61 protein-coding genes, 1 tRNA gene and 1 riboswitch (2 of these 63 cut by a window edge) are annotated in these 57,671 nt (G+C 46.8%); of the genes, 45 read left to right on the top strand and 17 right to left on the bottom strand.

Translation table 11 applies throughout. From position 1 onward, the window contains the following. The 4 genes in view from CXK86_RS16465 to CXK86_RS16450 are tightly spaced (at most 36 nt apart) and all read right to left on the bottom strand, a layout consistent with a single transcriptional unit that may run on beyond the window. A protein-coding gene (locus CXK86_RS16465) for an urease accessory protein UreF (protein ID WP_076319109.1) crosses the window boundary here: on the bottom strand, positions 1-222 show its start. Its footprint begins 471 nt before the window's first position; the window shows 222 of its 693 coding nt (coding positions 1-222); the start codon lies at positions 220-222; its stop codon lies beyond the left edge, outside the window. Between the two features lie 36 nt (positions 223-258). Continuing rightward, positions 259-1,977 carry an urease subunit alpha gene (ureC, locus tag CXK86_RS16460; RefSeq protein WP_017690019.1) on the bottom strand — a complete coding sequence of 573 codons (1,719 nt, stop codon included), beginning with the start codon at positions 1,975-1,977 and terminating at the stop codon, positions 259-261. Next, on the bottom strand, positions 1,974-2,363 hold the full coding sequence (locus tag CXK86_RS16455; protein WP_047842024.1) for an urease subunit beta: 390 nt from the start codon (positions 2,361-2,363) through the stop codon (positions 1,974-1,976). The genes ureC and CXK86_RS16455 overlap by 4 nt, the downstream gene beginning before the upstream one ends. A 17-nt stretch (positions 2,364-2,380) precedes the next feature. Further along, positions 2,381-2,683 carry an urease subunit gamma gene (locus CXK86_RS16450; RefSeq protein WP_036669066.1) on the bottom strand — a complete coding sequence of 101 codons (303 nt, stop codon included), beginning with the start codon at positions 2,681-2,683 and terminating at the stop codon, positions 2,381-2,383. A gap of 261 nt (positions 2,684-2,944) precedes the next feature. Between CXK86_RS16450 and urtA the strand changes: the two genes are divergently transcribed. The 5 genes from urtA (at position 2,945) to urtE (ending at position 7,841) form a co-directional block, all read left to right on the top strand. Further along, positions 2,945-4,195: an urea ABC transporter substrate-binding protein gene (urtA, locus tag CXK86_RS16445; protein ID WP_101314097.1), complete on the top strand. Its 1,251-nt coding sequence runs from the start codon at positions 2,945-2,947 to the stop codon at positions 4,193-4,195. 182 nt (positions 4,196-4,377) lie between these two features. After that, on the top strand, positions 4,378-5,283 hold the full coding sequence (urtB, locus tag CXK86_RS16440; RefSeq protein ID WP_101314096.1) for an urea ABC transporter permease subunit UrtB: 906 nt from the start codon (positions 4,378-4,380) through the stop codon (positions 5,281-5,283). Between the two features lie 21 nt (positions 5,284-5,304). Further along, on the top strand, positions 5,305-6,396 hold the full coding sequence (urtC, locus tag CXK86_RS16435) for an urea ABC transporter permease subunit UrtC (RefSeq protein WP_101314095.1): 1,092 nt from the start codon (positions 5,305-5,307) through the stop codon (positions 6,394-6,396). Next, complete coding sequence (gene urtD, locus CXK86_RS16430) at positions 6,359-7,168, top strand: urea ABC transporter ATP-binding protein UrtD (protein ID WP_101314094.1); 810 nt, start codon at positions 6,359-6,361, stop codon at positions 7,166-7,168. Before urtC ends, urtD begins: the two co-directional genes overlap by 38 nt. Next, entirely contained in the window at positions 7,146-7,841 is a 696-nt protein-coding gene (urtE, locus tag CXK86_RS16425) for an urea ABC transporter ATP-binding subunit UrtE (RefSeq protein ID WP_076209466.1), read from the top strand. Before urtD ends, urtE begins: the two co-directional genes overlap by 23 nt. A 30-nt stretch (positions 7,842-7,871) precedes the next feature. On the opposite strand, the gene CXK86_RS16420 is transcribed toward urtE, so the two are convergent. The 3 genes from CXK86_RS16420 to CXK86_RS16410 form a co-directional block, all read right to left on the bottom strand. Next, complete coding sequence (locus tag CXK86_RS16420; RefSeq protein ID WP_101314093.1) at positions 7,872-8,507, bottom strand: nitrogen regulation protein NR(II); 636 nt, start codon at positions 8,505-8,507, stop codon at positions 7,872-7,874. A 27-nt stretch (positions 8,508-8,534) separates the two neighbouring features. Beyond that, positions 8,535-8,738: a hypothetical protein gene (locus CXK86_RS16415; protein ID WP_017690011.1), complete on the bottom strand. Its 204-nt coding sequence runs from the start codon at positions 8,736-8,738 to the stop codon at positions 8,535-8,537. Positions 8,739-9,004: 266 nt separating this feature from the next. Then, entirely contained in the window at positions 9,005-9,706 is a 702-nt protein-coding gene (locus CXK86_RS16410) for an urease accessory protein UreF (RefSeq protein WP_162158974.1), read from the bottom strand. Between the two features lie 442 nt (positions 9,707-10,148). Between CXK86_RS16410 and CXK86_RS16405 the strand changes: the two genes are divergently transcribed. Next, positions 10,149-10,231: transfer RNA gene (locus CXK86_RS16405), tRNA-Leu, on the top strand. A 147-nt stretch (positions 10,232-10,378) separates the two neighbouring features. On the opposite strand, the gene CXK86_RS16400 is transcribed toward CXK86_RS16405, so the two are convergent. Further along, complete coding sequence (locus CXK86_RS16400) at positions 10,379-10,858, bottom strand: glutathione peroxidase (protein ID WP_036610823.1); 480 nt, start codon at positions 10,856-10,858, stop codon at positions 10,379-10,381. A 372-nt stretch (positions 10,859-11,230) separates the two neighbouring features. Next, a riboswitch (cyclic di-AMP (ydaO/yuaA leader) is annotated at positions 11,231-11,406 on the top strand. Between the two features lie 118 nt (positions 11,407-11,524). Between CXK86_RS16400 and CXK86_RS16395 the strand changes: the two genes are divergently transcribed. After that, complete coding sequence (locus CXK86_RS16395; RefSeq protein ID WP_076251542.1) at positions 11,525-11,920, top strand: hypothetical protein; 396 nt, start codon at positions 11,525-11,527, stop codon at positions 11,918-11,920. Between the two features lie 381 nt (positions 11,921-12,301). Next, positions 12,302-12,985, top strand: a complete 684-nt coding sequence (locus tag CXK86_RS16390) for an HAD family hydrolase (RefSeq protein ID WP_076251543.1) — start codon at positions 12,302-12,304, stop codon at positions 12,983-12,985. Positions 12,986-13,089: 104 nt separating this feature from the next. On the opposite strand, the gene CXK86_RS16385 is transcribed toward CXK86_RS16390, so the two are convergent. Next, positions 13,090-14,385, bottom strand: coding sequence for an Nramp family divalent metal transporter (locus tag CXK86_RS16385; RefSeq protein ID WP_036669231.1), 1,296 nt, complete (start codon positions 14,383-14,385; stop codon positions 13,090-13,092). Between the two features lie 400 nt (positions 14,386-14,785). On the opposite strand from CXK86_RS16385, the gene CXK86_RS16380 reads away from it, so the two are divergent. From CXK86_RS16380 to CXK86_RS16305, 16 genes are all read left to right on the top strand, one after another. After that, positions 14,786-15,205, top strand: a complete 420-nt coding sequence (locus CXK86_RS16380) for an organic hydroperoxide resistance protein (protein WP_036610819.1) — start codon at positions 14,786-14,788, stop codon at positions 15,203-15,205. 210 nt (positions 15,206-15,415) lie between these two features. After that, positions 15,416-15,661, top strand: a complete 246-nt coding sequence (locus CXK86_RS16375) for a zinc ribbon domain-containing protein (RefSeq protein ID WP_036610816.1) — start codon at positions 15,416-15,418, stop codon at positions 15,659-15,661. Between the two features lie 99 nt (positions 15,662-15,760). Next, positions 15,761-16,039, top strand: a complete 279-nt coding sequence (locus tag CXK86_RS16370) for a hypothetical protein (protein WP_036610814.1) — start codon at positions 15,761-15,763, stop codon at positions 16,037-16,039. Positions 16,040-16,227: 188 nt separating this feature from the next. Then, positions 16,228-16,650, top strand: coding sequence for a thiol-disulfide oxidoreductase DCC family protein (locus CXK86_RS16365; RefSeq protein WP_076251545.1), 423 nt, complete (start codon positions 16,228-16,230; stop codon positions 16,648-16,650). A 99-nt stretch (positions 16,651-16,749) separates the two neighbouring features. Then, positions 16,750-17,613 carry a DUF6612 family protein gene (locus tag CXK86_RS16360; protein ID WP_036669080.1) on the top strand — a complete coding sequence of 288 codons (864 nt, stop codon included), beginning with the start codon at positions 16,750-16,752 and terminating at the stop codon, positions 17,611-17,613. A gap of 209 nt (positions 17,614-17,822) precedes the next feature. Continuing rightward, positions 17,823-18,206 carry a VOC family protein gene (locus CXK86_RS16355; RefSeq protein ID WP_017690000.1) on the top strand — a complete coding sequence of 128 codons (384 nt, stop codon included), beginning with the start codon at positions 17,823-17,825 and terminating at the stop codon, positions 18,204-18,206. 161 nt (positions 18,207-18,367) lie between these two features. Beyond that, positions 18,368-19,585, top strand: coding sequence for a nucleotide-binding protein (locus CXK86_RS16350; RefSeq protein WP_076251547.1), 1,218 nt, complete (start codon positions 18,368-18,370; stop codon positions 19,583-19,585). Further along, positions 19,582-20,886: a TadA family conjugal transfer-associated ATPase gene (locus CXK86_RS16345; protein ID WP_101314092.1), complete on the top strand. Its 1,305-nt coding sequence runs from the start codon at positions 19,582-19,584 to the stop codon at positions 20,884-20,886. Before CXK86_RS16350 ends, CXK86_RS16345 begins: the two co-directional genes overlap by 4 nt. 40 nt (positions 20,887-20,926) lie before the next feature. Beyond that, on the top strand, positions 20,927-21,670 hold the full coding sequence (locus CXK86_RS16340) for a type II secretion system F family protein (RefSeq protein ID WP_076251735.1): 744 nt from the start codon (positions 20,927-20,929) through the stop codon (positions 21,668-21,670). 12 nt (positions 21,671-21,682) lie between these two features. After that, on the top strand, positions 21,683-22,552 hold the full coding sequence (locus CXK86_RS16335; protein ID WP_047842033.1) for a type II secretion system F family protein: 870 nt from the start codon (positions 21,683-21,685) through the stop codon (positions 22,550-22,552). 11 nt (positions 22,553-22,563) lie between these two features. Further along, positions 22,564-22,752 carry a Flp1 family type IVb pilin gene (locus CXK86_RS16330; RefSeq protein ID WP_036669085.1) on the top strand — a complete coding sequence of 63 codons (189 nt, stop codon included), beginning with the start codon at positions 22,564-22,566 and terminating at the stop codon, positions 22,750-22,752. Next, positions 22,736-23,410, top strand: coding sequence for a TadE/TadG family type IV pilus assembly protein (locus CXK86_RS16325; RefSeq protein WP_076251550.1), 675 nt, complete (start codon positions 22,736-22,738; stop codon positions 23,408-23,410). Before CXK86_RS16330 ends, CXK86_RS16325 begins: the two co-directional genes overlap by 17 nt. Further along, the gene (locus CXK86_RS16320; protein ID WP_257467877.1) at positions 23,343-25,619 is read left to right on the top strand and encodes a hypothetical protein; all 2,277 of its coding nucleotides are present in this window, start codon (positions 23,343-23,345) and stop codon (positions 25,617-25,619) included. Before CXK86_RS16325 ends, CXK86_RS16320 begins: the two co-directional genes overlap by 68 nt. 29 nt (positions 25,620-25,648) lie before the next feature. Further along, the gene (locus CXK86_RS16315) at positions 25,649-26,680 is read left to right on the top strand and encodes a hypothetical protein (RefSeq protein WP_076251740.1); all 1,032 of its coding nucleotides are present in this window, start codon (positions 25,649-25,651) and stop codon (positions 26,678-26,680) included. 11 nt (positions 26,681-26,691) lie between these two features. Then, positions 26,692-27,207 carry an A24 family peptidase gene (locus CXK86_RS16310; RefSeq protein ID WP_076251552.1) on the top strand — a complete coding sequence of 172 codons (516 nt, stop codon included), beginning with the start codon at positions 26,692-26,694 and terminating at the stop codon, positions 27,205-27,207. Positions 27,208-27,256: 49 nt separating this feature from the next. Beyond that, positions 27,257-29,029: a DUF6382 domain-containing protein gene (locus CXK86_RS16305; protein WP_076251553.1), complete on the top strand. Its 1,773-nt coding sequence runs from the start codon at positions 27,257-27,259 to the stop codon at positions 29,027-29,029. 12 nt (positions 29,030-29,041) lie between these two features. On the opposite strand, the gene CXK86_RS16300 is transcribed toward CXK86_RS16305, so the two are convergent. Together CXK86_RS16300 and CXK86_RS16295 are read right to left on the bottom strand one after the other, a co-directional pair. Further along, positions 29,042-29,953, bottom strand: coding sequence for a TIGR01777 family oxidoreductase (locus CXK86_RS16300; protein WP_076251555.1), 912 nt, complete (start codon positions 29,951-29,953; stop codon positions 29,042-29,044). 159 nt (positions 29,954-30,112) lie between these two features. Then, a complete protein-coding gene (locus CXK86_RS16295) occupies positions 30,113-30,580 on the bottom strand; it encodes a DUF2621 domain-containing protein (RefSeq protein WP_036610792.1) in 468 nt (155 codons plus the stop codon). Positions 30,581-30,750: 170 nt separating this feature from the next. Here CXK86_RS16295 and CXK86_RS16290 point away from each other — a divergent pair, with 170 nt between their 5' ends. Together CXK86_RS16290 and purU are read left to right on the top strand one after the other, a co-directional pair. Continuing rightward, on the top strand, positions 30,751-31,857 hold the full coding sequence (locus CXK86_RS16290) for a deoxyribonuclease IV (protein WP_036669096.1): 1,107 nt from the start codon (positions 30,751-30,753) through the stop codon (positions 31,855-31,857). Between the two features lie 42 nt (positions 31,858-31,899). Beyond that, on the top strand, positions 31,900-32,793 hold the full coding sequence (purU, locus tag CXK86_RS16285; protein ID WP_017689986.1) for a formyltetrahydrofolate deformylase: 894 nt from the start codon (positions 31,900-31,902) through the stop codon (positions 32,791-32,793). A 74-nt stretch (positions 32,794-32,867) separates the two neighbouring features. Here the strand turns inward: purU and CXK86_RS16280 are convergent, their stop codons facing one another. Further along, positions 32,868-33,347, bottom strand: coding sequence for a hypothetical protein (locus tag CXK86_RS16280; RefSeq protein ID WP_076251557.1), 480 nt, complete (start codon positions 33,345-33,347; stop codon positions 32,868-32,870). A 436-nt stretch (positions 33,348-33,783) separates the two neighbouring features. Here CXK86_RS16280 and tkt point away from each other — a divergent pair, with 436 nt between their 5' ends. The 5 genes from tkt to CXK86_RS16255 all read left to right on the top strand — a co-directional run bounded on the left by tkt (position 33,784) and on the right by CXK86_RS16255 (position 39,302). Beyond that, on the top strand, positions 33,784-35,826 hold the full coding sequence (tkt, locus tag CXK86_RS16275; protein ID WP_076251558.1) for a transketolase: 2,043 nt from the start codon (positions 33,784-33,786) through the stop codon (positions 35,824-35,826). Positions 35,827-35,975: 149 nt separating this feature from the next. After that, positions 35,976-36,293: a pyrimidine/purine nucleoside phosphorylase gene (gene ppnP / locus CXK86_RS16270; RefSeq protein ID WP_017689983.1), complete on the top strand. Its 318-nt coding sequence runs from the start codon at positions 35,976-35,978 to the stop codon at positions 36,291-36,293. Between the two features lie 236 nt (positions 36,294-36,529). After that, the gene (locus CXK86_RS16265) at positions 36,530-37,885 is read left to right on the top strand and encodes a glucose-6-phosphate isomerase (protein ID WP_017689982.1); all 1,356 of its coding nucleotides are present in this window, start codon (positions 36,530-36,532) and stop codon (positions 37,883-37,885) included. Between the two features lie 176 nt (positions 37,886-38,061). Then, positions 38,062-38,694, top strand: a complete 633-nt coding sequence (locus CXK86_RS16260) for a YigZ family protein (protein WP_036669098.1) — start codon at positions 38,062-38,064, stop codon at positions 38,692-38,694. A 5-nt stretch (positions 38,695-38,699) separates the two neighbouring features. Further along, a complete protein-coding gene (locus tag CXK86_RS16255) occupies positions 38,700-39,302 on the top strand; it encodes a TetR/AcrR family transcriptional regulator (protein ID WP_036669101.1) in 603 nt (200 codons plus the stop codon). Between the two features lie 189 nt (positions 39,303-39,491). Here the strand turns inward: CXK86_RS16255 and CXK86_RS16250 are convergent, their stop codons facing one another. Further along, positions 39,492-39,893: a secondary thiamine-phosphate synthase enzyme YjbQ gene (locus tag CXK86_RS16250; RefSeq protein WP_036669103.1), complete on the bottom strand. Its 402-nt coding sequence runs from the start codon at positions 39,891-39,893 to the stop codon at positions 39,492-39,494. 493 nt (positions 39,894-40,386) lie between these two features. Here CXK86_RS16250 and cysT point away from each other — a divergent pair, with 493 nt between their 5' ends. From cysT to CXK86_RS16195, 11 genes are all read left to right on the top strand, one after another. Beyond that, entirely contained in the window at positions 40,387-41,202 is an 816-nt protein-coding gene (cysT, locus tag CXK86_RS16245) for a sulfate ABC transporter permease subunit CysT (RefSeq protein WP_017689978.1), read from the top strand. After that, a complete protein-coding gene (locus tag CXK86_RS16240; protein ID WP_036610772.1) occupies positions 41,199-41,996 on the top strand; it encodes a sulfate ABC transporter permease subunit in 798 nt (265 codons plus the stop codon). Before cysT ends, CXK86_RS16240 begins: the two co-directional genes overlap by 4 nt. A 1-nt stretch (position 41,997) precedes the next feature. After that, on the top strand, positions 41,998-43,062 hold the full coding sequence (locus CXK86_RS16235; protein WP_036610770.1) for a sulfate/molybdate ABC transporter ATP-binding protein: 1,065 nt from the start codon (positions 41,998-42,000) through the stop codon (positions 43,060-43,062). A gap of 25 nt (positions 43,063-43,087) precedes the next feature. Next, positions 43,088-44,152, top strand: a complete 1,065-nt coding sequence (locus CXK86_RS16230) for a sulfate ABC transporter substrate-binding protein (protein ID WP_076251560.1) — start codon at positions 43,088-43,090, stop codon at positions 44,150-44,152. Positions 44,153-44,309: 157 nt separating this feature from the next. Then, positions 44,310-44,756 (top strand): hypothetical protein, encoded by a 447-nt coding sequence (locus CXK86_RS16225; RefSeq protein WP_036610767.1) that lies wholly within the window; start codon positions 44,310-44,312, stop codon positions 44,754-44,756. A 283-nt stretch (positions 44,757-45,039) separates the two neighbouring features. After that, positions 45,040-45,846 carry an MBL fold metallo-hydrolase gene (locus tag CXK86_RS16220; protein ID WP_076251562.1) on the top strand — a complete coding sequence of 269 codons (807 nt, stop codon included), beginning with the start codon at positions 45,040-45,042 and terminating at the stop codon, positions 45,844-45,846. Positions 45,847-45,964: 118 nt separating this feature from the next. Continuing rightward, entirely contained in the window at positions 45,965-46,837 is an 873-nt protein-coding gene (locus CXK86_RS16215) for an RNA polymerase sigma factor (RefSeq protein ID WP_036610763.1), read from the top strand. An 18-nt stretch (positions 46,838-46,855) separates the two neighbouring features. Beyond that, a complete protein-coding gene (clpP, locus tag CXK86_RS16210; RefSeq protein ID WP_036610761.1) occupies positions 46,856-47,437 on the top strand; it encodes an ATP-dependent Clp endopeptidase proteolytic subunit ClpP in 582 nt (193 codons plus the stop codon). 227 nt (positions 47,438-47,664) lie between these two features. Then, positions 47,665-48,039, top strand: a complete 375-nt coding sequence (locus CXK86_RS16205; protein WP_036610760.1) for a GntR family transcriptional regulator — start codon at positions 47,665-47,667, stop codon at positions 48,037-48,039. A 5-nt stretch (positions 48,040-48,044) separates the two neighbouring features. Beyond that, positions 48,045-48,911 carry an ABC transporter ATP-binding protein gene (locus tag CXK86_RS16200; RefSeq protein WP_036610757.1) on the top strand — a complete coding sequence of 289 codons (867 nt, stop codon included), beginning with the start codon at positions 48,045-48,047 and terminating at the stop codon, positions 48,909-48,911. Further along, the gene (locus CXK86_RS16195; RefSeq protein WP_076251564.1) at positions 48,904-49,530 is read left to right on the top strand and encodes an ABC-2 transporter permease; all 627 of its coding nucleotides are present in this window, start codon (positions 48,904-48,906) and stop codon (positions 49,528-49,530) included. The genes CXK86_RS16200 and CXK86_RS16195 overlap by 8 nt, the downstream gene beginning before the upstream one ends. 140 nt (positions 49,531-49,670) lie before the next feature. On the opposite strand, the gene CXK86_RS16190 is transcribed toward CXK86_RS16195, so the two are convergent. Next, entirely contained in the window at positions 49,671-51,092 is a 1,422-nt protein-coding gene (locus CXK86_RS16190) for an aminotransferase-like domain-containing protein (RefSeq protein ID WP_256720037.1), read from the bottom strand. Positions 51,093-51,212: 120 nt separating this feature from the next. On the opposite strand from CXK86_RS16190, the gene CXK86_RS16185 reads away from it, so the two are divergent. Next, on the top strand, positions 51,213-52,151 hold the full coding sequence (locus CXK86_RS16185; RefSeq protein ID WP_076251565.1) for a DMT family transporter: 939 nt from the start codon (positions 51,213-51,215) through the stop codon (positions 52,149-52,151). Positions 52,152-52,215: 64 nt separating this feature from the next. Here CXK86_RS16185 and CXK86_RS16180 read toward each other — a convergent pair whose 3' ends face one another. Beyond that, positions 52,216-52,785, bottom strand: coding sequence for a TetR/AcrR family transcriptional regulator (locus CXK86_RS16180; protein WP_076251567.1), 570 nt, complete (start codon positions 52,783-52,785; stop codon positions 52,216-52,218). 156 nt (positions 52,786-52,941) lie between these two features. On the opposite strand from CXK86_RS16180, the gene CXK86_RS16175 reads away from it, so the two are divergent. Then, positions 52,942-54,468, top strand: coding sequence for an NAD(P)/FAD-dependent oxidoreductase (locus CXK86_RS16175; RefSeq protein ID WP_076251569.1), 1,527 nt, complete (start codon positions 52,942-52,944; stop codon positions 54,466-54,468). 172 nt (positions 54,469-54,640) lie between these two features. Here CXK86_RS16175 and CXK86_RS16170 read toward each other — a convergent pair whose 3' ends face one another. Next, positions 54,641-55,444 carry a Cof-type HAD-IIB family hydrolase gene (locus CXK86_RS16170; protein ID WP_036610742.1) on the bottom strand — a complete coding sequence of 268 codons (804 nt, stop codon included), beginning with the start codon at positions 55,442-55,444 and terminating at the stop codon, positions 54,641-54,643. A 287-nt stretch (positions 55,445-55,731) separates the two neighbouring features. Next, positions 55,732-56,736, bottom strand: coding sequence for a lipoate--protein ligase (gene lplA / locus CXK86_RS16165; RefSeq protein WP_036610740.1), 1,005 nt, complete (start codon positions 56,734-56,736; stop codon positions 55,732-55,734). 189 nt (positions 56,737-56,925) lie between these two features. Between lplA and cobD the strand changes: the two genes are divergently transcribed. Further along, positions 56,926-57,671, top strand: partial view of a threonine-phosphate decarboxylase CobD gene (gene cobD, locus CXK86_RS16160; RefSeq protein ID WP_076251572.1) — the 5' portion only. The gene runs 406 nt beyond the window's last position; only the first 746 of its 1,152 coding nucleotides appear in the window; the start codon lies at positions 56,926-56,928; its stop codon lies beyond the right edge, outside the window.

Raw genomic sequence — 57,671 nt, 5'->3', positions numbered from 1 at the left:
TTGTTGTTTTATCGCCTGATAGACGCCTTTGATGGCAAGACCATCTAGTCGTACAAGACTGGAATGAAGCTGGCTGCGAATAAACTGTTCAAGCTGCGCGGTATTTTGCACGGTGCCATCATGCGTGTAAGCTTCCAGACCGAAGGAATGGGAGAAACCACCGATGGGCAGGGCTGAATCCAGCAGCTGAACATAACGGAGTAGCTTCGTGCCACTATTCATCATGAGTGCCCCCTTATCAGCTAATCCGTATTCCTATCAAAACATAAAGTACCGCTGTGCCATAGGCAGCTCGTCTGCGGGTTCACAGGTGAGAAGCTCGCCGTCGGCGCGCACCTCATAGGTTTCGGGATCGACTTCAATAACGGGGGTGACGTCGTTATGAATCATGTCTTTTTTGCTGACCGAGCGGCAGCCTTTAACGGGTTCAACCCGCTTTTTCAGGCCCAATGACTCTTTGATCCCCGCATCTGCTGCGGCTTGGGAGACAAAGGTGATCGATCCGCTGGCAATGGCGCTACCATAGGCTCCAAACATCGGTCTGCCAAATACCGGCTGAGGTGTCGGGATGGACGCATTGGGATCACCCATCTGGGCAAATGTAATCATGCCACCCTTGATGACAATCTCGGGTTTAACACCGAAGTAAGCCGGTTTCCATATGATTAGATCTGCCAGCTTGCCAACTTCCACCGAACCGACGAGATGACCGATTCCGTGTGCGATAGCTGGATTGATGGTGTACTTGGCGACATATCGCTTGATCCGATCGTTATCGGAGGGGGAATTCGGGTTGAGCTCAAGTTTGCCGCGCTGTTTTTTCATTTTGTCGGCTGTCTGCCAGGTGCGGATAATGACTTCGCCCACTCGGCCCATGGCCTGTGAATCGGAACTGATGATGCTGAACACGCCAAGATCATGCAAAATGTCTTCGGCTGCGATTGTTTCCGGACGAATCCGCGAATCCGCAAAAGCGACATCTTCCGGGATGGAAGGGTCCAGGTGATGACATACCATCAACATATCAAGGTGCTCTTCTACGGTGTTGCGTGTGTATGGTCGTGTTGGGTTGGTTGATGAGGGGATAACGTAGGACTCCCCAGCGGCCCGGATAATATCCGGTGCGTGTCCGCCACCAGCGCCTTCCGTATGGTACGTGTGGATCGTCCGGCCGTTGATTGCAGCCAGGGTGTTTTCGAGAAATCCGGTTTCGTTCAGTGTATCGGTGTGGATAGCGACTTGAACATCATGTTCCCCGGCGGCAGTCAGGCAGGCATCGATAGCGCTCGGGGTAGTGCCCCAATCTTCATGCAGCTTCAGGCCGATTACCCCAGCTTCAATCTGTTCAATTAAAGGTGCGGTACTGGAACTGTTGCCTTTGCCAAGGTAACCGATGTTCATGGGAAAAGCCTCTGCCGATTCTAACATCCGATGGATGTGCCAGGCTCCTGGTGTGCAGGTGGTGGCTTTGGTTCCTGTTGCTGGTCCTGTTCCGCCGCCGATCATGGTCGTGACCCCGGAGGATAACGCAGTCTGAATCTGCTGTGGGCAGATGAAATGAATATGGGTATCAATGCCGCCAGCGGTTACAATCATGCCTTCACCAGCAATGATTTCGGTGGAAGCACCGATGACCAGTGCGGGATGAACACCGTCCATTGTATCCGGGTTACCGGATTTGCCAATGGCGCAGATGTGACCATCCCGAATGCCGATATCCGCTTTTACAATGCCCCAATGATCGATAATGATAGCGTTGGTGATAACAGTATCAGGAGTGCCGTCGCTTCGCAGAGCAGTGGTGGACTGGCCCATTCCGTCGCGGATAACCTTACCACCTCCGAACTTGCTCTCATCTCCGTATACGGCATAATCATGTTCAATCTCTGCCCATAGTTCGGTATCCGCAAGTCTTACGGCATCGCCGGTTGTTGGTCCAAACATGGACGCGTATTGTTCACGGCTCATTCGTTTCATGAAGGTTCACCTCCATCTTGTATGGGAGGAGAGAACGTCTTCAGGAATGCCTCCAGTTTCAGTGGATCAGGAGCTTGATCCGCAGAGCCTTCGGTTAATCCGTTGAACCCGTGAATCTGGCGTTTGCCGCCAAAGGTCGTGAGTTCAACCGGTTTCTCTTCACCGGGTTCGAAGCGAACTGCGGTGCCTGCAGGAATGTGCAGACGATGTCCAAAAGCTGAGGTGCGATCAAAGTCCAGTGCTGCATTAACTTCATAGAAGTGAACGTGAGAGCCGACCTGGACGGGGCGGTCGCCGCGGTTAAGGACAAGGAGTCGTAGGGTTAAACGATCCGGATGACAGATGATGTCGTCATCTGGCTTCAAACGGTATTCACCAGGAATCATGGTTTCTCCTGCCTTTCTCAGCGGATGGGTTCATGTACGGTAACCAGTTTTGTACCGTCAGGAAATGTGGCTTCTACCTGTACTTCAGGAATCATATCGGGAACACCATCCATACAGTCTTCGCGTGTCAGGATGGTGCCTCCGTATCTCATTAATTCGGCAACACTCATTCCATCCCGTGCTCGTTCCATCAGTTCGGAGGTCAACAAGGCGATGGCTTCGGGAACATTCAACTTGAGTCCGCGTGCTCTTCGTTCACGGGAGAGGTTAGCGGCCACGGTAATCAGGAGTTTTTCCTTTTCCTGCTCAGTCCAGTGCAAGGCAATCCGACCTTTCGCTTATAATGTCTGATATGTTCATGGATCATATTGTATGTTAAATATACTCACACAGGGTGATTTCTTTGTCAATAAGCTTCAAGGCTTATTAGCAGTATGCATGAAACAGGTAGGCATGAAATAAAATTATGTAAGCTATATTGACATGAAGAGAGTAACCCTCCATAATTTGGATCAACGAACATTTCGGACGCAAATGACCTTAATGTTCGTCAATAGACTAAAAAAAGGGAGTGTAGGCTATTGAAGAAGAGGTCGGTCAAGTTATGGAGTATTTTGCTGGGTGCGGTCATTGTGATGACAGGATGTGTGGAGGGCACTGCGCCGCCTGAAGCTTCGGGTTCAGGTGGTACAGGGGAGTCGGCTGCATCCGGTGAACCGATTAAAGTTGGTATTCTTCACTCTCTCAGCGGAACGATGGCGATCAGTGAGGTATCTGTTAAAGATGCGGAGATGCTTGCCATTGAAGAGATTAACGCCGCGGGCGGAGTTTTGGGTAAACAGATCGAGCCTGTAATTGAGGATGGCGCTTCGGATTGGCCTACTTTTGCGGAGAAGGCTGGGAAGTTACTGCAACAGGATAAGGTCGCTGCTGTATTTGGCGGATGGACCTCTGCGAGTCGGAAGGCTATGCTCCCGGTGTTTGAACAGAACAAAGGTCTGTTGTTTTACCCGGTACAATATGAAGGATTGGAATCATCGCCAAATATTTTTTATACAGGAGCAACAACCAATCAACAGATCGTTCCATCCGTAACCTGGTTACTGGAGAACAGGGGCAAGACGTTTTATCTGCTCGGTTCAGATTATGTATTCCCAAAAACGGCCAATCAGGTCATTAAGGCACAACTCGCAGCAGAAGGCGGCGAAGTAGTGGGTGAAGAATACACACCACTGGGTCATACCGATTACAGTACCATCATTAGCAAAATCAAAGCTGCGAAGCCGGATATTGTATACAATACGCTGAACGGAGATAGCAATGTGGCCTTTTTCAAACAATTGAAGGATGCCGGAATCTCCTCGGATCAGATGACGACCCTCTCGGTAAGTGTGGCGGAGGAAGAAATCCGTGGTATTGGCGCAGACGTATTGAAGGGGCATCTGGCTTCGTGGAATTATTATCAGACAACGGATACACCTGAGAATGCAACATTTGTTGCCAAGTATAAAGAAAAATACGGTGCTGATCGAGTGACAGCTGATCCGATTGAAGCGGGATATGTGGCGGTTTATCTCTGGAAGGCGGCGGTGGAAAAAGCAGGATCAACCGACGTGGAGAAGGTGAAGGCAGCTGCCAAGGGTCTGGAGTTTGATGCCCCGGAAGGTAAGGTAACCGTGGATGGAGAGAATCAGCATATCTACAAAACCGTACGGATCGGTGAGGTGCAGGAGGATGGGCAGTTCAAGGAATTGTGGAATTCTGGTGAGCCTGTCAAGCCGGACCCTTATCTGAAAACGTATGAATGGGGAGCAACCCTCAGCGCTAAATAACATAGAAACCTCGCAATAAAACAGGCAACTCGCTTCAAAGCAGCCGAAACATAAACGAGGGTGTGACAACACATCCTCTTACCGTATCGCGGTAAAGCGTTACTGTGATGTGGAAAATGTTACTGCCGCTAATTGAATTCATGTGAAATATCGAGAGTCACGGTATGGAGGAGGGGATAGCGATGGATATGTTTATCCTGCAGATGTTCAATGGTCTGAGTATCAGTTCAATTCTGTTGTTGATTGCATTGGGGCTTGCAGTAACGTTTGGGCTGATGAATGTCATCAATATGGCTCACGGTGAACTGATCATGATCGGTGCATATGCAACATATGTAACACAAAATCTGTTCATGTCCTATGCTCCAGCAACGTGGTTTGGTGCCTATTTTGTTGTGGCTCTGCCGATTGCGTTCATTGTAGCGGCTCTAATTGGCTGGTTGCTTGAAGTGGTTCTGATCAGGCATCTGTATGGCAGGCCGCTTGATAGTCTGCTTGCGACATGGGGTGTAGGCATGATGCTGCAACAACTGGCCCGTACAATATTCGGAGCACCCAATGTGGGAGTATCCAGTCCGGCTTGGCTCAATGGGGGATTGGCGATCTCGGATGGTATTGTATTTCCGTATAAACGAATCTTCATTATCGCACTGGTTGCGGTTGTGCTGCTGTGTATGTATCTCTATATCTATCGAACATCTTCCGGAAGACGAATGAGGGCTGTGATGCAGAATCGGAGCATGGCGGGGTGTCTTGGGATTTCGACCCGGCGGGTGGATGGCATGACCTTTGCGATTGGTTCGGGCATTGCCGGAATTGCTGGCTGTGCATTAACGCTCATTGGTCCGATTGGTCCTTCGCTTGGTACGTATTATATTGTGGATGCGTTCATGGTCGTTGTTCTGGGTGGCGTTGGGAAATTGGTTGGAACCGTGTGTGGTGCATTGGGGATTGGCATGTTCAACACGCTGTTCGAAACCTATACCTCGGCCTCCATTGGCAAGGTGCTTGTGTTTGTATGTATCGTTGCTTTCCTGCAATGGAAACCACGCGGATTGGTCGCGATGCGCACACGGAGTCTCGATTAACGTGAAAAAGGGGGTTAGTTCATGTCCGCATTACTCAAGACTGGCAGTCTGAAAATGAGGATTATCTGGGCGGTTGTACTCATCATGATGTGTCTTGCTCCGCTGATCTCCACGGAGTTTCGTCTGAGTCTGTTAGCCAAGTTTTTGGCGTTGGCAATCCTGGCCATCGGTCTTGATCTGATCTGGGGATATGGGGGTGTGTTGAGTCTTGGGCATGGGGTGTTCTTTGGTCTGGGTGGATACGCGATGGCGATGTATCTGAAGCTTCAGGCCAGTGGAGCAACACTTCCTGACTTCATGGGATGGAGTGGTCTCAGTGGTCTGCCGTGGTTCTGGGAGCTGTTTCGCTCTTTCCCGGTGGCGCTGTTATTGGGGATAGCACTTCCGGCATTGCTTGCCTTTGCCCTGGGCTGGTTTACGTTCCGTAACCGGATCACCGGTGTTTATTTTACCATCCTGACTCAAGCCTTGGTTCTTATTACGGTAACACTCTTTGTTGGTAAACAGGAATGGACGGGTGGAACAAATGGCATTACCGGATATAATTCGATCTTTGGTTTTACACTTCATTCCGCAGGAACAACAATTGTTCTCTACTATATAACGCTTGCTGTTCTGGTGATCGCGTATGTGCTCTGTCGTCGAATGGTGAACAGTCGGTTCGGTCAAGTGCTCGAAGCTGCGCGTGATGGAGAGAATCGTGTACGATTCCTCGGATATGATCCGGCAGGATATAAAACGCTGGCTTTTGCTTTTTCCGGTGCGCTTGCAGGCATCGCGGGCATGTTGTTTGTTCTTCAGGTCGGTATTATCTCGCCATCGATGATGGGGATTGTGCCTTCCATTGAGATGGTCCTGTGGGTTGCATTGGGTGGTCGCGGTACGCTTATTGGGGCGGTCATCGGAGCGGTGGTACTGAATGCAGCCAAAACGGGCATAAGTGAGGCTTACCCCGAGGGATGGCTGTTCGTCATTGGTGGGCTCTTTGTAACGGTAGTTTTGTTCATGCCAAACGGTATTGTAGGTGTATATCGTCATGTTGTTCGCTTGCTGAAGCGGAGAGGAGAGAGTGCGCATGTCCAAGTCACTCGGGAAAAACCTAAAGTCTACTGAGGAATCGGCGGTGTTAGTAGCCGAGGACATTACGGTGGCCTTTGGTGGGTTCGTTGCTGTCAAAGGCATGAATCTGAAGCTGCATGAACATGACCTGCATTTTCTGATCGGACCCAATGGTGCTGGAAAAACAACGATGCTGGATGTGATATGCGGCAAAACAAAACCCATGTCCGGCTCGGTGAAGATGGCGGATGGCACGGAATTAACACGACTGAAGGAGCACCAGATTGTTCGCAAAGGTGTGGGACGCAAATTCCAAGCGCCATCGATTTTTGCGGGTCTGACGGTGCAGGAGAATCTGACACTGGCGGCGGAGACTCGCCGTTCCCCTTTGCAAGCCATCGGTATTCGTCGATATGGGAAAATGAGTGCTGCCATGGAGCATGTTACCCTCCAGATTGGTCTGCAAGACCGCGTTGATGCTCGTGCAGGAGCGTTATCGCATGGGGAGAAGCAGTGGCTGGAGATCGGCATGCTGCTTCTGCAGGAGCCACGGGTGTTGTTGCTGGACGAACCAGCCGCAGGCATGACGGATGAAGAAACACACAAGACCGGGCGACTTCTGCAAGAGATTGCGCGTGAGCGCTCGGTTGTGGTGGTGGAGCATGATATGGAGTTTGTGCGAGAGTTCGCAGCCAAGGTAACGGTGATGCATGAAGGGAAACTGCTGAAGGAAGGTACGATGGCGGAGGTACAGGCAGACCCGAAAGTGGCAGAAGTGTATCTGGGCAAAAGGAGGGATGACCATGCTGTCGCTGCAACGAATTGAATCCGGCTACGGGGAAAGCAATGTGCTTCGTGGTGTGAACCTGGATGTACAGCCTGGACAGGTGGTGTGTCTGATGGGCCGTAACGGTGTAGGTAAAACAACGTTGATGAAAACATTAATGGGGCTGCTCAAAACACGCAAGGGCAGTATTCAGTGGCAAAATCAGGAGTTATCCACCTTGGACACAGCCAAGCGGGCAAGGGCAGGGATTGGTTATGTACCGCAGGGGCGGGAGATTTTCCCGCAGCTTACGGTGAAAGAAAATTTATTGCTCGGTCTGGAGACAAGTGCACCGGGAGTAAAAACGTTCCCGGAGGATGTACTGGCGATGTTTCCAGTGCTTGCTACGATGTATGGACGGCAGGGCGGGGATCTGAGTGGTGGACAGCAGCAACAGTTGGCGTTCGCTCGGGCATTGGCTTCGCGTCCGGGGTTGTTGCTCCTTGATGAGCCGACAGAAGGCATCCAGCCTTCTATCGTGGAGGACATTCGGCAGGTTATTTTGCAGCTCAAGGCAAAGGGGAACCTCTCGGTTCTGCTGGTAGAGCAGAGTATTGATTTTGTACGAAGTGCCGCAGATTACATCTATATCATGGACAAAGGAACCATAACCCTGCATGGGACACCGCAAGAACTGGATATGTCGCAGTTTGAACATCATCTCTCCGTATAGTTGTAGTTAGTCGGCGAGTGGAGAAAGGTTTCAGGAGCGCTTGTCCAGGATATTCGAGTATTTCGGATATAACCGCCGGATGCATTCAGGACAGATGTCGTGGGTAAATTCGGCATGGGTATGCTTCTCCAGATAACTCTCAACGGAGTTCCAGTGTTCCTCTTCGTCCTTGATTTGTTTGCAGACGGCGCAAATAGGCAGCAGTCCGCGCAATGTGCGCACTTCAGACAATGCCTTCTTCAATTGGTGTTCTGTCTTTCTCTGCTCGGTAATATCCATGTGTGCAATCAAAGCGAGATCGGTATCCAGAATTGAATTTGCATAAGATAGAGGGGTGAGTTCTACACGAAACCACCTCTTTTCGTTGTATACAGTATACACGCAGATGTCATATGTATGATTTCGATTAAAGGGTATTCCGCGTTCTTTCAAATTCTGTGCGACAAGTGCCATGTTAGCGTTCTTGCCTCGTTTTGCCCAGGCTTCCGTCAGATGCAGGTAATGTCTATGACTACTGTGTATATCCGGGTTTGGTGAGCATTGACCGAGTCCCTGTTGCCAGGCACGGTTACAACTTTGGATAATCCAATTGTGATCAACGATGATGAGCTGGTGACGTATGGACTGGAACGACAGCCTCTCCAGATCGGATGTAACATGTCTCATGGATGAGACCCTCCTTTGGCAGAAATCTTATCTCAGTTCATCTGGAATATCCAAAATATCAGCGACCAGGTGCCTGAATCGGGTTGCTTTGCGTGTGCCGTGAATAAGATTGGATAAACGATAGGGTGGGATGCCATGCTGTTCACAAAAGGTCTTCTGGTCCACTTGAAGTTCGGTTAGCCGTCGTTTGATGGCCCATCCGAACGGAGTAACTGGTTTTTTCTTGTTCAAAAGGGTTCACCCCTGGTTAGAATGTAGTATTCAGCCGCTCTTTCTTCATGTAGAATATATAGAAATGCGAGCTGTATGTTTCATTATATACGTAAATGCGTCATCTAACAATTAAAAAAGACGGAAAAAAGTGTATTTTGTGATTATAAATGGCGTAAATACGTAAATAAAACAAATAAAATGACAAAAAACACGTCGGCAAGGAGGTTGCCGCGTGTTTTTTAGTTTGTTTGAATGAAGGGGAGCAGGTATGAGGAGGAAGAGGATTAGGCCCTGTAGGCATGAAGTCCAGCTCCGAGCATATGGAAACTGGGGAAAAACGATTTCATGGACATCGAGGTTGGCTGTGCCAGTCCATCCGCAGCCGAGGCACTGACGGTCTTCCATTCATTCTCCAGATCTGTGGCCAGGCGGACCATCAGATCCTTGGTTGTATCGTTGTTCAGGGGAATAACTTTGGAGGCTTCGGTTATGCAGGCATTCATGGCTGAATGCAGGTAACCAAGGACCGCCTCCTCGACCGGGATGTCGAGGTGGTGGTTAATCCAGGCGTGAACAGTGGAGAGGCAGCCAACCGAATCGTATTTGGCAAAGATCTGTTCGAGCTGGCTGAATTCAATCCAGGGGTGCAGAGCGCGTGCGAGTCTGATCAATCGTTTACCCATGGCGGCAGCTTGTTCTCTTAGATCTCCAGGGGTTCGCTGAACATGGACGAGCTTGTCGATCAGAGCTATCCGCCATGTATCCTTGTGATCTGCTGCGGTATAGATCCCTTTGATGGCCATACCTTCAAGACGAACGATGCTCGGATGCAACTGACAACGCATGAATGATTCGAGATCTTCAGCATTACGAATGGTACCCTCCCTGATATGGATATCCATGCCGAAGGAATGGGTGAACCCTCCAACCTGAATAGAGGAATCAAGCAGTTTGACATAATCGAGCAGCTTATTCCCACGGTTCACAATCATTCGCCTCCTGTGTTCGTTAAATGTCACTTAAAGTAACATTTATATTCCTTTTTGTTTGCTTTATGTTTGAGAATCCGAATTATATGATAGTTATCATCCCATAAATGTCCGCTTTTTGTCAATAGTATCCGTTAAATTTAATGTATTAAATCTGGAATTTAATATTTGTGTTATTTTATATAACTTATCGTGTTATTTATGTGGCGAAGTGCAGGGAGGACTATATAAGGAAGGACTATATATAAATGAATCAACAAGATCGGCTCAAGCCGGAAAAGAGGGGATCAAATCTAATGATATGCAGTTCATGGGTAAAGATGACGAGATTATGCGATTTTTGATGAAAATGCCTAGCTGAAAAAGAAGTATTAAATAATACTTTACTTTTAGTTCTGAACCCGGTATAATCAATTCTGTTGCCGATTATTTACGACATGCGGTCGTGGTGGAATGGCAGACACGCTATCTTGAGGGGGTAGTGGGCGTATGCCCGTGGAGGTTCGAGTCCTCTCGACCGCATCATATGAACGATTAAAAAGAAGCTTTCCATTAATGGGAAGCTTCTTTTTTTTGTCTTTTTCGAACAGTATGACATCTGGGTTGAAAAAAGGCCATCCATTACCGGAGGAATGTTGCTCTACCTTCCGGCTACGGGTGGCCTGTGTATTATTTTTGCAGCAAATTCTTGATATCTTCTTCAATCTTGTCCGGTGTTGTTTTGGGAGCATAACGTTTAATGACCTGTCCGTTCTGATCCACGAGGAATTTGGTGAAATTCCATTTGATTGCTTTGGAGCCGAGCAGGCCAGGAGCTTCTGTGCTCAGGTGTTGGAAAAGAGGGTGAGCGCTTGAGCCGTTCACATCAATTTTCTCAAACATGGGGAAGCTCACGCCATAATTCATCTGACAGAACTCGGCAATATCGTCGGAAGATCCTTTTTCCTGTGCAAACTGGTTGCTTGGGAAACCAAGCACTTCAAATGGAGCATCTTGAAATTTGTCTTGCAATTCTTGCAGACCTTTGAATTGAGGGGTAAGGCCGCATGAGCTTGCCGTATTCACAATCAGGAGCACTTTGTCACGGTAGTCGGACATTTCAACTTCTTGACCGCGAAGGGTATTCACTTTGTAATCGTAGACTGTCATCTAAATCGCCTCCATTTATTTACTCTTATATCTTCTATTATATTGGTTGCAATTAAATATTGCAAAACTAATATGGTGTTAAAAGAATCAAAACAGGCAAGTTGTGCAGAATACGTGAATGAATTGCGAAGTGATTTACGCCAGAGTGAGAATTAGATAGCCTTGAAGAGATAGATAGAGTATAACTTTGTTGTAAGCGTTATTATGGATAGGAATTGGCAAAAATCTGCCGATTTGGTGATCTGGGCGGACTTTACACCGACATGGCATGGGTGTATGATTCATAACGTAATTTCAATTTAAACTAAAATGTACTTGAAAAACGAAACAAACGATAATATCGCTCGATCTTATCCTTAAGATATACGAACGATGTTTTAATCGCTGAGTTTCCATTCATTGATGAGTGGAAAACGGGGGAACCAACGGAATGCGCTGTCCAGGACAGTGGGCATTCATGGGGTGAATTTTCCGGTGACAGCCGGAAATAGGGCGACTCTCGCGCCCGAATCCGTCAGCTAACCTCGTAAGCGTTAAAGGGAGAGGCAACAAGCCGTACGCTGGTTCATGGTGTTTTCGCCATGGGTTATTTAAGAAGCGTTCGGGAGGCCTTGGTCCCCCACGCTTCTTTTTTGTTGTCTTTTCACGCCAAGGGAGGAACGAATGATGGATACTGAGATGGTCTTAGTGACTGCTCCAAATGAAGCAGGACGCAAATTTATCAAATTGCTGATGTACAAAAAAATGCCGTTTGCCGTTCTAACCAACAGTGCAGGGGAAGAGCGAAGACTCCGTAGAATCGGAGTAGAACATGTCATTCGCATGAATACGGCTGCAGCTCAAAAATGGTTTTTGCCGCAGGGCAGCGTAGGCAACGTGTTTATTTTCGAGAACAGTCTGAATCTGACCTGTCGTTATTTACAGATCTGCCGTTCATGGACATCGAAATCCCTGTGCGTCATTACGGAGCAGAGTCATCCTAAGGGCATCTATCGGGGCATGGGCGCAGACCGGATTGTATATTCGCTCAATGGGGAAGTTGGCTTTCTCCTCAATGGTTAATGCCATAGCTTCTGATTGCTCAGGTGTAAGGTGCCTGTTATAATTGAATGTATTAGAATCAATTTCAGAATTCACTCAAGGTATTATGAAATTGATTCATCGATAAACGGAAGTTTGAGGAGACTCATGCAGGATGGTGAGTCTTCTTTTTTATGGTTTCTATAGGTTGTTCAAAAAGTCCGCTTTTGATTACGAAGGATGCCTAACGGCATCATCAGCATCGAATATGAAATTCAGCCGAAATGTCCGTGGCTCACGTAGTTTTCCCTACGCTCCGCTACTCCATTTCTAGCTTCATTCCATCTTCTTGGTACTGAAAACCAGACTTTTTGAACTCGATTAGGATCAGGAATCACCTGTGGCTTACAAGGAGGAATTGGCGTGCCGGATGTAGGTGGATTGAAATGGTTGTTTTTTGATGTTGGAGATACGCTGGTGGATGAATGGGAGCCGGTTGATGATATTATCGGACAGTTTGTCCGTGAAGCTTGTGCTTTGGGGTATCCGGTGACAATTGAGGCGGTACGCGAACTGTTCGCGAGCTGTTACCGAAAATATGAGCAATGGCCTATGAGAGTGGCGATTCGCACATTTGTTGAAGACGAGGGGCATCAAAAACAGATTCAGGACAAGCTGAAGTTTCAAAAAGATCTTGAACGTCCTTTTCCTTCAGCAGATTTTGTTCTTCAGCAGTTGTCACGGCATTATCGCATTGGCATTATTGCCAATCAGAGTCCTGGAACGGAAGAGAGACTGGAGAGTTACGGCTTGCGGAAGTATGTTGATGTTCTGGCATGTTCAGCTGAAGAAGGAGTGTCCAAGCCAGACCCTGAGTTATACGCTGTGGCCTTGAAGCAGGCAGGTTGTGAACCGGAGGAAGCCGTCATGATCGGAGATCGGATCGATAACGACATTATACCTGCTCGGAATCTGGGCATGCGTACGATTCGAATTATGCAGGGTTACGGAAGATTCCAGCCAGATCTATCGGATGACAAACGTGCGGATTGGACTGTTGAATCATTGGATCAACTCTTGCCGTTACTGATGCCAAATCAGGATTAGATTCAGATGGTTGTTTATTGGATTGCAACAATAAAGGCTGATCAACTGGGTATAAAATACCGGAGTTGATCAGCCTTTTTAGTATTTAGCCAATTAAAATGAGATTAGAACAACCGGATCGTCTGAATGATCAGATATACATTCAGCACAACGATAATCGCGGCAATGACCCATGAGATGATTTTGAGCCACAATTTGTTGGCGAATGCACCCATGCTTTTTTTATCACTTGTGAACATCACCAGGGGAATTACAGCAAAGGGCAATTGAAGCGACAGCACGACCTGGCTCAAAATGAGCAGTTCTTCTGTGCCATGTTCTCCTGCAATGGCTGTCACAATTACCGCCGGGATGATGGCGATCAGACGTGTGACCAGTCTGCGTAGCCAAGCCGGAATTCGAATGTTCAGGAAACCTTCCATAACGATCTGCCCAGCGAGTGTACCTGTAAGGGTAGAGTTCTGACCTGATGCTAACAGCGCCACACCGAACAGGATACTTGCGACCGTAGTACCCAATAGAGGTGTCAGCAGATGATAGGCATCAGCGATCTCAGCAACCTGCGTCATACCAGCACTGTGAAATACAGCGGCAGATACAATCAGGATGGCTGCATTGATGAACAGGGCCAGTGTCAGCGCAATCGTAGAATCCATGGTCGAGTACCGAATGGCTTCTTTTTTGCCCTGTGGTGTCTGTTCGATCTGACGGGTCTGCACAATGGAAGAATGCAGGTACAGATTATGCGGCATCACGGTTGCTCCGATAATACCAATGGCAATATAGAGCATAGCCGGGTTTTGCAGGATCTCAACATTTGGTACAAAACCATGGAGAACACCGCCCATATCCGGTTTTGCCAGAAACAGATCAATCCCGAAGCAGAGGGCAATTGTTGCCATCAGCACAATGACGAGAGTTTCCAAAGCGCGGAAGCCTTTGTTTTGCAGAACAAGAATCAGGAGTACATCAACTGCGGTGATGATAACGCCGTATAACATGGGGATGTTAAATAACAGTTTTAATGCGATGGCAGAACCAATGACTTCAGCCAGATCGGTAGCTGCAATGGCAAGCTCACACAGAATCCATAACATCATAACAACAGGCATGCTGAATCGTTCACGACAGGCTTGAGCCAGATCCCGTCCAGTGACGATACCGAGCTTGCCAGCCAGCGACTGAAGGACAACGGCCATCAGGTTCGATAACAGGATAACGGATAACAAGGTATACCCGAACTGCGAGCCGCCTGCGATATCTGTTGCCCAGTTCCCCGGGTCCATGTAACCTACGGCAACGAGGTATCCTGGGCCTACAAAGGCGAGGAATTTCTTCCACCATGCAGCATTCTGCGGAACTTTCATGGAACTATGTGCTTCTCCAAGGGAAGGGGCCATGCCCGCAGTAGATAATGATTCTCTTGAAGGAGCGTTGAACGGATTTTTTTTACTCATACGATAATCACCTGACTTTGAATTATTGATTTGGAGATATTGATGCGGTACAAACCGCTCATGATATATCTAAATTTTTATGTTTATTGTTACATTGTACTCCTTCAATTATTTTTGTCTAGTGCAACTTTTATGTATCAGCACAAAATTTCGGTTGTAGCTTGAATATGCCCCTTCGTATATTACCCAACCTTAGGGAAAATACAGCCATGGCATTGAAATGCATGAAAATAATAAAGTTGTAAAAGCTGATAAAGATACAAAATTGCGTTTCAAAATGAGCCAGAAGTTTAAATTGAAAGGAAGGCAGTAAAAAACTATATGGATAAGGGAGAGATTCTGAATGGAAGCTTTATATACAGCAGTAGCGACAGTTAAAGGTGGACGTACAGGTTCGGTGACTTCTTCGGATGGCGTGCTTAAGCATGATCTGAAAATGCCAAAAGAGCTTGGTGGCTCCGGTGGTGAAGGTACTAACCCTGAGCAACTTTTTGCCGCTGGATATGGAGCATGTTATGAAAGTGCCCTTGCCAATGTAGCACGCAAAGCAGGTGTGAAATTGGAGGATGTGGTCGTTACAAGTAACGTATCCATTGGTAAAGACCCTGCGGATGACGGTTTTCAGCTGTCTGTTCGTCTGGACGTTAGCATGCCTGGTGTAGATCACAGTCAAGCAGAGGAACTGGCCCGCAAGGCGCATGATTTCTGTCCATATTCCAAAGCAACACGCGGCAACATTGATGTTGTATTAAACGTAGTTTAAGATTTGACTCCTGGTAAGTAAAGGGAACATATAGAGCAGGTTATCCCAGATACCTGATGTTCGACTACAAAGCCCTGCTGGCAATCGGCAGGGTTTTGTGTTGATTATCATATAAGGACATGATGCAGGAGATTAGATGCCAGATCGCGTACTATTTTACATAATTGCACTCTCACTTCATGCTACACATTCCATAAAGGGGGAACGAAGATGAGTATTGAAGAGATGATCGAGCGGCGATTTGTGTGTACAAAATGCAGGGGCACGGATTGTAACATTAAGGAAGTTTCCATGTCAGGAGCAGGCCTGAGTAAGATGTTTGATATACAGCATAATCACTACCTGTTCGTGGCTTGTGCTTCCTGCGGGTATGTTGAAGTATTTGATCCGGATGTCTTGAAAGGGAAAAAACAGGGACAGGTAGGGACGATTCTGGATATTCTGTTTGGCGGGTAGACATGCGCGAGTTGACATTGATCTGAATTTTCTTTAATATAACTTAGTACTGAGTAGTGTCATTGCATGAACCAAATTTGAATTAAACAGGTGATATCCATGTCTTATAGACCGCGTATTGCAGATTTAGAATTAGCTTATGGTAACAAGGAAGACGGATTGTATGAATTCAAAATGAATTTGGTAGACGGTACAAAATGCCGTGTATTCTACACCCGTTCACCGGAATGGAAGATGACCAATATCAGCCGTCTGCAGAAAACCCCTTGTCCAGTATGTCGCAAAGATTTCATTTGCAAATGTATGGACCAGTGGGCAAGTGACCTGCATCAACAGATGATCGATGACCAATGGATGGAAAAGGCAGTTACGGAATAATTGTCGGACAGATACGAGCGTGGGCACAATGCCTGCGCTCTTTTTCTTTATATTTCCCATTTATGCGTGTTCAAAAAGAGCGGTGTTCAGTCTTTTTGAACTACCTCTAGAAATAAATTTAGAATTAGTGAACAAGAAGGCCCAGATTGGGTAAGTTACTCTAACCGCAACAATAGGAGGCAGCCAATATGACAGCAAATCAAACAGATGTGCATCAGGGACATCCGATCGTACTGGTGGATGGTGTCTGTCACTTCTGCCAGGGCTTAACCAAATGGATTATCAAGCGTGACCCGGAAGGAAAATATCATTTTGCATCGCTTCAATCGGATGTAGCCAAGGAATTGCTGAAGAAAGGCAATTTGTCGACAGATAGTATGGACACCTTTGTGCTGATTGAAAATGGAAAATACTATACACGTTCAACCGCCGCACTGCGATTGGCTAAGGGTCTAAAGTTTCCTTATCCGTTGTTATATGTGTTCATCATGATACCGAAATTTATTCGTAATGCAGTCTATAACTGGGTTGCTCGCAACCGTTATCGCTGGTTTGGCAAGGATGAAGCGTGTATGTTGCCTACACCGGAGATCAAAGATCGATTTCTGTGAAAAAGTCTCGTGCGACACATTGTATCCAAATTTGATGATTAATAGCGGAAATAATTGGGTAATGACTACAGATCATATCTATTTTGGGAGGAAAACAACTTGAAGAAGTGGACTACATTAATTATCGGGGCATTATTAGCAGTAAGCTTGGCAGCATGCGGAAACGACACAGACAACACGGCAACGCCGCCAGCGACCAACAATGAAACATCTAACGAGGGTAATACACCTGCGGAGCAGGAAACAAAGATCCCTACCCTGGATGAGTTGATTACCAAAACGAATGCAGCAACCAAAGAAATGAAAAGCTTCACAACTGAAGCAAACATTGATCAGAATCTGAAACTGGATGCTGGTGAACAGTCACAGGATCAACAGGTTAAAACATCGCTCAAAATGGATATCATCAAAGATCCAATGATGATCTATCAAGAGATGAAAATGGAAATGTCTGGGCAGGAAGCGCAGAATGTAAAGCAATACATCACTTCAGATACGATCTATTCACAAGTGGGAGAACAATGGGTTAAAATTCCTGAAGCTCAAACCAAAGAATTGGTGGAGCAGATGAAAGCAAGCATGAATCCAGAAGGTGAATTGGATCAGTTCAAAAAGATTGAGGAAGACACCGAAGTTACAGAAGATGGCGACAATTATGTCATTAACGCTAATGTATCCGGTGATAACGTAAAGGAACTGGCCAAAGCCGTGATGGAGCAAAACGGATCGAATGCCCAGACCCAAGCGATGCTTGAACAAATGAATATTACAAGCATGAAGATGAAATATATGATTAACAAGGAAACCTATCTGCCTGCAGGTACGGATGTAAACATGGTCATGGAGATGGAACAGAATGGACAGAAAATGACGATGGACATGAAGATGAACAGTACATTTTCTAACCACGATCAAGTGGAAGAGATCAAGATTCCACAAGAAGCATTGGATAGCGCTAAATAATTTGGTTATGCCAAATGTGCTGAAGATGATTTAATGCGGTAAGCGAGCATCAATGTATGCCGTTTGTAGGGCACCTCTGAACTAGATTTGTGTGAGCCGAGAGGTTTACCGGATTAGAATCAGGGGTGTTTTTCTGTTTAGCGGAGATTATGGTCAGGGTTGAAGGTGTTATAGTATAGTCATATTGAAGTAGAGAGGGGAGATATAAGATGATTGAATATGCACACATTCACCATGTTAGTCTGGCTGTACGTGATCTGGAAATCGCGAAAAAATTCTATTCGGGGTTACTGGGCATGCAGGAGATTGAACGTCCTCCTTTCCGCTCCACAGGTACATGGTATGCTATCGGAAGTCAGCAGCTTCATCTGCTTCAGCACCCGGAGGGTCACACGTTACGCGAAGCGGGTATTGATACTACAGACGGTCACTTTGCGATCTGGGTCACCAGTTATTCAGGGACTATAGCCTGGTTGGAGCAGCAGGGAATTGAGTATGAAGCAAGACCTGACAGTGTGGCTGGATTCGCGCAGATTTTTGTGCTTGATCCGGACCGTAACATTATTGAGTTCGATTCACCGTACAACTCTTAAGGGAAAAAGGGTTAGAATAAATCCCTTGCTCCCCCAGAAATTGTATGCTATATTATCCATACATTCATAGCACGTGACGGAAGCACCGTCCAAATATCGCATACTCATGCGGTTATTGGACGGTGCTTTTTTGTGCTTTTTGACAGGGAGGGAAGGAAAAGTTGATTGTACTGAAGGTTGTTCTGGTTTCAAAAGATAGAGATTACATTAGCGCCTGGCTTGATTATGTACAGGGAAATTCATCTGGTCTTCATGTGCGTTTCACAGCATTCTCCCAAGGGGATTCGTTCAAGGATCACATGAAAGAGCAAGAAGGTAGAGAATTACCGGATCTGGTTATTGCGGAACCGGAGTTTCTGAATGACTGGCTGAATAACGGGGGAGAAGTATCAGGTGTACCTTGGCTAATGCTTAGTGAAGGGATGGAGGAGGTGGATGAGGCTAAGCGGCTGATGAAATATCAACCCTTGCCTGCTTTGCTGGATGCTGTGATGCATGCTTGCCGGCAGCCGCGCCGTAAGAAGGTTCACCATCCAGGGCAAGAGACTCTCTCCATCGGTGTAGTATCCGCTTCGGGTGGAAGTGGCAAAACGGCAGTGGCCCTGCATATGGCGAAGCAATTGGGACTTGCAGGATATGCTGTTCTCTATCTTAATCTGGAGACGCTGGACAGTACGCTCCCGTTTCTGGAAAAGGGACTTACTAGAAGTGGGCAGCGTCACCCGGATACGGAGACGGGATTGTCACGCCTGTTATACGATCTGAAGGTGGGCAGAAAAGAATCCGGCAAGCAGTTACAGTTACAATCGAAGGGCGTAGACGGATATGTGGTCCGGCATGAAGCGCTGAAATCCGATGTGTTCTGGCCATTATCGAATCGGAAAGAACTGTTGCAAATGACTCGTGAGGATACGTCGAATCTGCTTCGTTATTTAACAGATTGTGGACAGTATGACGTGCTGATTCTGGATGGGGATTCCAGTTGGGATGGGCGCAGTGAAGGGGTGCTGGATACTGCAGATGCATTTGTCTGGCTGGTTGAGGATGATATATCTGCCATGCATCGTTGGGGACAATGGTTACAGCATGCTGAGCGTACGAAGCCAGATTTGTATGAAAGTATGCTCGAGCGTTCACGCTTTGTGGTTAACAAATATCGGGACAATGTCGTCAATGCACTTCCACGCCCTGATCTGCATCTGGATGCAGTGTTGCCCTATATCCCTTCTTGGAAGCAACTCAGTCAGGAGGAAGTCATGCTTAGTTCTCCGATCTTCCAACGTGAAGTGAAGAGATTATGTGCCATGCTGGTACAAGATGGCGAAGAAGAATTGAAGCAGACCGGACGAATTCAGAAGCAGGATCGGTGGGCGTTATGACGGATTCATCCAATAGAATACTGGATCGTGAAGAACAGTTTCAGATGATGCGTAGGGAAGTCAGGGCTGGCCTCGATTTAACCTCTTCCGCAGGAGATGATGAACTGTGGCAGGGGATAGAACGCAAAGTTCTCACCGACCCGAAGCTGGATGATCTGACCTCAGGAGAGCGTCATACGCTGGTACAGCGATTGTTTGATTCCTTTCGTGGATTGGATATTTTGCAGCCACTTGTGGATCATCCCGATATTACGGAAATTATGATCAATAGTCACAAGGAGATTTTTGTGGAGCAGGAAGGTGAAGTCAGCCAGATCACCCTTGAATTTGAGTCCAGGGAACGGCTCGAGGATATCATCCAGATGATTGTGTCCGGGGTAAACCGGATTGTGAATGAGTCTTCTCCAATCGTAGATGCCCGTTTAAAGGATGGTTCGCGGGTCAATATCGTGTTGCCTCCTATTGCCTTGAAAGGACCCACGATGACGATTCGTAAATTCCCCAGTGAACCGATGAAGATGTCTGATCTGATTGAAAAGGGAGCCCTGCATGAAGAAGCGGCAGAATTATTGCAGCAGTTGGTACGGAGCAAATACAACATCTTCATTGGAGGTGGGACCGGATCGGGAAAAACGACCTTTCTGAACGCATTATCACAGTTCATCCCTGCCGATGAGCGGATTATTACCATTGAGGATTCGGCTGAGTTACAGATTGTTACGGTACCCAATCTGGTATCACTGGAAACGCGGAATGCAAACACCGAAGGCAAGGGACAGATATCTATTCGGGATCTGATCAAATCTTCCTTACGGATGCGTCCGAACCGGATTGTGATTGGGGAAGTCAGGGGCGCAGAAGCGCTGGATATGTTACAGGCCATGAACACAGGACATGATGGAAGCTTATCAACTGGGCACGCCAATACCATCTCGGACATGATCAGCAGACTCGAAACGATGGTGCTTAGCGGTGCGGATCTTCCTATTGCGGTTGTAAGGCAGCAGATTAGTTCAGCAATCGATATTTTTGTACATCTGTCCCGGCTACGAGACCGCTCACGGCGGGTGACAGAGATTAGTGAAGTGATTGGCATGCAGGACGGTGAGGTTATGCTGAATCCACTGTTTCGTTTCCAGGAACAAGAAGAGCGTGAAGGCAAAATTATTGGCGGGTTAGTGCAGGTTGGAAAGTTGAATCAGGTGGATAAAATTCAGATGGCTGGGCTCGGGGAATGGCTGGATGAATACATAGAACAATATAGTGTTGGAATAGATTCATCAGATAACAACATGAATTAAAGCCATTGGAAGGTGATTACTGTTGGGTGAAGCCAGACAGATGTTGACGGATTACACCGTATATACGCTTTCCCGGAGACAACGAATGGTCTGTATGCTGATTAGTGGTCTGCTGTTTTTTGGCATCGGAATTCTGTTCTACCATCACTGGTTGGCTGGAGCGATCCTGGCTGCGGGTTGCATATGGGTACCAAAACATTGGACTAAAGTGCTGTTGGAACGAAGAAGAATGACACTCAGTTTACATTTTAAGCAAGCGTTATATGCATTATCTTCGGCACTGGCCGCAGGAAAATCGGTGGAAAATGGATTCAAGGAATCCGTGGAGGATCTGCGGATGTTGAACCCGGAAGCGGATACCGATCTGATTCGTGAGTTCACGATATTGCGGACACGGATGGAGTATGGACAACCAATTGAAGAGGCACTACAGGATTTTTCGGATCGGGCGCAGATTGAAGATATTACGAACTTTGCAGATGTGTTCATTACGTGCAAACGAACTGGCGGGGATCTGGTTGAGGTTGTGCGTCGTACCTCTGCGGTGATTGGTGAGAAGCTGGATATTCAGCAGGATATTATGGTCGCGGTATCGCAGAAAAAGTTCGAATCAAAGGTGATGTTTGCCGCTCCATTTATTTTTCTGATATTCCTCAATCTGACCGCCAAGGACTTTATGGAGCCGTTATATAGCGGGATGGGGTACCTCATCTCTAGTGGAGCATTGGTAGTACTCGCCTGCTGTTATATGTGGATTAATCGCATTATGGATATCAAAGTATAAGGAGCTGAAACGATGCTGCTTCCCGTTATAGTCGCAGGGATGCTCGGAGCGGGATGGCTGGTGCTGGATCGAACCCGGGGGCAGACCTACCGGCATCTGCGCAAGCTGGATATGGAAGGATTACGACTGAAAAAATTGCATGGTCCCTTCCTGTTTATATTGGACAAGTTCGAGATTGGACGCAGATTGCCAGTGCTCATGTTTCGAATGCAACATGCCATTCAGAAAATGTACGGCATACAGCACAGTGGAGAGAAAACGATGCTGTATTGCGCCGAGATGTTGACCTACACGTGGCTCATGCTGCTGGTGGGCTGCCTGTTATCACTCGTTGGAGATATGGGCATCGGAGGTATGGTGGGTGGGCTCGCGCTCGGTGCAGCGTTGCCTTTTGCGCTCTACAAAGACCTCAATACAAAGGTGCAGCGAAGAGACCAGGATATTCTTATGGAACTGCCTGAGCTACTGAACCGAATTGTACTGCTGGTTGGCGCAGGGGAAACCGTGCAACGTGCCATCGTTCACTGTGTGACAAGCCAGGGGGAACGGAATCATCCGTTGTACAACGAACTCAGAAAGACGGTGGGGGATTGGAATAATGGTTACTCTTTTCAACAATCATTTGAACAGTTCAGTCGTCGCTGCGGCGTACAGGAAGTGACGATTTTTACGACAACAGTGCTGCTGAATTTCCGACGTGGGGGAGGTGACTTTGTATTGGCGCTGCGGGATCTGTCACATGTGTTGTGGGAGAAACGCAAGGCTGTCAGTCGGGCGAAGGGAGAACAGGCTTCTTCCAAACTGGTGTTTCCAATGGTACTGATCTTTTTTACGATTGTGGTCATGATCGGGGCACCTGCTTTTATGATGATGAATATGTAGGAGGAATTGGGATGATGGAAGTGTTAAAAAACAAGGTAAGCGCATTTTGGAAAGAAGAGGACGGACTCGGCACGTTGGAACTGATTCTGATTATCGGGGTTATTATCATTATTGCTTTGATTTTTAAAAACCAAATTAAGACGTTGGTAGAGAGACTGTTAACTAATGTGAGTAATAAAAGTAATGAATTTTTCGAATAACAAGTTCAAAAAGGAAGAAGGGAGCTTCACCGTTGAAGCTTCCCTGATCTTCCCTGTTGTGCTGTTTATTCTTGTGTTATTGCTTTTTTTCACCATGTACATGTATCAAAAGACATTCTTGAATCAACATGCTTATGCAGCTTCGGAACGTGCAGCCTATAGCTGGGACAACAGCCACAAACAGGCGATGACGGGTGAATATGGTGTTGGAGAACATGACAATCTGTACTGGAGACTGACGGACGATCGTATGCTTGGAGCACTGTTTGGCTGGGCGGGAGCGGATAATCAGGTTAGCGTCTCTATACCTGGTGGTGAAGGTGGCAATCTCTCGGAACAGAAATTAGCACAAGCGGTGCAACATATGCCCTCAGCTATGAAAGGAACGATTGAGTATCAGAATTCTCTGATTCAGCGGAAAGTAACAACCAAGCTGGAACAAGTAATTTCTTTGCCTCTTCCTTCTTTTTTGTTCGATTCAGGTAACCGTGTCCTCACTCAAGGATCGTCCGCAGTTGTTGAACCGGTTGAATTCATTCGAACGGTAGATTTAATCCGGTATTATGCAGCCAAGTTTAAAGGGAAAGGCGGTGCGGCGACCAGTACAGCGGCAGAAGCCGGACTGGTTGTGCAGCATTTTGGCAAAAGCAAAAAGTGAGAAAAGGAGGAGGGCGGAGCTGTTTAGAAAAAAAGACGGTGAGTCGGGAGCCGTAACCCTTTTTTTAATATTAATATTGGCCGGAGTTTATATGTTTGTCGCAATATTTATTGATTACGCTCGTATAGCGGCATTCAAGGTGCAGACCGAACGCATGACTCATGCTGCGATGAGATCCGTCATGTCAGCCTATGACACATCACTCCGGGAGTATGGTCTATTCGGGTATGGCGACAGCAGTGGGGATGCAATTATGGCTAAAGTGTTGAATGATAGCGTGAAGCCTTCAGCTGTAAAAGATGGATTCCCCATTCTGGATATCCAGTGGGATACAACTTCGCTGAGCATGGAGCGTGAACTGGGCAGATACGATATATTTAATCGCCAGATTCAGGAGGATATGAAGTATCGGGCTCCGGTTGATTTTACCCTTGAAGTGATCAATCGGTTCAAACCGATATCAGACGAGATGAAGGAAGCCGCGCACACGGTAGACTTGCTGAAAAAATTACAGAAGTTATATGACAAACGTGAAGAATTACTGGATGAAGCCATTGCCAATCAGACAGAATCCGCGGAGAAACTGAAGAATCTTCCAAAGTTGATCATGGACCCGCCTTCACAGGCCATCTATGAAGAGATGCTGGAAGATACACCAGAGACAGCTGCCGAGGCAGCGGCACGTTATGCAGATTATCTGAACAAGAAACAGGCGGATGAGGGACTGCCATTCAGAGAGCAACAATACATATTGGAACTGGCTCGTTATCGGACTGGTGTTGGTAATGTGGTGACAGGCATCAGCATGATCATACAGCCCGCGTTACAGGCCCATCAAACAAAGCTGGAGGAAGCACAGTCCAAAATCGAAGAAGCGCGCAAAGTTAATGAGGAAATGAAACGTGTGATCGCGGAGGGGGAGAACCGTTCGCAGAATGCGAGCTATGACAACGTGGGCAACTCGAGTTTGCCTGGAACGAGTCCTGCATCTACTGGATCAGGCAGTGAAGCTAAAAGCACGCGTTCTCTTGCTTCGGAGCTTGTGAGGGCAGATAGCCTATTTGATCAATTGAAGGCACGGGTTGTTTCCCAGAATTCGGACTTCTCTAACGTCAGAAGAGACAACATGGAATTGAATACACAGCTTCGCAGTGTCACGGCCATGAGCGGTGTTCCGATTAAACCGGCGGTCAGACAGGCAAGTCAGGTTACGGAACGATATATTGACACCTATGTACGTAGCGGTCCTTCCAATCTCATCCAACAGAGTAAACAGCAGCTGGAGAGTGGTCGTGGGTCGGATGCCCAGCGCAAAGCAAATGACAAAGAATCCAAAGGGAAATTGAAGGAAGTCAAACGAATCTTGTCGCAGATTCAGAATGGAAGCTCGGGTTCCATGGACGCTTTCAAACAGTTGGAGGAATATTACAACGCTAATATTGCTTTTAACGAGGCTAGTCGTGAGGAAGCCAAAAAGGCAGAGATTGCTGGAGATCCCTATGACTCTGGTGGCGATGCCATGAAAGGGATGGACAGTTTGTTTGGCGGGATGTCCGGTCTGCTGGACAGTCTTGGCGACGAATTGTTTCAGAATGAATATGCTTTAGCCTATTTCAACTCCATGGATTTTGGTCAGTTATTTACCTGGACTGAAGGTAGTGGAGATGCTGGTGATGTTTTCAAACTGGAGAATCAGGAACTGGAGTATATCGTTTACGGGTTTCATAATCCTTCGGGTAACATCGCTGCGGCATATGCGGAGATATTTGGTATGCGGCTGGCTATTCGGACGGCAGAAGGGTTAATTGAGCACAGCAAGCTTGGGAATCCACTTCTGGTTTTATCGGCGGCAATCTTATACGGGATTACAAACGCCATCGCGGATATGGTGAAACTAGCAAAAGAGGGCAGTGTGGAATTGTCCAAGTATATCAAAGTCAAACTGACGTACAGGGACCATCTCCGATTGTTCCTATTGATGCATAGCAACAATGAACGCAAAATGTCCAGAATGCTGGCGCTAATTCGAATGAATACCGGTGTGAATCCAGATGAGAAACAGACGTATGCTTCGGGTAACATGCGTAGTAGCATCAAGCTGTGGTTTTTACCAGGGGTGGTTAGAAGCATCGGTGCAGTTATGGGTAGTGCGGACCAAGTTGAAGATGGACGATTTTTCATTGAGCGGAAGGCGGATTATTCCTATTGAATGATCAGGATCGTTTCGGTGGAGGGATTATGGATAAGCAGCAACATTATGAAAAAGAAAGCGCACAAAAGCAGATTCGTTTAACACGAATAATCAGATTGCAGCGTTTGAAGTCTCTCAAAAAGCAGATATGTTCTCAAAAAAAGGAACAGGGTAGCATGGTTCTGGAAGCTTCACTGGTGTTACCTGTCTTTATATTCTTTATCATGTTTCTCATCTTCATAGTGCAAATGACTCTAATCTCCACAGCGTTACAGAGCACGGCGGGTGAAGCGGTGAAGCAATTGTCAACGAAAATATATCCCGTTTCCCTTGCATTCACACCTTCTGATTCTGCTGGCGGAGAAGGTTCAGGAGGGGGTTGGAAGATACCAGAGTTATCACTGACGGAATGGGCAGAAGGTTATGCTTCTTCTCTACCCGAGCCTTTAAGTGATTGGGTACGTTCAGCGGCGGCCAGTGGTGAACAGCCACTACAGGAGATCAAAACATCCGTCTTGGAAACCGTACTTGATCCCACGGTAAAACCGCTGCTTCGACCTTTTATCGAGCCAACGCTGCTTAATATGGAACGTGTTCATGTGAATGGTATTTCGATACCTGATCTCAAAAACAAAACAAATCCATATTTCCGACTTGAACTGAGTTATGAATTGCCTATAAAAGTCCCCTTTCTCAGTAAACGGCTTCGGATTCAGGCTGCTGCGGCAGAACGGGTATGGATTGGAGATACCGGAGAAGGATCAGATGGCAGCGCAGGAGACGGGGATACTGCGGGTTCAGCAACGGTACTGTCGAAGCCTGACCCGGCATACATAGGCAACAATGCAACGATTAAGGTGAAGGTAGAACCAGGAGCGACAGCCAACTTAACGATATTTTACAAGTCAGGTGAAAGTTCTGCGAAGCACATCGGCTGGGCCACCGCAGATGAGAATGGAATTATTGAATGGAATTGGTTTGTTGGTACTCGGACAACAGAAGGAACATGGAGTTTTGTTGTCGAGACAGGGGACGGTGCCAAGACGGAGACTACGTTTACCGTGGCCTCCAGAAAATAAGTGAGGAGATGATGGAGGTGGAGTGGTTTTACATTGCCTGTGGCATATACATCATTGCAGCTTTTATTACAGATATTCGTTCAATGAAAATTCCAAATCGATTGACTTTACCCGTGACTGTTGCAGGCGTATTGGCCCACATCATATGGGGAGGTTGGGATGGTTTCTTGTTCTCAGCCGCTGGATTTGCAGCAGGTTTTGGCATTTTGTTTCTGATGTATGCGATTGGAGCCGTAGGGGCAGGAGATGTGAAATTGTTTGGTGGGATTGGCGCATGGACGGGACTTGCTTTTGGCATTCATGTCATTATTTACTCCGTTTTGTACGCGGGCGCAATTGGTCTAGTAATACTTCTATTCCGTAAAGATTCAGCGAAACGAATTCGAGGCATGGCAGGTAGTCTTGCAGGTTTTTTCATGCTCGGTTCGCTCAAGCTGGTAAACAAAGAGAAGACATTGAAGTTTCCGTTTATGCTGGCGGTGTTACCTGGATTTATCACGGTCCTTGTCTCAGGACTTTTCCCTTAAGTGAAGAAGTAGAGAAATTTGAGAATAACAATGGAAAGAGAGGATTGGCATGTATGGATTAACGAGAGATTTTATTCGTAACGGCGGAGCGTTCATGGTTTTGGAGAAAGCAGACGGGTTACGAATGGAGGAATTGAGCCGTGTACAGATGGGGATGTTGTCCTCCAATCAGATTCCGCGACTTCTTCCTGTTCATATTCGGGAAGTCGATCGAAATGTAACTTTGCAGTACGACATATCAGGGTACAAGATGTTATCTCAGATGTTAAAGTCAAGCAAAATCAAATTGCGTGTTCTGTATGGTTTGTTGTTCCAACTAGCCGATGCCTTCACGGAATGCCGACAGTATATGTTGGAGCCTCGTAAATTATTGATCCAGGAAGAGTCTTTGTTCATTAACGGTTCATTCGAACAGGGTGAACTTGGAATGGTATATGTGCCAATCATGGATACAGTTGAAGTTGATCCAACACCTCAGCAATTCCGTGAACTAGTGATCAGATTGATGGCACATGTACAGGAACTGCAGGGAGAAGGTATTCAGCGTGTTCTGCAGTTATGTGACAACGAACGCTGGGATATCAGACAGTTGCGCGAGCTTCTGCTGGAGTTATACGCTGACGAGCAAGAGAATGGAGGAGGCGCAGCATTTCTCTCGTCCAGAACTTTGGACACACCCAATGATCCAAGAGGTGATCTTCATTCGTCGATTTCTGAGCGAGATAGCAGGCTAGCCACTGGTACTTCTCGGCCATATCAACCCGGTCCTCCCGTTCAAAATGTTGGTGTAGGGCCGCAACTAAATTTCCGTCAGCCGCAGAAAACAAGTGAATTCGAGGTTGAAGACATTCCGGTGAGATCTCGAACCTTTCCAGGCAGGCGCTCACCTGAGCAAGTTCCATTAGAGAGTTCAAACGGTATGGATAAGAAAGGAAGTAACTCGTATGATTCGCTAGAGCGTGTTGATATGGAAGTGGAGGAAAAGCCTGGATCTTCCAAAGTAACTTATATCATATTGGGCTGTATGGTTGCCATGGCATTGGTATGGAGATTTATTTACATGGAGCAACCGGGACAGACGCAGATGATCCTGTGTATGGTACTCAGCCTTGGCTTGCTTGGTGTAGCAGGATGGACGTGGAAGCGTAAGGGAAGCCCTCATAATGCCTCAGAGAATAAGCGGTCTTTTTCATTCAATTTAGGTAAGAACAAAGGTAAGCAGACGGATGATGAAGAGGAGCAATTTCAGGAGAGTTGGCGCTGGAATGCAGCTGAAAGGCCAGTGGAACGCATAAACCAAACGGTTGCATCCGCCTCAGAAGGTGGTAGCGAGCATTCCCGTTTTCAAAATTTGCATATGGCATCTGAACACTCCGAACCACCGTTCGTTCAACGCCATGTGGAAACGGTAGCTTCAACTTCAGAGCTAATTCGACAGGATGCAGTTGCAGAGGCAACCGTGAATTTGCAGAATCTGAGTGGAAGTAATGTTACAGGGGTAGGCCCGGTGATGGCGTTTTATTATCTTGAACGAAGATCGGGAAGCAGTGACCAACATGAACGGATGGATGTGCAAGGAGCATCTTTTGTCATCGGAAGATCAGCAGACATGGTTCAGTGGGTGGACAAAGCGACCGGGGTGTCCCGTGCTCATGTGGAATTGAGCCGGAACAAATCGGGCTATGTGATTAAGGATCTGGGTTCCGTCAATGGAACCATTCTTCAGGGCAATATTCTTGCTCCGTATAAGGAGTATCCATTGGCGGATGGAGACACATTTACACTTGCGGAATCAGTCTACACTTATCGGTCGGTTGGATAAGACATAGTTCAATCAGTCAGATAAGCCGCGGTGTTTCAGATCTTCCAGTGCCTGGGTTAAGGTTGGGAAGGTGAACTGGAATCCGTGGTCGAGAGCTTTTTGCGGAATGACTCTCTGCCCTTGAAGCACGACAACGGATAGTTCTCCGACCAAGGTTTTAATCAGGAAGCTGGGTACGGGGAACCAGTGAGGGCGATGATACACTTTACCGACCGTACGACCGAATTCATCATTGGTAACAGGGTTCGGTGAGGAAGCATTGACCGGACCTGACACTTGTTTATTTTGAATGCTAAAATCAATGAGTCTTACGATATCCATAATGTGAATCCAGCTAGTCCATTGCTTGCCACTGCCGATCTTGCCACCAACACCTAGCATATAAGGAAGTTTCATCAATGGAAAAGCACCTCTTTTATGTCCAAGCACCAGACTCACCCGGATTTTAACGAGTCTTACATCTTTGATAGCATCTGCAGCAACTTCCCATTGTTCCGAGACCCGGGAGGGGAAATTCATTGATTTTTGCGGACTGCTCTCGTCAAAGGTTTCGTTAGGAGAGGTTCCATAGATGGCCATGGCAGAAGCCTGAACGACCACTTCCGGCTTTTGTTCAAGGGATTCTACCAATCGGGCTACCCGCGCTACGGTCGTGACTCTGGATTCAACAATTTCCAGCTTCGCCTTGGTTGTCCAACGTTGATTCAGCGTTTCTCCGGCAAGGTTAACGAGAGCGTCCATACCTTCCAGCAAGTGAGGTTGTTCTTCGACTTGTTCCCACGATATATATGTAAGATTTTTACTTGGATTATGCAAGTCAGGCAGTTTTCGTGTAATAACTTTCACATGGTGCCCGGCTTGCAACCAGTAATCTACAAGTGCTCCTCCTACAAATCCGGTACCTCCACAAATGGCAATTTTCATATCAAACATCCTCTCTGTATTTTCACTGCGCTGATACATACCGTTGGATCGACAAACAGCCCCGTACGGTAAGCAATGCCTGTTGGGAACAACTTACCTGACGGAGCATATCTGTATCTAATTAACCAAATCTATATGCCACTTAACTCATCTTTTATTTTATTTAATCAAATGTTGATAAGGGGAATAATCGATTTTGTTTTTCTCCAAAAATTTTACCAAAAACTTATTGTCCCGCTTCGGTGTGGCAATAATGTATCCTTTGATGCAATGATCTCTCGATACTTCCGTGGCATTGTCTTCGACTGCAATCTTACCGATCTCTGCAGCAATGGAATGTTTGGCGATGTCACGAAATGGCCCGGGCACAGGCTCCACTAGTTGATCCAAAAAAGCTTTGGCTTCATCTGTCCATAAGTGACGGCTGGCTTCAACCCAATAATTCTGCCAATCCAGTTTGGACTTTCCGTCTGCTTTTGGTAGCACTTTCAAAAACTTGCGCATCATGAAAAATCCACCGATACACATGCTGCCTAGCAATAAAAAAGTCCAGAATGCGATCGTATTCATAAACCAATTGCTGGGGGAATAGCTGTTCAGTATTATCGCGTAGGAGTCGAAAATCATTGCGGAGTCACCTCGGTTCATTGATTTTCACGGAAAGACGGATTCCGCCTACCCATGTTCCACATATTAGCTGTAAAAAATAGCCTCTATCCCGAATTATAGCGCATTTCTAGATTTATTTCGATAATCGCGTTAGAATAAGGGATAATTCAGAATAAGGGGGATCAATAATGCTGAAAATCGGCTCCCACGTGTCCTTTTCGGACAAGGGATTATTGAGTGCAACGAAGGAAGCGTCCTCGTACGGTTCCAGTTCGTTTATGATATATACGGGTGCACCACAGAATACACGTCGCAAGCCAATTGAGTCCATGTATATTGAAGAAGGCAAGGTTGCCATGCAAGAGGGTGGAATGGAAGATATCGTTGTCCATGCACCGTACATTGTTAATCTTGGCTCATACAAAGATAATACGTTTAGACTGGCTGTAGATTTCCTTCAGGAAGAGATTCGTCGGACACATGCTATTGGTGTGAAGAACATCGTATTACATCCCGGCGCATTTACAGACAAAGATGCCCACTATGGGATCGGACGGATCGCAGAAGGATTGAATGAAGTGCTGGAGGGTGTGAAAGACACGGATGTGAACATCGCTCTGGAGACCATGGCTGGCAAAGGTACGGAGATGGGTCGCAGTTTCGAAGAGATCGCTCAGATTATCGAGAAAGTAACATATAACGAGCGCCTGACTGTGTGTATGGATACATGTCACATTCATGATGCCGGATATGATATCGTTAATGATTTTGACGGTGTACTGGAACAATTCGATCGTACGGTAGGACTTGACCGCATTGCCGTAATGCATATTAATGATAGTAAGAATGCTGTGGGTGCGCACAAGGACCGTCATACACCAATTGGCTCTGGCTGGATCGGGTTTGAAGCGATTAACAGCATCGTCAACCATGAGAAGCTTCAAGGACGTCCATTTATTCTGGAGACACCTTGGATTGGTAAAGAGTCCAAGACACAGCGTCCAATGTATGAGGTTGAGATTGCGCTGCTTCGTGGGGATGTTGCCGGTCGATTTGGCCAGGAATTCCTGACTGAAGTAGAACAGTTGCAACACTTTTTCAAAGGTAAAGAGATTGAGTCTCGTTCGTATATTCTGGATGTGTGGACGTTGCTCAAAAATGATGCCAAAGCCAAAAAGGCAGATCCGCGCGAACCGCTGGAACGCCTCTATGACATGGTGACTGAAGCTGCACTATTCCCGCATTTGAATGAAGAACAACTGAATCATCGCTTGATTGCATGGCTTGCGGGTTAATCCCGCAGGTCATGGCTTAATTGAAGGAGGAAGAATAACCCGATGGAGATCCACGCTAAACAAGTACGCCCTGATTCTAAAAACCGCGCCGATCGTGCGCGCATGCTTATTTCCTGTCCTGATGGTCCAGGAATTGTAGCTGCCGTATCTCATTTCCTACACCAGCATGGTGCAAACATTGTTCAGTCGGACCAGTATACAATGGACCCTGCTGGCGGCATGTTCTTTATGCGAATTGAGTTTGATCTTCCGCAATTGTTGGTCAATTTGCCGAAACTGGAAGCCGATTTTGCAGAAGTGGCAAGCCGTTTCCAAATGGAATGGACGTTATCTGCGGTTAGCCGCAAGAAGAAACTGGCTATCTTTGTATCCAAAGAAGATCACTGTCTGGTTGAATTATTGTGGCAATGGCAGGCAGGCGATCTGGATGCCGATATTGCTCTTGTGGTCAGCAACCATCTGGACATGAAGGATTATGTAGAATCATTTGGCATTCCATATCATCATATCCCAGTTACAGCAGATACGAAGAAAGAAGCGGAACAGCGCCAACTGGACGTCATCGGCAACGATGTGGATGTGATCATTTTGGCTCGTTACATGCAGATTATCTCTCCGATGTTCATTGAGCACTACCGCAATCGAATCATTAATATTCACCATTCGTTCCTGCCAGCCTTCGTGGGTGGTAAACCGTATGCGCAGGCGTACAACCGCGGTGTCAAAATAATCGGTGCGACAGCGCACTATGTTACGGAAGAACTGGATGGCGGCCCGATTATTGAACAGGATGTGCAGCGTGTAAGCCACGGGGACGATGTAACCGAGCTGAAGCGTATTGGACGTACCATTGAGCGTGTTGTGCTCGCACGTGCCGTGAAATGGCATGTCGAAGACCGCGTGCTTGTTCACGAAAATAAAACCGTTGTATTTTAAGCTCACGCTTTAATACTGTGCAAGGTTGATTCGGAACCACGTAATAGACTAACAATAAAGCGACCCCAATTCGTTTACGAAGCGGGAGTCGCTTTTTTTGTTGTGTTGATATACTTTCCGCACAAGCCAAGCACAATACCAAACAGCAGATGTCCAACAATCCAGTAGAGGATGGCGGACACATCGTATAGGTCTGGCACACGTGATGACATTTGAGAGAGTGGGATATAGAGCAAGGACGAGACCGCACCAAGTAAAATTCCTTTGATCATAGGGCGGCCTGAATGCCTTACCCACCACAGATAGAAGATACCGATGACAACGGACACGATTAGATGCAGAGAAAATTCAATGATTTCGGGTAAGGTTGGTGGAAGACCAGGCACAAAATCAATATTCAGCAGCAGGGTATATACTTGTTCACCTGTGTTGGCCTGAATCATTTTGAGGAAAAATCCCAGGACAACTCCGGAGAGAATCCCCGTTAAAATACCAGATATCCAGGGTAATGAGTGTTTTAGCGATGTTGATGGGTGAGCAGCAGGATCTGGCATAATCGCGACCTCCTATGATTGACGCGTGTACATCTGAAAAAAGTAAACCACAGCCCGACTTTCGAATCCATATTCAGGAACATTATATGTGAATTGAGGATGAATATCTAAAAAATGCATGGTTTTCAGGTTAAAGGTTATACTTCATGCGATGGATTTGCGAGGCGCCTTAAGTCTGTTTTTGGAATTTAGTACCTTGTACAGTACGATTTTTGCTTGATAGGCCAAGGAATATTCATCACAGAGCACCGATTTTTCACGAACTTCTAAAAGAAGGTTATGGAAAAGCTTCACGCCAAGTGATACAATACAAAAGTGAATAAGTCAAAATGAAACACTCAAGCGGATTCACTTATTGTGAAATTCGGTTTGCTTGTATGATGAGAGGGATTCGCTTGCGCACCCGACTTATCTAAAGACATGAGGAGGACAAACCATGACTGACAAGAACGAAGCGATTCAAAAGGACGAGAACACTACAATCGACAACCTGTCGATTACTACCGTACGTACTTTGGCGATTGATGCAATTGAGAAGGCAAATTCCGGACACCCGGGTATGCCTATGGGCTCCGCTCCAATGGGGTACCAACTTTTTGCAAAAACGATGACTCATAACCCGGACCACCCAACTTGGGTTAACCGGGACCGTTTTGTCCTGTCTGCAGGACATGGCTCCATGTTGCTGTACAGCTTGCTGCACCTGAGCGGATATGATCTTCCAATGGAAGAACTGAAACAGTTCCGTCAATGGGGAAGCAAAACTCCGGGTCACCCGGAATTCGGACATACTGCAGGTGTTGATGCAACTACAGGCCCACTGGGTCAAGGTATTGCAATGGCTGTAGGTATGGCGATGGCTGAAGCTCAACTGGGCGCAACATACAATAAAGACAAATTCAACGTAGTTGACCACTACACTTACGCAATCTGTGGTGATGGTGACTTGATGGAAGGTGTATCTCATGAATCAGCTTCCCTTGCTGGACGTTTGCACTTGGGCAAACTGATCATGTTGTTCGACTCCAATGACATCACGTTGGATGGTAAATTGGATCTGTCTTCTTCCGAAAGCATCGCGAAGCGTTTTGAAGCTTATGGCTGGCAAGTGCTGCGCGTTGAAGATGGTAACGATCTGCCTGCAATCGAAAAAGCAATTCAGGAAGGTCAAGCAGATACACTGCGTCCTACACTGATCGAAGTTAAAACGGTTATCGGTTATGGTAGCCCGAACAAACAAGGTAAAGGCGGCCACGGCGGTACTCACGGATCTCCACTGGGTGCAGACGAAGCCAAATTGACTAAAGAGTATTACAAATGGGTTTACGAAGAAAACTTCCACGTACCAGCTGAAGTTCGCGATCACTTTGCACAAGTGAAAGATCGTGGTATCTCTGCTAACAAAGCTTGGGACGAGAAATTTGCCGAGTACAAAAAAGCTTTCCCTGAGCTGGCAGCTCAATTCGAAACAGCGATTAACGGCGACCTTCCAGAAGGTTGGGACCGTGATCTTCCTAAATATGCAGCAACAGACAAAGCTCTTTCCACTCGTGTAGCATCCGGTAACGCTCTGAATGGTCTGGCGCACAACGTGCCACAACTGACAGGTGGATCTGCTGACTTGGAAAGCTCCACAATGACTCACTTGAACAACCTGGAGAACTTCACACCTGAAGATTACTCCGGCCGTAACATCTACTTCGGTATCCGTGAATTCGGTATGGCTGGAGCAATGAACGGTATGGCACTGCACAGCGGTGTGAAAGTATTCGGAGGTACGTTCTTCGTATTTACCGATTACCTGCGTCCGGCTGTTCGTCTGGCTGCCCTGATGGGATTGCCTGTAACGTACGTTCTGACTCACGACAGTATCGCTGTTGGTGAAGACGGTCCTACGCACGAACCGATCGAGCAATTGGCATCCCTGCGTATCATTCCTAACCTGACGGTTATTCGTCCGGCTGATGGTAATGAAACTTCGGCTGCTTGGGCTTACGCGCTTGAGAACAAGAGCAACCCGGTTGCACTCGTACTCACTCGTCAAAACCTGCCGATCCTGGAAGGTACGGTTGAAGGTTCACGTGAGAACGTGAAACGTGGTGCTTATGTTGTCTCTGATGCAAAAGATGGCAAAGCGGTAGCACAAATTATCGCTACAGGTTCTGAAGTGCAATTGGCTGTTAAAGCTCAAGTAGCACTTGCAGAACAAGGCATCCAAGTTCGCGTAATCAGCATGCCAAGCTGGGATCTGTTCGAGAAACAAGACAAAGCTTACAAAGAGTCCGTTCTTCTTCCGGATGTTAAAGCTCGTCTTGCGATTGAAATGGCTTATCCAATGGGCTGGGAGAAATATGTTGGAGATCAAGGTGACATTCTCGGAATCAGCACATTTGGTGCATCCGCGCCTGGCGACCGTGTTATCCAAGAGTATGGCTTTACGGTGGATAACGTGGTTAGCCGCGTAAAAGCATTGCTGTAATAGCTTCATAAGCGCTGCTATGATTGGGAGGGCGTCATGCTGTCCTGATCCATGGCAGTAATTTATTTCCGCAGAGATGGGCGGTGACTCGTTATCGCCTTGATCTGTTTTGCCTTTTGTTTTCATTAACTTCAGGGGAGCGGGTACGCATGTCACAATTCGATCAAGTCAGTGTAGTGAAAGAGGCCAACATTTATTATGATGGTCAGGTAACCAGCAGAACGGTTATTTTGGGGGATGGCAGCAAAGTGACTCTGGGCATCATGCTTCCAGGCAGTTATGAGTTCGGTACGGATTCCCGTGAAATTATGGAGATTCTGTCTGGAGATCTGAAAGTATTGCTTCCCGGAGAAGAAGAGTGGCAAGAGATTCAAGGTCAAGCTACGTTCCACGTGCCTGCCGAATCCAAATTTAAACTGGAGATACGCAGCGTTACTGACTACGTCTGCTCGTACCCGGCGGAATAACATAAGAAGGGTAAGCAGAACCGCAACCCGCGGATTCGGTTTACCCTTTTTGCTTCTTGAATTCTAACGACAAAGTTCGAGCTGCAAGCTTGTCAGCCCCGTGGATTTGAAGTATCCTTAAGGCAAGTTGTTTAGAATGGAATACGGACATAATATAAGAGGTTGTTCAAAAAGTCCGCTTTTGATTACAAAGTTTGAACACGCACTATAATCGAAATCAGGAGGTTTTTGAGATCATGGCAAAAAAAGTGACATTTGACTATAGCACGGCATTGCAATTTGTAAATCAGCACGAAGTGGATTATTTCGCAGAACCGATTCGTCTGGCTCATGAGCAGCTTCACAACGGAACAGGAACAGGCTCCGATTATCTGGGCTGGATTGACCTGCCAACGGCTTATGACAAAGAAGAGTTTGCTCGCATTCAAAAAGCGGCTGCCAAAATCCAAAGCGACTCCGAAGTACTGATTGTTATCGGTATCGGTGGATCATACCTGGGTGCACGTGCAGCGATTGAAATGCTGACTCACTCGTTCTATAACAATCTGCCAAAAGACAAACGCAAAACGCCTGAAATCTATTTTGCAGGAAACAATATCAGTTCCACATATGTAACTCATTTGCTGGATCTGGTTGAAGGCAAAGATTTCTCCGTCAACGTTATCTCCAAATCCGGTACAACAACAGAGCCGGCAATTGCTTTCCGTATCTTCCGTGCAGCACTGGAAGAGAAATATGGTAAAGAAGAAGCTCGCAAACGCATCTATGCTACAACAGACAAAGCACGTGGTGCATTGAAAGAACTGGCAAATGCAGAAGGATACGAATCTTTCATTATCCCGGATGATGTAGGTGGACGTTACTCCGTTCTGACAGCTGTAGGTTTGCTGCCAATCGCAGCAGCGGGTATCAGCATCGAAGAAATGATGCAAGGTGCGGCTGACGCATCCAAAGAATACAGCAACCCGAACGTAGCTGAGAATGAAGCATATCAATATGCTGCTGTTCGTAACGCATTGTATCGCAAAGGCAAAGGCACTGAGATCCTTGTAAACTATGAGCCATCCCTGCACTTCGTGTCCGAGTGGTGGAAACAACTGTTTGGAGAGAGTGAAGGTAAAGATTACAAAGGGATCTATCCTGCATCCGTTGATTTCTCTACAGACTTGCACTCCATGGGTCAATTCATCCAGGAAGGTAGCCGGAATATCTTCGAAACTGTTATCCAGGTTACTGAAGTTGCTGAGCATATCTCAATCAAATCCGATCCGGACGATCTGGATGGTTTGAACTTCCTTGAAGGCAAAACTATGGACTTTGTTAACAAAAAAGCGTTCCAAGGAACACTGCTTGCACATACAGATGGTCAAGTACCAAACCTGATTGTGAACATTCCAGATATGACTCCATATTCTTTCGGATATCTGGTATACTTCTTTGAAAAAGCATGCGGTATCAGTGGCTACCTGCTGGGCGTCAATCCATTTGACCAACCAGGCGTGGAAGCTTACAAGAAAAATATGTTCGCATTGCTGGGCAAACCAGGCTTTGAAGAAGAGAAAGCAGCGCTCGAAGCGAGACTTTCCGAATAATTCATCGGTCTGCTCATATAGTTGAATAAGGTAATGTAATTCTAACCGGTAATCACTGTTTGTGTAAGATGCAGGGTTCCCGGATGTAGATAACCAGGGCAGTTCGTCCGCGTTCGCGCGGTGAACTGCTTTCTTGTAAAATGGACTCAGGAAAAGATCAGAAAGTTGGATTTAGGATGATTGAACGTTATCGCACGGTTCGAGGACCGGGCAATCTGGAAATTGTAATCAAGAAGTCGCGATTTATCGGTCATATTATGCCGGTCACGACAGAGGAAGAGGCTGTTGCCTTCATCGATGAGATCAAGAAAAAACATTGGAATGCCACTCATAACTGCTCTGCATACATGATTGGGGAGCGGGACGAGATCCAGAAGCAATCCGATGACGGTGAACCCAGCGGAACAGCAGGGAAACCCATTCTTGAAGTGATCAAAAATCAGAAATTAAAAAATGTGGCAATTGTGGTTACGCGATACTTCGGGGGAATTATGCTTGGAGCTGGCGGGTTAATTCGTGCTTATACGGATGGAGCTGTAGCAGCCATTGAAGCCGGAGAAGCCATTACCAACGTGCTGCATCGTGAAGTGTTTGTTGAACTGGATTATACGTGGCTGGGTAAAGTGGAAAATGAGTTAAGAAGCCGGGAAGTCCGTACAGGTGAAACTGGATTCACCGATAAGGTTACGTTGACTTGTCTTCCGCCGGATAGTGAAACCGAGGCTTTTATAGCCTGGATCACGGATTTGACGCAAGGGCAATCCCGGATCACGGAGGGACAGCGGCTTTATTTTATTGAAGGGGAATAAAATATATGGCTAGAAGAGCAGTCGAACAGGAGTTGTCGAGGGAGCGGATACTGGAGGCGGCGAGGCACCTTTTTATTACCAAAGGATACCGCGCCATTTCGATGCGAAGCATCGGCCAGCATCTGGGCTATAGTCATGGGTCGCTGTATTATCACTTTAAGGAAAAGGCAGAGCTATTCTATGCCATCGTGGTTGAAGATTTCAATCATTTGGGGCATTTGCTGCTACAAGCCATGGTCAGGCCAGTTCGTGATGATGTGAGCAAGGTAGAGCACATTATGATGGAGTTTATTCGCTTTGGTCTGGAGAATCCATACCAATACGAAATTATGTTTATGATCAGGGACGAAGAACTGTTGTCTTATTGTCGTACCGAACAGGGACGTTGCTTCGAATTGTTTGCATCGATTATAAGGCAGTATATGAATGAAGCGAACTGTACGGAAGAGGATATTCAAAGGGTACCGCGTACGCTATTTTTGGCTATGCACGGATTCATTTCTTATTACATTCAGGACCGTTTAACGTTTGTGGAGATTGAATCGTCTGCGCTGTCTCATGTCAAAGTGCTGTGCCGCAATCTGGGTCAGCAGCCTGGCGACCAATAATGGCGCTGTTGTTGCACCCCTACACTTCAGGGCGGTGATTTGTCATAACTTTAATTCTTTATAACGTTGTCTCGCGAAAGTTAATATGCGCAGTAGACCAAGTCAGGCGGCTCCGACCCGAAATGAGGGTGGACCGCCTGTTTGTGTTTGCAAAAATGAACGAGTAGGTGGCAGGCCTATTGGACCCAACTAACCTTCCATGATTTTGAGAAAGTACTCCCGCTCACGTGGTCCATCGAATTCGCAAAAGTAAATGCCTTGCCAGCGGCCAAGCAGCAGTCTGCCTTCGTGAATAATCACCGTCTGTGATGGTCCTGTTGTGATCGATTTCAGATGAGAGGCTGTATTGCCTTCGGCATGTCGATATTCGGGATGCTCCCAGGGGTACACCTCATCCAGGCGTAACAAGACATCGTGTTTCACATCCGGGTCTGCATTTTCGTTGATGGCAATACCTGCCGTCGTATGTGGACAGTAGATGAGCACCGTCCCATTCTGCACCCCGCTACTCTGGACAACCTGCTTTACGTCCCATGTGATATCCTTCATTTCATCTCGTGTGGAAGTGGATATATTCTTCTTGTATAACATGTTAAATCACTCCTTAGGATCTCATTTCTTACCCTCGATTGTACCTTAACCACTACATACCAAACAAACCACATATGAAGACGGATATTTGAATCGCGCAATAACGGAGAGGTCAGAAATAACCTGAAGAAGCGGAAGCTAAAAGCTTTCTGTAGGAAAGCTGCTTCGGAAGCATAAGTTTCGCCTTTATCACCGGATTTCCCCTTAAAAAGGGGATCAAAGAAATCTGGGGATAACAGTGATCGGAAGGTTGTTCTGGCTGCGCAGTGTACAGTGCGATTTTTATTAATCGTTCTCATATGTGGCCCAATTATATTCAATAAAAGCATTGACGATTAGCACTGCAAACTGGTAAAGTATCAGAAAAGCAAAACCAAGTAGACTAATGGGAATAATATTAAAGTAATATCATCCAATTTAGGAAAAATGTCGTATTGAAGCCAGGAAGACTGCCGACCGGAGCTAAAGCCGGAGGCTGGGAGGGAACGCAGCAATGAATACCGTTCTTCGTCATAAGGGATGGACTTGGGGATTCCGCAGTACCGTATTGTTATATTTTATCGTACTTATTGTACTTCCAATCATCGGTGTGTACGTCAATTCCTTCTCTGAAGGATGGAGCAACTTTGTTCAGAGCATTATGGACCCCATCGCGTGGAAAGCCGTACTGCTGACCATTCGGCTGGCTGTCATTGCCACGCTGATTAATGTGGTTTTGGGCACGATGATCGCCTGGGTTTTGACAAGGTATCGCTTTGTGGGCCGATCGTTTCTCAATAGTCTGGTTGATCTCCCGTTTGCACTGCCAACAGCGGTGGGCGGCTTGATGATTATGCTACTTTTGGGTCCGGTCAGTGCCATTGGGAAACTGGCAGAATCTATGGGATTTGAGATTGTATTTCACCAGCCCGCCATTGTTATCGCGATGACCTTTGTCACGTTTCCGTTTGTTATCCGTGCAGTGCAGCCTTTGCTGGAAGAAATAGATCCTTCCGAGGAAGAAGCCTCGTACACGATGGGGGCATCCAAGGCTCGCACGTTCATGCAGGTTATTCTGCCTTCCATGGCACCTGGCATGATCAGTGGGGGGATGTTGGCTTTCTCCAGAGGACTGGCTGAATTCGGGGCTGTTGTGCTGGTGGCTGGTAACATTCCGGGAAGAACACTGACTGCTTCCGTATTTATCTACGGGGAGATTGAAAGTGATAATCCAACGGGGGCTGCTGCTGTATCCGTGTTGCTCCTGACGCTCTCCTTCCTGATCCTCTGGCTGATCAATCTGGTGCAGATGCGGGGGAGAAGACGATGAGACGACTGTTAATCGGACTGACGTTTGCGGTATTTATTGTACTGCTGATCATCCCGCTTGGACGCATTTTTATTGGCGCATTTGAAGACGGGGCAGGTGGATTCCTGAAAGGGTTAATGCGTCCTGAGGCGTTACATGCCTTGATGATGACCGGACTGGTGGTTCTGGTGGTCACCCTGTTAAATACATTGTTTGGCATCATGATGGCTCTTTATCTGGTTCGTGCCGGATGGCTGAGTGAACGGATAAAAGGGCTGCTAAACAGCATTGTAGACCTGCCTTATGCCGTATCTCCTGTCATTGGCGGTTTGATGATTGTGTTGATGTTGGGACCTAACAGCATTATGGGTGCTTTTTTTGAAGGGGTTGGATTCAATGTGGTCTATGCCTTCCCAGGTATGGTGATCGCGACGTTATTTGTTACCTTTCCACTGATGGTCAGAGAGGTTATGCCTGTACTGCAGGAACTCGGTTCTCAGCAAGAGGAGGCCGCATCTACACTTGGCGCCTACGGCTGGAGAACGTTCTGGAGTGTGACATGGCCTTCGATCCGCTGGGCGGTAGTGTATGGTCTAGTCTTGACGGTTGCGCGCTCGCTTGGGGAATTCGGTGCAGTGCTGGTGGTATCCGGTAATATCATGAACAAAACGCAGACAGCAACAACCCTGGTGTATCAGGATGTAGAGAATTTTAATGTAGCAGCCGCAAATGGTGTGGCATTGGTGCTGGTCACCTTCTCCGTCGGGCTGCTGCTCATGATGGAATGGGCCAAGAAGCGAAAGGAAGTGCATTGATATGCATGTAGAAGTCCGTGATCTGAACAAACATTTCGGTGATTTTCATGCGGTAAAAGATGTCTCATTCGATATTGCCAAAGGCCATCTGATCGGTCTGCTTGGACCCAGCGGAGGTGGGAAAACATCCATTCTGCGGATGCTGGCGGGTCTGGAGAATCCGGGTTCCGGAGAGATTCGCTTTCACGGAAAAGTCGTGAATCATCTGCCTCCACAGGAGCGGGGCATCGGATTTGTATTCCAGAACTATGCCTTGTTCAAACATATGACGGTATTTGAGAATATCGCCTTTGGACTCAAGGTCAAGAAGACGCCAAAAGCCCAGATCCGTGATCGGGTGATGGAACTGGTTGAATTGACCGGGTTAAAAGGTTTCGAACAGCGCTATCCACATCAGTTATCTGGTGGGCAGCGTCAACGTGTTGCTTTTGCCAGAGCACTCGCCCCGGAGCCACAGCTGTTATTGCTGGACGAACCGTTCGCGGCCATTGATGCCAAGATCCGTCAGGAACTGCGTTCATGGTTGCGTGAGTTGATTGAGCGAGTGGGAATCACTTCGATTTTTGTAACGCATGACCAGGATGAAGCGATTGAAGTGGCGGACGAGATTATGATTATCAGTCAGGGTCGTCTGGAACAGAAGGGCACACCTTGGGATATCTACAAAAACCCGCAGACACCGTTTGTCGCTACATTTATCGGGGAGTCTACGGTTGTGGAGGATGCCTCCCAGTTGAAAGGATTCGAACATGCCGTCGAGGGTGAACATACCAAAGCGCTGATTCGACCGGAGTATATTGAGATCGGTTTGAAAAACGAGTTCACCATGCTTTCTGCTACGGAAAAAGGCACAGTCAAACATCTTCATTTCCGCGGCAGTGAATGGATGGTAGAGGTGGATGTACAGGGTCATAAGTTAATCACATATCGTTCCCTGGAGAAAACGACATTGGAGATCGGTCAACAAATTCGCGTCCTTGTACACCGTGCATACCTGTTCAATGACTCCAACAGTTGGGTGGTTGAGAACCGACTGAAGGAAGATCCGATGCCGGTGATGATTTAGATCAAGTGGAAGAAAGGGGCTGCCCATGCAGACGAGGAAGAAGAAAGCCATACTCTTATATGTCGCCCTCATGCTTCTGCTCGTCTGCATGACCGCTGGATGCAGCAAGCAGGAGGAGTCAAGCGAACAGAACGAGCCCTCTGGTAACGATTCATCCAATACGCTGGTGATTGGTGCTTATAGTGTAGCGAAAGATGCTGTAGGCGAATTGCTACCCAAGTTCCAAGAGGAGTGGAAGGCAAAAACCGGACAGACGATTAACTTTCAAGAATCCTATGAAGCTTCGGGCACACAGGCAAGAGCCATCGTTGGTGGATTCGAGGCTGATGTGGCCTTGCTCGCGATGGAGAGTGATATCGAGAAGTTGGTCAAAGCCGATCTGGTTAGCTCTGATTGGAAACAGACCCCTAATGAGGGCATGATCACCCGTTCAATTGTTGTTCTGGGCACAAGAGCGGGCAACCCGCTCGGTATTCGTGATTTTCAGGACTTAACCAAGCCAGGAGTGAAGGTACTGTACCCCAATCCAAAGACATCCGGAGGCGCACAATGGGACATTAATGCCATTTATGGTGCCGGATTGAAACTGTCGGAGGAGCAAGAGGGGAAGAAAGATCCTGCCGCAGCCAAGGCTTTTCTCGAACAGGTACATCGTAACGTTGAATCATTGGACAAGAGTGGGCGTTCTTCGATGGCGGCATTCGAATATGGTGTCGGTGATGTCATCGTCACGTATGAAAATGAATTGCTTGCCCGGATCGCCAAAGGTGTAGATTATGACATCGTCATTCCGAAGAATACGATCCTGATTGAGAACCCGACAGTTGTGGTGAATAAATATGCCGATAAACATGGGAATCGTGAACTTGCGGAAGCTTTTGTCGCATATCTGCGTACACCAGATGCACAGCGTATTTTTGCCAAGCATGGTTTTCGTTCAGTAGATCCGGATGTATTTGCACAGACGGAGTCGACATTCCCAACGCCAGAAGGACTATTTGATATCAACTATCTGGGTGGATGGGACGAGGTACGCAGTACGTTGTACTCCAAACGCGGCGTGTGGTATCAAGTGCTCGCTGGATTATGAGTATTGCTGATGTAATCGAATAGGTAAGCGAGCATGTAGATACTAAACCTTCATTTCAATGGAAGTAGAGATGGAGGTTTTTTACTGCCAAAAGGTTATAATAGAGGTATACTGAATCATGATTGTTACATAGTACTAGCAGGAAGGTGTGAGTTGGATGAGTGCAGAGATCAAATTATCCCAAAGTACAGCAATTCGACTGGAGCAGGCCCGCGGTAAGGGGATGACTGAGGAAGAAATTTTAAAAGCTATTCAAGCGAAAGACGTTTCCGCTTTTGACGCCGTGTCTGAAGAGGAATACCGATATAACGAATTTTTCTCGTATGCGGATGAGCATGGTGAAAATCTGGAGGCAGCAGTAAAAGATGGCTACCGGATTACCTTTAACACGCGTGGTGGACTTGGAATCTGGTTGGAGAAAGCCTTCAAGGTACAGCCCGAGAAAGACTTCACAGTGGGTGAAGGAATCATCACCGGATTACAGTTGAAACCGGAGCAGGCAGAGGTACTGGCGAAGCGGCTTGCATCGAACTGGGTCATTACGGATTCGAAGGATGTACCTGCGGGTCGGGAACTGACATTGAAGCTGCGAGCACTGGTATAATTCCAGCGATAGGTGGGTGTGACTCGAATTAATTAGTCGTGGCCTGTGTAAAAGGTAAGGCCTGATCTTCATGCGGATGACCCGCTTATAAGGTTGCATCACATGCTGACGAAGCGTACGCTCCCGAATGGAGCGAAGCATGGAATTAAAGTCTGACGGTGAACGGTCAGACCACAGACTGTCCCGAATTGCAGTGGAGAACTGCAGCGGGATGGTCTTTTTTTTGCAAAAACGGAGGTGGACGATTACAATCTACATATCATTAATTCAGGGGGAATGCGGATTGGATCAGCTAACATTTCTGGGCACAGGCGATGCGATGGGTGTTCCACGTGTGTATTGTGATTGCGACGTATGTACAGAGGCGAGGCTTACGGGAGAGAATAAACGGAAACGCTCTTCTGTTCTGATTGACGGTGGTGGGGATGGTGCGGGTGAACAGTTCATGATTGACTGCGGACCAGACTGGAGATCACAGATGGAGGATCAGGGATTACGTATGGTGCATACGCTGCTCATCACTCATGCCCATTTTGACCATATTGGAGGATTGCCAGAATGGGCGGATGCATGCCGCTGGTTGGGTGTAAAGGGGCGTTTGTATGCACCACGTGAAGTGATTGCCGCCATTCAGGGACAGTTTCCTTGGTTGGCTCGTCATATGGACTTTCTGGAAACGGATGATGATATTGAACTAGGCGGCTGGAAGGTACATTCCTGGAAAGTATGCCATGGACATAACGGGTATTCGTACGCCTATCGATTGGATCAGGGTGGGTATAGCTGGGCGTATTGTTCAGACGCTATTGACCTGAAGGATGCCGAGAAAGAGCCGTTGCACGGACTGGATCTGCTGGTGCTTGGAACAAGCTTTGTGCATGAGCGTGCGGAATTCTCAACACGTTCCGTGTACGATATGCGTGAGGCGCAGGAGCTGCTGTGGGAACTGAAGCCAGGTCATACATATTTTACACATATGTCTCATGACGTCGATGTACGGCAGAATTATAATCTGGATGGAAGTATTACGATTGCCCTTACCGGGATGAAGGTGCCGCTTGGAACATTAAAGCTGGAAACGAATGCGTAACTCAACTTAACTAGCGTAACAAAAATAAATTCAGAAGAGCGTATCCTTTACAAGGGGTTCTTCGTTTACATAGTGTAAGTCAAAATCAATCAGGAACCAGCAAAGGGGGGCCCCCAAGATGGCCTTTGTGAAGTCCGTGGATTGCAGAATCAACAGACCACATGATGATGGTAAACAAGATAAATTCAATATTGAATTTAATGGCAACGACAGAAAAAATCAATTGAACCCAAGCATCCATACCGTACTACCCGATCTGATGGGTTCGTTGTATGCGTATTGTCTATCTCTGACGAAATCAGTTCCAGACACGGAGGATCTGGTTCAGGAGACCTGTCTCAAAGTGTTGTCGTCGAGAGTGGTTGGAACTTCCGGGATGAATAAAGATATAAACTGGGAAGCTTATCTGATTCGTATTGCTCGCAACAGCTGGATTGATATCTTACGTCAGCGGGAGAGATTGGCTTATAAACTGGATAGCTTGAAGCCGCTCCTTCACGAAATGGAGGAGGAAAGGCGATTCGAGGAATTGGAGTCTGCCGTACAACTTCTTGTAAATACGCTACCACCGTGGCAGCGAGTGATATATGTATTACGTGAATTAATGGGTTATAGGGCGGCAGAGACTGCGGAAATGCTGGATACGACAGAAGGCGCTGTGAAAGCAGCGTTAAGTCGTGCTCGCTCTGCCATAGCTGAAGTGAGGCACAGGTTGGAACAATCGGACGCTGAATTGCAGTATGAGGAAGGCGCAGTCGAGGACAATCGGGAGGAACTGCGCAGCTATCTGCTGGCATTTCGTAATGGAGATACAGCTCGAATTATTGATCTGTGCCTGAATCAGACTGATGATCCGATGGCTGTGGCGGGCACGATTTTGCAGCAGGCTTTGCCGTCTCCATCCATGCAGCCAATGATGTACGGGTACTCCACTTCTAGTATGAACTCGATGTCGTATGGAGGTGGGTACACGGTCAACATGGTTGCCTAAACCGAGGAGGCGACACACATGAATGTAGTACCCTATGTAGTGGAACAGACAGCTCGCGGAGAGCGGAGTTATGATATTTATTCACGTTTGCTCAAAGATCGGATCATTATGGTGTCTGGAGAAATTGAGGATCAGATGGCAAATGCCATCGTGGCTCAGTTGTTGTTTTTGACTGCAGAGGACCCGGAGAAGGACATCCAGATGTACATCAACAGTCCTGGTGGGTCGGTGACCGCAGGATTTTCGATCTATGACACGATGCAATTTGTGAAGCCGGATATCTCCACAATCTGTACAGGTATGGCGGCAAGCTTTGGCACGATATTGCTGGTAGGTGGAACAAAAGGCAAGCGTATGGCATTGCCAAACAGTGAGATCATGATCCATCAGCCACATGGCGGTACGCGAGGGCAGGCGTCGGATATGCTGATTCATGCTAACCGTATCATTCAGCATCGTCAGCGTCTTAACAAGCTGTTAGCCGACCATACAGGGCAGTCGATTGAGCGGATTGAGAAGGACTCGGATCGAGACTATTTCCTGACCGCTGCGGAAGCAGTCGAATATGGATTGGTGGATAAGGTCATATCCAGCACATAACATTAGCCTGGGAGGTCATATGACCTTTCGGGCTTGATTAATCAAGAGGACGAACAGGAAACTGACGTCCTCTTTTTGTCGTCCAGATTAGCTAGCCCGTGTCTATGGATCGAATCAGAATGAGAATAATGTGAAATAAAGATTGACCATCGGTAGGTATAGTGTATATATTATATATACACACTATACCTACTGGAAACTACGTAACATCAATGAGGTGAGGAAAGATTAACATTTTAATATCGAATGCTTCGAGCGATCCGATCTACATGCAGATTCTAACTCAGATCAGACAGAGCATCTTGAGCGGAGAATTGGTTGCTGGAGATAGTCTTCCCTCCATTCGGCAGCTCGCCAAGGATCTGCAAGTCAGTGTTATTACAACTAAACGTGTCTATGAAGAGCTGGAGAAGGAGAAACTGATCGATTCAGTTGTAGGCAAAGGGAGCTTTGTATCCGGAGCCAATCAGGACTTTATTCGAGAGCGGCGGATGAAACAATTGGAAGAAAAGATGCTCGAAGTGATTCGTGAGAGCAGAGAACTGGGCATGAGTTCACAGGATGTAATCCATCATCTTACATTGTTGGTTGAGGAGGAATAAGCATAATGAACGCTATCGAATTACGTAATGTAACCAAAACGTATCCCTTATTTAAAGTAGATAATGTATCTCTGGATGTGAAAAAAGGGTATATCACGGGACTTATTGGTCCGAATGGGGCGGGAAAGAGTACTTTGATCAAAATGATCACGGGTCTGATCCAGCCCGATAAGGGGAGCCTCAAGACATTGGGCAGTGAGATGCCAAATCAGGAAGTTGATATCAAGCAACGCCTTGGCATTGTGTCAGATGAATGCTTTTATTATGAGCATCTAACGATCCGGGAGATGACACAAATGATCGCTCCTTTTTACACCAAATGGGATAATAAAGCGTTCAATGACTACTTGGATCAGTTCGAACTGTCTCCCAAAAAGAAAATCCAGGATCTGTCAAAAGGCATGAAGATTAAGTATTCTCTCGCCGTAGCTTTGTCGCATGAAGCGGATCTGCTGATTATGGATGAACCGACATCCGGGCTTGATCCTGTGTTTAGGCGGGAACTGCTTGATCTGCTTGCAGATATGATACAGGACGAAACAAGGTCTATTATTTTCTCAACGCATATTACGACGGATCTGGAACGTATTGCAGACTACATTACGTTTATTAATCAAGGGAAACTGGTGTTTAACGAGGCAAAAGATGATGTGCTGGAAAGGTATACGATTGTAAAAGGGGATATGGGTCTGCTTGATTCCGACATTCGGAAACATTTCATCGGAATACGCGAGACAGCCGTTGGTTTTGAAGCATTGTCGGATCATAAGGCAGAGGCCGAACAGTTATTTGGCAGGTTAGCTCTTTTACAAAGACCTACGTTAGAAGACCTCATTTATTTTACGGCGAAGGGAGGACGCAAATATGCTTAACTTGCTTCGTAAAGATTTCATTGTACTAAAAAGTTCACTGTGGACGATTGGGTTATACCTGGTGGTATTTAGTCTCGCCTTTATACCTAAGAGTGAAATGTCAATGTATTTTGTAGGCATCTACACAGCCTTTGGTTCGGTCATGCTGGCAACCATGATTGATATCAAAAACCATAATCACAATTTCCTGGTCACACTCCCCGTTAGCCGCAAACAGATTGTAAAAGCCAAGTACCTTTCTGCTATAATCTATACGTTATTCGGGGTACTCGCGTCGTTTGGGATTCACCAGCTTGTGAACCTGAATTATCCTGAACTGAACAAGCCGAATTATTCACTTAGGGATATTGTCATTGCCGTAGGCATGGTGCTTGTATTAGTTTCCATATACATGCCTCTTTTCTACGGACTTAGCAAAAAAGGTGCTGGTATCATCAATGCGATATTCATGGTCTGCATGATTATACTGGCGCAACCCGTTGCGTACCTCATGAGTATGGCCAACGAGAACGGTATGATTACCACAACGACAATGGCATCGGTTTCTATAGGCATTATAGGTTTGTTTGTAGTGTCTTATCTTATTACGATCCGCCTGTTTGCAAGAAAAGACCTTTAAGCACAGAGCGGGTGCAGGTAGAGAATATAGAACACCAAAAGTAAAGTCGCCATAAGGCGACTTTTTTTGATGCAGCAGGGTGAGAGGGCAATTGCACTTGATATTCTTCGGATTGGCTTCAATCCAAGAGTATCAAAATGTTACATTTCTTTCGCAAGCGTAATGAGCCTGCTCATCCCTTCCCGAATCTGCTGCTCATGCGCATAAGAGAAGGACAAACGTAGCTTGCGGCTAGCTGAATTATCCGAAGAATCAAATACGGTTCCGGGTACAAAGGCAACGGATTGTTCCATGCATAGGTGGAGCAGTCTCCCTGTATCCACACCCTCAGGAAGCTCCACCCAAAAGTTGAGTCCGCCCTCCGGCCGGGTCCACGTCCAGTCCGTTTCCAGCAGAGATTGTTCCATCACTTCCATCCGTAGCTGGATGGCGGTCCGCAGCTTGGACAGATGTTGATGCATGCGTTCTGACTGAAAATAACGGAGAAAAAGCTTCTGGTTCAGAAGGGGCGATCCGTTATCTGTCAGTGATTTTACAGCCTGTAGTCCTGGCATGAAACGCTTACGGCATATGATGGCTGCAATCCGCAGCCCGGGTGCAACATACTTGCTGTAACTGCGAATGTACAGAGTGTGTCCAGTGGTGTCATAGGTGAAAATCGGTGCAGGAGGTTTCTCCTTAAAATAGATATCATAGGTGCTGTCGTCTTCGAGCAGAAAACAACCATACTGTTCTGCTAGTTCAGGTAACTGCTTGCGCTGTTCTACTGGAACGTTAACGCCGGTTGGATTATGAAAAGTTGGCGTCGTGTAGAATAAGCGTGGTTTCTCCGATTTCATCAGATGTTCGATCTGCTCCAGATCATAGCCATCCGAGTGAATATCCGTAAAGATCAGACGAGCACCTTGTTTACGGAAAATCTCCATTGCTGGTCCATACGTAGGCCGTTCCATCAACACCCGATCCCCGGGTTTGACCAGCGTCCGCGAGATGACGTCAATCGCTTGCTGGGCCCCCGATGTAATGAGCACTTCGTCTGCGGAGAGATAGAAGCGTTCTTTTTTCGTTAGATGGCTTGCCAGCGCACTTCGCAACTCCAGATCTCCCTGAATCGTGGAATACGTTCCGAGCAAACGGGGATATTGATCTAGCAGATCACGCATTAGTTCTCCCCAATAACGGTTGGGCAGCAGAGAGGGATCGATTAACGATTTGGAAAACTGGTATTCTGCTTCAAGGGACTGTACCCGTGCTAGTGAATCCCAATGCAGCCAGGCAGACACGGCGGGATCATCCGCCTGATCCGTTACTGAGAATGGAGTCGCTGGGCTGACATAATAGCCAGACTTATCCTTCACATAAACATTCCCACGTTCTTTTAACTCCTGATAGGCTTTGAATACGGTCAGACGATGTACGCCGAGTAGCTCGGACAGGCTTCGTACAGATGGCAGTTTTTCATGTTCGGCCCACTCTCCCGCTTCTATACGTACAACGAGATAATGGATGACTTGCTCATATAATTTCAGGCTGTTATCTGTCATCATCATGGTTCTGCCCACCCGGCTCACACTCCTTTTGAACTCTATTGTAACAGCTAATGGGAGAAAACTGTTCTGTTTTGTTCATTCTGTTCTGTAGACCATGAGATATGATGGAGAACAGATAAAGGAGTGGTTATCATGGTGGGGATTGCATTTACGGTTATGTGTCTTATTTTCGGTACAACATTTCTGGCTATTAAAATTGGAGTAGAGGCAGGCATGCCGCCTTTTCTGTCAGCCGGATTGCGATTTTTAATCGCGGGAGCGCTGATGTTTGCATGGATGAGGATGAAGGGCCAAGTGAGCTGGTCGCTCCTGTTCCGCAAGGAGATGTTGTTAACGGGAGCGGGGCTGACCTTCGGCACTTTTGCCACATTATATTGGGCTGAACAGCATGTGAGCTCGGGTGTGGGTGCCATTCTGTCAGCGACAGGGCCGCTGATGATTATGTTGATGCAGACGGCGCTGTTACGGCAAAAAACATCTGCCCGTATGATTGTGGGCTGCCTGATCGGGTTCACCGGTGTGGTACTGGTTGTGTTGCCAGGTGTATCGCTTGGTGCAGGTTCCCTATTCATGTGGGGTTGTATCGCGGTACTAGTGGGGGAAGTCTGTTATTCAGCAGGTGCATTGTACTCCAAAAAGGTTATTCATCAGTTCAAGGAGGCTAGTCCTGTAGCGATCAATGCGGTGCAGATGATGTATGGGGGACTGCTGTTATCCCTGCTCTCGGTCGGAACGGAATCGTGGAATATGTCTGCTCTGGACTGGGTGCCTGCCGTCTCGTCGATCATCTATTTGACTGTCATCGGCTCCATGGTGGGGCATAGTCTGTTCTATTGGATTATGTCGCGTACCAACCCGTTGTTTCCAGCAACATGGTTATACATTTCACCACCCATTGCCGTAGGGCTTGGTGCTGTTGTCTACGGTGAGCATGTCAGCTGGGTTACATGGATCGGTGTAGTGCTGGTCGTTTCAGGTCTGCTGGCGATGAATGAGAAGGTGAGCGGTTGGTTGAAGAAAAGAAGTCGTGGGAGGATGACAGTGCAGGCTTCCGAATCTGTTTTAAAATAGGTAAAGTTTGAAGGTATGCAGCTCAATCTCAAAATCAGCCATTGATTTTAGGTTGAGCTGTTTGTTATTTCAACATGATATTCTCGTTAACCAGTAGGTAGTAATATTCATCCATCTGTTCTGCCGTGACATTTTCTTCGAAATGTTGTATCCACCACATCACAAGTAAACGAATCACCCCCGAGTGAAACTCGGCAACAAGTTCTATGGGAAGTGAAAATTGTTTACCTCTTCTCTTCAATTCCAGAAAATCCCGTCTGAATATCTCTCCGATATAATGTATGAAAAAGTTGTTAAACCCCTCATCCTTCTGTTGGGTCTGCACAATTGTCTCCAGTACATTTCCAAACAGAATTTTAGATATGCTTTGCAAAGGCTGCTGTAACCGGTCTTCTACATTCATGTGTAAATAATCCCGAAGGACCCAAGTTAGGGTGGAGGACAGTAGAGCAAATTTATCCTTGAAATGTTTGTAAAACGTTGTTCGGTGAACCATAGCTTTGTCACATATCTCATTAATTGTGATGTTGCTGAATAGCTGGCCTTTCTCACATAACAGATCGAGTAGCGCCATCGTTAACAATTTATGAGTTCGGGTAACTCTCAAATCCACCTTTTTATCAATCATTTTCATCTACATCAGTTCCTTATTGTAGTTTAGCTATATAGTATCAACACATTGATTCTTACATGATACGAGATTTCAAGTGTATATTGGTATTATAAGTAATTTTTTGATAGGGCTACAAGTGTAGATAAAATATGATGGATTAGAGAGGATGAAGTGGCGATGTCCGACATGAAAAAAGCTGTGGTAATCGGGGCAGGTATTGCAGGGTTAATCACTGCAAGGATGTTATCTGATTATTATGATGAGGTATGTATCATTGAGCGAGATGAATTGCCTTCTGAGCCGACGAATCGGCAGGGTGTGCCTCAATCCTTTCATCCACATCGTGTATTACCGCGCGGCGGACTCATTCTGGAACACTACTTTCCCGGATACAATGACGAATTGGTCGCGCTTGGTGCCATTCCTTCACATGAAGAGAAGTTTATGATTGCCAATCGCTACGGTACATTAGTTAATATGGCGAATGCTGCTTCCTCATTCAAAATTGCATCGAGCAGCAGAGCCCTGCTGGAATGGGTACTGCGTCAGCGAGTCCAGAACATAGATCATATAAGTTTCTTAACGAGTACGGAAGTTACCGGGTTAATGGCATCAGAAGATCAGCGTTTGATTACAGGCGTGTATACCAAAGAAAGAGGCCGGGATAACCGGGAAGCAATGCTTGTAGCAGATATGGTTATTGATGCCGCGGGACGTTCTTCCAAATTGATCAGATGGCTTGAACAGATAGGGTTGTCCGTGCCTGAGCCGGAAGTGCTGAAGGTGTCGCTTGGTTACAGCACCCGCTATTATAAGATACCATCCTCTATTCAAAATGATTGGGGAACGGTGATAACAGAGTCCGATCCTGTGCAAGGAACTCGTGCAGGCATGTTGTGGCGCATTGAAAATGATATCGCTGGACTATTACTGTTCAACGCAGGAGGAGATGAATATCCTCCAACCCATCCGGATGAGTTCCAAGAGCAAATCAAACATCTGTTTGCTTCGGATGAAATCGTAGCTTTGGCAGACCAGTTGGAGCCGTTTCAAGGACCGCGGGGATACCGTATTTCCGAGTCTGTCCGTCAACATTTTGAACTGATGGAGAATTGGCCCTCCGGATTACTTGTCCTTGGCGATGCATTTTGCAGCTTCGATCCGATCCATGGTCAAGGCATGACGGTCGCTGCAATTGAAGCCGAGACCATAGCGAAATGTTTGGATGAGCAGCGAATGCATCCTGAGCCGCAGTTTGAGCGCCAAGTGTTGCTTCGTATGCAGCAGGCCATTGAACCGGCCTGGTGGCTTAGTTCTGTGGCCGATCTGCGTTGGAAAGGGGTCGAACATGTTGGGCCTTCCCGAATGAAAGGGGTTGCGTTTGCTCAGAAGTATATAAACTTGTTTACTAAGCAGGCGATGAAAAAGGCGAGTCAGGAAAATAATAAAGATCTCTTTTTTACCCAGTTCCTGATGAATGCTCTAATCCTTCCTCCAAGTGAATACTTTAAAGGTGAAATCCTGAACATGATCCTGAACGACAATGGTTCCAAAGAAGAAATGGAGTTAAGAGCAGAGCTTGGTGTCCAAGATCCGGAGTTATTCCAGCAAAGAATAGATGAGATCATTCCGTCATTTCAACTGGAATTTGATGGGCAAATAAAAAAACTGCTTGAGTCTTTCCAGCATGCCATGAGTAAGTAAAACAATAAATCGTGGTGCGTGAAAGTTACCGCATTGTTGCTCTCAAAACATAAAAAATAACAGAAAAATATACCAAATATAATCGCTAAATAGGATAATGAACATATTTTAAAAATCAAAAAAACAGCCCTGCACGGCGAAATTCGCCGACTGGGCTGTTCGTTGATCTTATTTACTCTGCGTTCAGCACAAACTTCTCGATAACTTCTTTCACGCCGTCTTCGTTATTACTCGCCGTAATGTAATCTGCCAGCTCTTTCAGCGCAGGAATGGCATTTCCCATCGCTACACCAAGACCAGCAACTTCGAGCATCTCATGGTCGTTCCAGGAGTCGCCGATGGCAATACACTCGCTGAGCTGGTGACCGAAATGGTCAGCCAGGAAGGTCAGGGCGTGACCTTTAGTTCCTTCATTGTGCATGATCTCCAGGAAGTAAGGTTTGGACTTTGTGATATGGACTTGAGGTCCGAGCAATTCACGCAAGTCAACGGCAACCTTATCCAAGTAGTCTGGCTCATCGATAATAAGCAACTTTGGTGTTTTTTGTTCGATGACTTTGATGAAATCAGATTCGATGTAATATTGGGTGCCGTTTAATTTGGCATAATCACGCAGCTTGTCGTTTTCCTCACGGGCATATAACTTATCGTCAATGTATGTTTGAAGGTGGAGATTGTTCTCCAGGCAGTAATCATACAATTTGCGGGAAGCTTCCTGTGGAACGTAACGCTCATAGAGGACTTTTTCGTCCAGCAGGTTTTTCACCAATGCGCCTTGATACGTAATGATCGGCACGTTAAGTCCTGTTTGACGAGCCAGTGCTTGTGCGGAAGCATAAGCACGTCCAGTCGCCAGCGTTACAGTTACACCATGGGCAACTGCTTGTTCCAGTGCAGTCTGTGTAGCAGGGGTTACTTCCTTGTTGTCGTTGATCAGTGTGTCATCAATATCGATTGCAATCAATTTGTAGCTCATCTGTGTTTCTCTCCTTTTTTATCTGTATCTATTTGTATCTATACCCGACTTAATCTATATCAGTTCAACTAAACGTTTTACACGATAACGGAGAGGACAGAAAAAACCTGAAGAAGCGGAGCGTTCGCCTGAAAGCTTTCTTAAAGAAAGCTACATCGGAAGCATAAGCTATCCCCGGATTTTCCCTTTGAAGAAGGGAATCAAAAAATCTGGGGATAACAGCGATCGGAAGGTTATTCTGTCATCGGAGTGGCAGGTGTAAACATTCTTGGGTTGAACTTATATACCTACTCTTCCAAAAAAACAAGGCCGATAAAGTCTTCCAGCTCAAGGTTGCCGAAGTAATGTTTTACATCCAGACCTTCCAGAGCTGTACGCACCTCGGTTTCCTCATACCTCTTGCCGCGCAGCATATTTTCGATATCCGCCACATCGCCTACACCGAAGAAGTCGCCAAAGATTTTGATATCTTCGATGCGTCCATCCTTGATGTTCATGCGCAGATCGATGATGCCAACAGGGAATTTGCGTGTGTGCTTCACATTGCTTTCCGGAGACAAGCCATAGTTCCAGTCCCAGTTGTTATAACGCTCAGCGGAGATTTCCTTAATTTTGTCCCAGTCCTTGTCAGTCAGCTTGTATTGCGGGACGTCCTGTGGCTCCATTCTGAAAATGTGACGTAACAGCTCATCGCGGAACTGCTCAATCGTCAGGTTGGTGTCAATCAGATCCCGTATGTTGGCGACCCGGCTGCGCACGGATTTGGTGCTCTTAGATTTGAATTTTTCGGGATTGACGTTCAGGGAAGCCTGAACATGCTCCAGATTCAGATCAAACATCAATGTGCCATGACTGAACATGCGCCCACGTGTGGAAAACTGGGCGTTGCCCGAAATTTTCTTTTCGCCGACTTGCAGATCATTACGCCCGGTCAACTCGGCATTTACACCAAGCTCGTGCAAAGCTTCAACCACAGGTTGGGTGAACTTGCGGAAATTGTGGAAGGATTGACCGTCATCCGCTGTAATAAAGCTGAAATTCAGGTTGCCCAGATCGTGATATACCGCTCCGCCTCCAGAAAGACGACGAACCACCTGCACACCGTTATCCTGAACGTACTCGATATTAATTTCTTCAATCGTATTTTGATGTTTTCCGATGATGATCGACGGACGGTTGATGTAGAACAGCAGATAGCTGTCATCCTCCATCGGCAGATGTTTCAGAATGTACTCCTCAATCGCAAGGTTTACAGAAGGATCTGTAATGCCCTGGTTGTCTACAAACAGCATGGTCATTCCTCCATTAATGTATGTGAGGGATTGCTAGTCCCTTATGTAGTGAACCTTGTATATCAAAAGGAACCGAAATTCCTCTTCTATTGTAAACGAATTATGGTTGGGACACAAAGAAAACAGGATTGACCCACACCTCCCGTGCCATCCATAATAAAAAGGACATACAGAAAGGATGACGGAAGAATGACCGGTTATATCGAAGTGTTCGGACATGGCGGGGACGTGGAGACGGCTGCGTCACGATTTGGGAGGGAAGCCGCTGATTTTCTGGATTTCAGTGCCAACATTAATCCACTCGGTCCACCCAGAGGGGTGCTGGAGGCTATACAGCAAGGATTGCAGTCGGTGATTCGGTATCCCGATCCGGCGCATCGGGAATTCAAAGCACTACTGAGCGAGCGTCTTGGTGTGATGCAGGAGCAGATTTCCGTGGGCAACGGCGCAGCCGAAAGCATGGCGCTCATTCTGCTGGGGCTTGCCCCGCGCAAGGTGGGTACCGTGGAACCGGGATTCTCGGAGTACCGGGCGTTGGCACGACAATTCGGTGCCGAGGTGGTGCATACGGAGGGAAGAGAAGAACTGGCGTGGCGAGCGGAACCCGAGGACATCGAGCAGCTCATGGAAAAGGTAGACCTGCTCTTCCTCGGCCAGCCCAACAATCCAAACGGTGTACAATATCCGCTTGAGGTATTACAGAGGCTTGCCCGCAAAGCGGAAGAAACGGGAACCGTACTTGTCATTGACGAGGCCTTTATGGATTTTATTCCGGTAGACCGGCGTCAGTCCCTGGCAGCACAACTGAATGACTATCCGAATGTGATCATCATTCGCTCGATGACAAAGTTTTATGCCATACCGGGCTTGCGTCTCGGATATGCTCTGGGCCGTGCCGAATACATTCAGGCGATGACAAAGAAACAGGTGACCTG

Source organism: Paenibacillus sp. BGI2013 (assembly GCF_002843485.1).
GTDB classification, from domain to species: Bacteria; Bacillota; Bacilli; order Paenibacillales; family Paenibacillaceae; genus Paenibacillus; species Paenibacillus amylolyticus.
Note: the sequence above shows the minus strand (reverse complement) of the source record. Positions and strands in the feature narration are given on the sequence as shown.

Bases quoted from the DNA above. Each gene is read 5' to 3' on its own strand.
- ureC (WP_017690019.1), bottom strand. From the start codon at position 1,977: ATGAAACGAATGAGCCGTGAACAATACGCGTCCATGTTTGGACCAACA.
- CXK86_RS16455 (WP_047842024.1), bottom strand. From the start codon at position 2,363: ATGATTCCTGGTGAATACCGTTTGAAGCCAGATGACGACATCATCTGT.
- urtB (WP_101314096.1), top strand. From the start codon at position 4,378: ATGGATATGTTTATCCTGCAGATGTTCAATGGTCTGAGTATCAGTTCA.
- urtC (WP_101314095.1), top strand. From the start codon at position 5,305: ATGTCCGCATTACTCAAGACTGGCAGTCTGAAAATGAGGATTATCTGG.
- urtD (WP_101314094.1), top strand. From the start codon at position 6,359: ATGTCCAAGTCACTCGGGAAAAACCTAAAGTCTACTGAGGAATCGGCG.
- urtE (WP_076209466.1), top strand. From the start codon at position 7,146: ATGCTGTCGCTGCAACGAATTGAATCCGGCTACGGGGAAAGCAATGTG.
- CXK86_RS16420 (WP_101314093.1), bottom strand. From the start codon at position 8,507: ATGAGACATGTTACATCCGATCTGGAGAGGCTGTCGTTCCAGTCCATA.
- CXK86_RS16400 (WP_036610823.1), bottom strand. From the start codon at position 10,858: ATGACAGTCTACGATTACAAAGTGAATACCCTTCGCGGTCAAGAAGTT.
- CXK86_RS16395 (WP_076251542.1), top strand. From the start codon at position 11,525: ATGGATACTGAGATGGTCTTAGTGACTGCTCCAAATGAAGCAGGACGC.
- CXK86_RS16385 (WP_036669231.1), bottom strand. From the start codon at position 14,385: ATGGCCCCTTCCCTTGGAGAAGCACATAGTTCCATGAAAGTTCCGCAG.
- CXK86_RS16380 (WP_036610819.1), top strand. From the start codon at position 14,786: ATGGAAGCTTTATATACAGCAGTAGCGACAGTTAAAGGTGGACGTACA.
- CXK86_RS16375 (WP_036610816.1), top strand. From the start codon at position 15,416: ATGAGTATTGAAGAGATGATCGAGCGGCGATTTGTGTGTACAAAATGC.
- CXK86_RS16370 (WP_036610814.1), top strand. From the start codon at position 15,761: ATGTCTTATAGACCGCGTATTGCAGATTTAGAATTAGCTTATGGTAAC.
- CXK86_RS16365 (WP_076251545.1), top strand. From the start codon at position 16,228: ATGACAGCAAATCAAACAGATGTGCATCAGGGACATCCGATCGTACTG.
- CXK86_RS16355 (WP_017690000.1), top strand. From the start codon at position 17,823: ATGATTGAATATGCACACATTCACCATGTTAGTCTGGCTGTACGTGAT.
- CXK86_RS16345 (WP_101314092.1), top strand. From the start codon at position 19,582: ATGACGGATTCATCCAATAGAATACTGGATCGTGAAGAACAGTTTCAG.
- CXK86_RS16340 (WP_076251735.1), top strand. From the start codon at position 20,927: ATGTTGACGGATTACACCGTATATACGCTTTCCCGGAGACAACGAATG.
- CXK86_RS16335 (WP_047842033.1), top strand. From the start codon at position 21,683: ATGCTGCTTCCCGTTATAGTCGCAGGGATGCTCGGAGCGGGATGGCTG.
- CXK86_RS16330 (WP_036669085.1), top strand. From the start codon at position 22,564: ATGATGGAAGTGTTAAAAAACAAGGTAAGCGCATTTTGGAAAGAAGAG.
- CXK86_RS16325 (WP_076251550.1), top strand. From the start codon at position 22,736: ATGAATTTTTCGAATAACAAGTTCAAAAAGGAAGAAGGGAGCTTCACC.
- CXK86_RS16315 (WP_076251740.1), top strand. From the start codon at position 25,649: ATGGATAAGCAGCAACATTATGAAAAAGAAAGCGCACAAAAGCAGATT.
- CXK86_RS16310 (WP_076251552.1), top strand. From the start codon at position 26,692: ATGGAGGTGGAGTGGTTTTACATTGCCTGTGGCATATACATCATTGCA.
- CXK86_RS16305 (WP_076251553.1), top strand. From the start codon at position 27,257: ATGTATGGATTAACGAGAGATTTTATTCGTAACGGCGGAGCGTTCATG.
- CXK86_RS16300 (WP_076251555.1), bottom strand. From the start codon at position 29,953: ATGAAAATTGCCATTTGTGGAGGTACCGGATTTGTAGGAGGAGCACTT.
- CXK86_RS16295 (WP_036610792.1), bottom strand. From the start codon at position 30,580: ATGATTTTCGACTCCTACGCGATAATACTGAACAGCTATTCCCCCAGC.
- CXK86_RS16290 (WP_036669096.1), top strand. From the start codon at position 30,751: ATGCTGAAAATCGGCTCCCACGTGTCCTTTTCGGACAAGGGATTATTG.
- purU (WP_017689986.1), top strand. From the start codon at position 31,900: ATGGAGATCCACGCTAAACAAGTACGCCCTGATTCTAAAAACCGCGCC.
- CXK86_RS16280 (WP_076251557.1), bottom strand. From the start codon at position 33,347: ATGCCAGATCCTGCTGCTCACCCATCAACATCGCTAAAACACTCATTA.
- tkt (WP_076251558.1), top strand. From the start codon at position 33,784: ATGACTGACAAGAACGAAGCGATTCAAAAGGACGAGAACACTACAATC.
- ppnP (WP_017689983.1), top strand. From the start codon at position 35,976: ATGTCACAATTCGATCAAGTCAGTGTAGTGAAAGAGGCCAACATTTAT.
- CXK86_RS16265 (WP_017689982.1), top strand. From the start codon at position 36,530: ATGGCAAAAAAAGTGACATTTGACTATAGCACGGCATTGCAATTTGTA.
- CXK86_RS16260 (WP_036669098.1), top strand. From the start codon at position 38,062: ATGATTGAACGTTATCGCACGGTTCGAGGACCGGGCAATCTGGAAATT.
- CXK86_RS16255 (WP_036669101.1), top strand. From the start codon at position 38,700: ATGGCTAGAAGAGCAGTCGAACAGGAGTTGTCGAGGGAGCGGATACTG.
- CXK86_RS16250 (WP_036669103.1), bottom strand. From the start codon at position 39,893: ATGTTATACAAGAAGAATATATCCACTTCCACACGAGATGAAATGAAG.
- cysT (WP_017689978.1), top strand. From the start codon at position 40,387: ATGAATACCGTTCTTCGTCATAAGGGATGGACTTGGGGATTCCGCAGT.
- CXK86_RS16240 (WP_036610772.1), top strand. From the start codon at position 41,199: ATGAGACGACTGTTAATCGGACTGACGTTTGCGGTATTTATTGTACTG.
- CXK86_RS16235 (WP_036610770.1), top strand. From the start codon at position 41,998: ATGCATGTAGAAGTCCGTGATCTGAACAAACATTTCGGTGATTTTCAT.
- CXK86_RS16230 (WP_076251560.1), top strand. From the start codon at position 43,088: ATGCAGACGAGGAAGAAGAAAGCCATACTCTTATATGTCGCCCTCATG.
- CXK86_RS16225 (WP_036610767.1), top strand. From the start codon at position 44,310: ATGAGTGCAGAGATCAAATTATCCCAAAGTACAGCAATTCGACTGGAG.
- CXK86_RS16215 (WP_036610763.1), top strand. From the start codon at position 45,965: ATGGCCTTTGTGAAGTCCGTGGATTGCAGAATCAACAGACCACATGAT.
- clpP (WP_036610761.1), top strand. From the start codon at position 46,856: ATGAATGTAGTACCCTATGTAGTGGAACAGACAGCTCGCGGAGAGCGG.
- CXK86_RS16200 (WP_036610757.1), top strand. From the start codon at position 48,045: ATGAACGCTATCGAATTACGTAATGTAACCAAAACGTATCCCTTATTT.
- CXK86_RS16195 (WP_076251564.1), top strand. From the start codon at position 48,904: ATGCTTAACTTGCTTCGTAAAGATTTCATTGTACTAAAAAGTTCACTG.
- CXK86_RS16185 (WP_076251565.1), top strand. From the start codon at position 51,213: ATGGTGGGGATTGCATTTACGGTTATGTGTCTTATTTTCGGTACAACA.
- CXK86_RS16180 (WP_076251567.1), bottom strand. From the start codon at position 52,785: ATGAAAATGATTGATAAAAAGGTGGATTTGAGAGTTACCCGAACTCAT.
- CXK86_RS16175 (WP_076251569.1), top strand. From the start codon at position 52,942: ATGTCCGACATGAAAAAAGCTGTGGTAATCGGGGCAGGTATTGCAGGG.
- CXK86_RS16170 (WP_036610742.1), bottom strand. From the start codon at position 55,444: ATGAGCTACAAATTGATTGCAATCGATATTGATGACACACTGATCAAC.
- lplA (WP_036610740.1), bottom strand. From the start codon at position 56,736: ATGCTGTTTGTAGACAACCAGGGCATTACAGATCCTTCTGTAAACCTT.